Annotated in this window: 51 protein-coding genes and 1 tRNA gene (2 of these 52 cut by a window edge); 17 read left to right on the forward strand and 35 right to left on the reverse strand. The window is 66.8% G+C overall.

What is annotated here, in order from left to right:
* The 5 genes from cueR to E0504_RS02815 all read right to left on the reverse strand — a co-directional run.
* Positions 1–251: the 5' portion of a Cu(I)-responsive transcriptional regulator gene (cueR, locus tag E0504_RS02795; protein ID WP_131621749.1), read on the reverse strand. It extends 142 nt beyond the left edge of the window; 251 of the gene's 393 nt are visible here — the first part of the coding sequence; its start codon is at positions 249–251; its stop codon lies beyond the left edge, outside the window.
* Complete coding sequence (locus E0504_RS02800; RefSeq protein ID WP_131621751.1) at positions 248–2,620, reverse strand: heavy metal translocating P-type ATPase; 2,373 nt, start codon at positions 2,618–2,620, stop codon at positions 248–250. The genes cueR and E0504_RS02800 overlap by 4 nt, the downstream gene beginning before the upstream one ends.
* 192 nt (positions 2,621–2,812) lie before the next feature.
* Positions 2,813–3,661, reverse strand: a complete 849-nt coding sequence (ygiD, locus tag E0504_RS02805) for a 4,5-DOPA dioxygenase extradiol (protein WP_131621753.1) — start codon at positions 3,659–3,661, stop codon at positions 2,813–2,815.
* Between the two features lie 87 nt (positions 3,662–3,748).
* Positions 3,749–4,330, reverse strand: coding sequence for an NADPH-dependent FMN reductase (locus E0504_RS02810; protein ID WP_131621755.1), 582 nt, complete (start codon positions 4,328–4,330; stop codon positions 3,749–3,751).
* A gap of 92 nt (positions 4,331–4,422) precedes the next feature.
* Positions 4,423–5,121, reverse strand: coding sequence for a pirin family protein (locus E0504_RS02815; protein ID WP_131621757.1), 699 nt, complete (start codon positions 5,119–5,121; stop codon positions 4,423–4,425).
* Positions 5,122–5,219: 98 nt separating this feature from the next.
* Between E0504_RS02815 and E0504_RS02820 the strand changes: the two genes are divergently transcribed.
* On the forward strand, positions 5,220–6,116 hold the full coding sequence (locus E0504_RS02820; RefSeq protein ID WP_131621759.1) for a LysR family transcriptional regulator: 897 nt from the start codon (positions 5,220–5,222) through the stop codon (positions 6,114–6,116).
* Positions 6,117–6,180: 64 nt separating this feature from the next.
* Here the strand turns inward: E0504_RS02820 and arsB are convergent, their stop codons facing one another.
* From arsB to cysD, 9 genes are all read right to left on the reverse strand, one after another.
* Complete coding sequence (gene arsB / locus E0504_RS02825) at positions 6,181–7,248, reverse strand: ACR3 family arsenite efflux transporter (protein WP_131621761.1); 1,068 nt, start codon at positions 7,246–7,248, stop codon at positions 6,181–6,183.
* A complete protein-coding gene (gene arsC / locus E0504_RS02830) occupies positions 7,241–7,648 on the reverse strand; it encodes an arsenate reductase (glutaredoxin) (protein ID WP_131621936.1) in 408 nt (135 codons plus the stop codon). Before arsC ends, arsB begins: the two co-directional genes overlap by 8 nt.
* A complete protein-coding gene (locus E0504_RS02835) occupies positions 7,645–8,115 on the reverse strand; it encodes an ArsI/CadI family heavy metal resistance metalloenzyme (protein ID WP_131621763.1) in 471 nt (156 codons plus the stop codon). Before E0504_RS02835 ends, arsC begins: the two co-directional genes overlap by 4 nt.
* On the reverse strand, positions 8,112–8,462 hold the full coding sequence (locus E0504_RS02840; protein ID WP_207912167.1) for a metalloregulator ArsR/SmtB family transcription factor: 351 nt from the start codon (positions 8,460–8,462) through the stop codon (positions 8,112–8,114). The genes E0504_RS02835 and E0504_RS02840 overlap by 4 nt, the downstream gene beginning before the upstream one ends.
* 461 nt (positions 8,463–8,923) lie before the next feature.
* Positions 8,924–10,747 (reverse strand): alpha/beta fold hydrolase, encoded by a 1,824-nt coding sequence (locus E0504_RS02845; protein WP_131621765.1) that lies wholly within the window; start codon positions 10,745–10,747, stop codon positions 8,924–8,926.
* Positions 10,748–10,842: 95 nt separating this feature from the next.
* On the reverse strand, positions 10,843–12,876 hold the full coding sequence (locus E0504_RS02850) for a TonB-dependent siderophore receptor (protein ID WP_131621767.1): 2,034 nt from the start codon (positions 12,874–12,876) through the stop codon (positions 10,843–10,845).
* A gap of 47 nt (positions 12,877–12,923) precedes the next feature.
* The gene (locus E0504_RS02855) at positions 12,924–13,655 is read right to left on the reverse strand and encodes a 3'(2'),5'-bisphosphate nucleotidase CysQ (RefSeq protein WP_131621769.1); all 732 of its coding nucleotides are present in this window, start codon (positions 13,653–13,655) and stop codon (positions 12,924–12,926) included.
* Positions 13,652–15,562 (reverse strand): sulfate adenylyltransferase subunit CysN, encoded by a 1,911-nt coding sequence (gene cysN / locus E0504_RS02860; protein WP_131621771.1) that lies wholly within the window; start codon positions 15,560–15,562, stop codon positions 13,652–13,654. The genes E0504_RS02855 and cysN overlap by 4 nt, the downstream gene beginning before the upstream one ends.
* A 2-nt stretch (positions 15,563–15,564) precedes the next feature.
* Positions 15,565–16,470, reverse strand: coding sequence for a sulfate adenylyltransferase subunit CysD (gene cysD / locus E0504_RS02865; RefSeq protein WP_131621773.1), 906 nt, complete (start codon positions 16,468–16,470; stop codon positions 15,565–15,567).
* 170 nt (positions 16,471–16,640) lie between these two features.
* Between cysD and E0504_RS02870 the strand changes: the two genes are divergently transcribed.
* Complete coding sequence (locus E0504_RS02870; RefSeq protein WP_131621775.1) at positions 16,641–18,413, forward strand: DEAD/DEAH box helicase; 1,773 nt, start codon at positions 16,641–16,643, stop codon at positions 18,411–18,413.
* Between the two features lie 100 nt (positions 18,414–18,513).
* Positions 18,514–20,076, forward strand: a complete 1,563-nt coding sequence (locus E0504_RS02875) for an MDR family MFS transporter (RefSeq protein WP_131621777.1) — start codon at positions 18,514–18,516, stop codon at positions 20,074–20,076.
* A gap of 39 nt (positions 20,077–20,115) precedes the next feature.
* On the opposite strand, the gene E0504_RS02880 is transcribed toward E0504_RS02875, so the two are convergent.
* The 3 genes from E0504_RS02880 to E0504_RS02890 all read right to left on the reverse strand — a co-directional run bounded on the left by E0504_RS02880 (position 20,116) and on the right by E0504_RS02890 (position 22,738).
* Positions 20,116–21,321 (reverse strand): acyl-CoA dehydrogenase family protein, encoded by a 1,206-nt coding sequence (locus E0504_RS02880; protein WP_131621779.1) that lies wholly within the window; start codon positions 21,319–21,321, stop codon positions 20,116–20,118.
* Between the two features lie 9 nt (positions 21,322–21,330).
* Positions 21,331–22,428, reverse strand: a complete 1,098-nt coding sequence (locus E0504_RS02885; protein WP_131621781.1) for an acyl-CoA dehydrogenase family protein — start codon at positions 22,426–22,428, stop codon at positions 21,331–21,333.
* Positions 22,429–22,645: 217 nt separating this feature from the next.
* Positions 22,646–22,738, reverse strand: a tRNA-Ser gene (locus E0504_RS02890).
* A gap of 184 nt (positions 22,739–22,922) precedes the next feature.
* Here E0504_RS02890 and E0504_RS02895 point away from each other — a divergent pair.
* The 3 genes from E0504_RS02895 to E0504_RS02905 all read left to right on the forward strand — a co-directional run bounded on the left by E0504_RS02895 (position 22,923) and on the right by E0504_RS02905 (position 25,544).
* Positions 22,923–23,735: a DUF1134 domain-containing protein gene (locus E0504_RS02895; RefSeq protein ID WP_131621783.1), complete on the forward strand. Its 813-nt coding sequence runs from the start codon at positions 22,923–22,925 to the stop codon at positions 23,733–23,735.
* 89 nt (positions 23,736–23,824) lie between these two features.
* On the forward strand, positions 23,825–25,003 hold the full coding sequence (locus tag E0504_RS02900) for an aromatic amino acid transaminase (protein ID WP_131621940.1): 1,179 nt from the start codon (positions 23,825–23,827) through the stop codon (positions 25,001–25,003).
* Positions 24,990–25,544, forward strand: a complete 555-nt coding sequence (locus E0504_RS02905) for a GNAT family N-acetyltransferase (RefSeq protein WP_131621942.1) — start codon at positions 24,990–24,992, stop codon at positions 25,542–25,544. Before E0504_RS02900 ends, E0504_RS02905 begins: the two co-directional genes overlap by 14 nt.
* Before the next feature lie 74 nt (positions 25,545–25,618).
* On the opposite strand, the gene E0504_RS02910 is transcribed toward E0504_RS02905, so the two are convergent.
* The 4 genes from E0504_RS02910 to secB form a co-directional block, all read right to left on the reverse strand.
* Positions 25,619–26,320 carry a DUF4136 domain-containing protein gene (locus tag E0504_RS02910; RefSeq protein ID WP_131621785.1) on the reverse strand — a complete coding sequence of 234 codons (702 nt, stop codon included), beginning with the start codon at positions 26,318–26,320 and terminating at the stop codon, positions 25,619–25,621.
* A 155-nt stretch (positions 26,321–26,475) separates the two neighbouring features.
* Positions 26,476–27,477, reverse strand: a complete 1,002-nt coding sequence (gene trpS / locus E0504_RS02915; RefSeq protein ID WP_131621787.1) for a tryptophan--tRNA ligase — start codon at positions 27,475–27,477, stop codon at positions 26,476–26,478.
* Between the two features lie 3 nt (positions 27,478–27,480).
* Entirely contained in the window at positions 27,481–29,076 is a 1,596-nt protein-coding gene (gene murJ / locus E0504_RS02920) for a murein biosynthesis integral membrane protein MurJ (RefSeq protein WP_131621789.1), read from the reverse strand.
* Positions 29,077–29,123: 47 nt separating this feature from the next.
* Positions 29,124–29,660 (reverse strand): protein-export chaperone SecB, encoded by a 537-nt coding sequence (gene secB, locus E0504_RS02925; RefSeq protein ID WP_131621791.1) that lies wholly within the window; start codon positions 29,658–29,660, stop codon positions 29,124–29,126.
* A gap of 215 nt (positions 29,661–29,875) precedes the next feature.
* On the opposite strand from secB, the gene E0504_RS02930 reads away from it, so the two are divergent.
* The 3 genes from E0504_RS02930 to E0504_RS02940 are packed head-to-tail and all read left to right on the forward strand — an operon-like array spanning position 29,876 to position 32,279.
* Positions 29,876–30,529, forward strand: coding sequence for a Tim44/TimA family putative adaptor protein (locus tag E0504_RS02930; RefSeq protein ID WP_131621793.1), 654 nt, complete (start codon positions 29,876–29,878; stop codon positions 30,527–30,529).
* 23 nt (positions 30,530–30,552) lie between these two features.
* Complete coding sequence (locus tag E0504_RS02935) at positions 30,553–31,728, forward strand: murein transglycosylase A (RefSeq protein WP_131621795.1); 1,176 nt, start codon at positions 30,553–30,555, stop codon at positions 31,726–31,728.
* The gene (locus E0504_RS02940) at positions 31,725–32,279 is read left to right on the forward strand and encodes a Smr/MutS family protein (protein ID WP_131621797.1); all 555 of its coding nucleotides are present in this window, start codon (positions 31,725–31,727) and stop codon (positions 32,277–32,279) included. The genes E0504_RS02935 and E0504_RS02940 overlap by 4 nt, the downstream gene beginning before the upstream one ends.
* 83 nt (positions 32,280–32,362) lie before the next feature.
* On the opposite strand, the gene katG is transcribed toward E0504_RS02940, so the two are convergent.
* The 3 genes from katG to ahpC all read right to left on the reverse strand — a co-directional run bounded on the left by katG (position 32,363) and on the right by ahpC (position 36,999).
* The gene (gene katG, locus E0504_RS02945) at positions 32,363–34,579 is read right to left on the reverse strand and encodes a catalase/peroxidase HPI (RefSeq protein ID WP_131621799.1); all 2,217 of its coding nucleotides are present in this window, start codon (positions 34,577–34,579) and stop codon (positions 32,363–32,365) included.
* Between the two features lie 120 nt (positions 34,580–34,699).
* Positions 34,700–36,280 carry an alkyl hydroperoxide reductase subunit F gene (gene ahpF / locus E0504_RS02950; protein ID WP_131621801.1) on the reverse strand — a complete coding sequence of 527 codons (1,581 nt, stop codon included), beginning with the start codon at positions 36,278–36,280 and terminating at the stop codon, positions 34,700–34,702.
* Positions 36,281–36,432: 152 nt separating this feature from the next.
* On the reverse strand, positions 36,433–36,999 hold the full coding sequence (gene ahpC / locus E0504_RS02955) for an alkyl hydroperoxide reductase subunit C (RefSeq protein WP_131621803.1): 567 nt from the start codon (positions 36,997–36,999) through the stop codon (positions 36,433–36,435).
* 255 nt (positions 37,000–37,254) lie between these two features.
* On the opposite strand from ahpC, the gene E0504_RS02960 reads away from it, so the two are divergent.
* Positions 37,255–37,593, forward strand: a complete 339-nt coding sequence (locus E0504_RS02960) for a PilZ domain-containing protein (protein WP_131621805.1) — start codon at positions 37,255–37,257, stop codon at positions 37,591–37,593.
* Positions 37,594–37,646: 53 nt separating this feature from the next.
* Positions 37,647–38,066 carry a PilZ domain-containing protein gene (locus tag E0504_RS02965; protein WP_131621807.1) on the forward strand — a complete coding sequence of 140 codons (420 nt, stop codon included), beginning with the start codon at positions 37,647–37,649 and terminating at the stop codon, positions 38,064–38,066.
* Positions 38,067–38,098: 32 nt separating this feature from the next.
* Here the strand turns inward: E0504_RS02965 and aroC are convergent, their stop codons facing one another.
* Positions 38,099–39,166: a chorismate synthase gene (aroC, locus tag E0504_RS02970; RefSeq protein ID WP_131621809.1), complete on the reverse strand. Its 1,068-nt coding sequence runs from the start codon at positions 39,164–39,166 to the stop codon at positions 38,099–38,101.
* A gap of 271 nt (positions 39,167–39,437) precedes the next feature.
* Between aroC and ruvA the strand changes: the two genes are divergently transcribed.
* Genes ruvA through ruvB form a run of 3 tightly spaced genes read left to right on the forward strand, consistent with a single transcriptional unit; the run spans position 39,438 to position 41,490 of the window.
* Positions 39,438–40,034: a Holliday junction branch migration protein RuvA gene (gene ruvA / locus E0504_RS02975; protein ID WP_131621944.1), complete on the forward strand. Its 597-nt coding sequence runs from the start codon at positions 39,438–39,440 to the stop codon at positions 40,032–40,034.
* Positions 40,031–40,447, forward strand: a complete 417-nt coding sequence (locus tag E0504_RS02980) for a DoxX family protein (RefSeq protein ID WP_131621811.1) — start codon at positions 40,031–40,033, stop codon at positions 40,445–40,447. The genes ruvA and E0504_RS02980 overlap by 4 nt, the downstream gene beginning before the upstream one ends.
* Positions 40,444–41,490: a Holliday junction branch migration DNA helicase RuvB gene (gene ruvB, locus E0504_RS02985; protein ID WP_131621813.1), complete on the forward strand. Its 1,047-nt coding sequence runs from the start codon at positions 40,444–40,446 to the stop codon at positions 41,488–41,490. The genes E0504_RS02980 and ruvB overlap by 4 nt, the downstream gene beginning before the upstream one ends.
* A gap of 522 nt (positions 41,491–42,012) precedes the next feature.
* Here the strand turns inward: ruvB and E0504_RS51175 are convergent.
* The 3 genes from E0504_RS51175 to E0504_RS03000 all read right to left on the reverse strand — a co-directional run bounded on the left by E0504_RS51175 (position 42,013) and on the right by E0504_RS03000 (position 46,445).
* Positions 42,013–42,684 carry a hypothetical protein gene (locus E0504_RS51175; RefSeq protein ID WP_207912143.1) on the reverse strand — a complete coding sequence of 224 codons (672 nt, stop codon included), beginning with the start codon at positions 42,682–42,684 and terminating at the stop codon, positions 42,013–42,015.
* Between the two features lie 101 nt (positions 42,685–42,785).
* Entirely contained in the window at positions 42,786–45,461 is a 2,676-nt protein-coding gene (gene acnA, locus E0504_RS02995; protein WP_131621815.1) for an aconitate hydratase AcnA, read from the reverse strand.
* Positions 45,462–45,581: 120 nt separating this feature from the next.
* Positions 45,582–46,445 carry a DMT family transporter gene (locus tag E0504_RS03000; protein WP_243657396.1) on the reverse strand — a complete coding sequence of 288 codons (864 nt, stop codon included), beginning with the start codon at positions 46,443–46,445 and terminating at the stop codon, positions 45,582–45,584.
* Between the two features lie 200 nt (positions 46,446–46,645).
* On the opposite strand from E0504_RS03000, the gene E0504_RS03005 reads away from it, so the two are divergent.
* Entirely contained in the window at positions 46,646–48,043 is a 1,398-nt protein-coding gene (locus tag E0504_RS03005) for a L,D-transpeptidase family protein (protein WP_131621946.1), read from the forward strand.
* A gap of 112 nt (positions 48,044–48,155) precedes the next feature.
* Here E0504_RS03005 and E0504_RS03010 read toward each other — a convergent pair whose 3' ends face one another.
* On the reverse strand, positions 48,156–48,869 hold the full coding sequence (locus tag E0504_RS03010; RefSeq protein ID WP_131621819.1) for a murein L,D-transpeptidase catalytic domain-containing protein: 714 nt from the start codon (positions 48,867–48,869) through the stop codon (positions 48,156–48,158).
* A 42-nt stretch (positions 48,870–48,911) separates the two neighbouring features.
* Positions 48,912–50,045, reverse strand: coding sequence for a flavodoxin-dependent (E)-4-hydroxy-3-methylbut-2-enyl-diphosphate synthase (gene ispG, locus E0504_RS03015; RefSeq protein ID WP_131621948.1), 1,134 nt, complete (start codon positions 50,043–50,045; stop codon positions 48,912–48,914).
* A gap of 244 nt (positions 50,046–50,289) precedes the next feature.
* Between ispG and E0504_RS03020 the strand changes: the two genes are divergently transcribed.
* Complete coding sequence (locus tag E0504_RS03020) at positions 50,290–51,183, forward strand: zinc transporter ZntB (protein WP_207912148.1); 894 nt, start codon at positions 50,290–50,292, stop codon at positions 51,181–51,183.
* Positions 51,184–51,214: 31 nt separating this feature from the next.
* On the opposite strand, the gene E0504_RS03025 is transcribed toward E0504_RS03020, so the two are convergent.
* Positions 51,215–51,724, reverse strand: a complete 510-nt coding sequence (locus E0504_RS03025; protein WP_131621951.1) for a GNAT family N-acetyltransferase — start codon at positions 51,722–51,724, stop codon at positions 51,215–51,217.
* Between the two features lie 237 nt (positions 51,725–51,961).
* Between E0504_RS03025 and E0504_RS03030 the strand changes: the two genes are divergently transcribed.
* The gene (locus E0504_RS03030) at positions 51,962–52,411 is read left to right on the forward strand and encodes a hypothetical protein (protein ID WP_131621821.1); all 450 of its coding nucleotides are present in this window, start codon (positions 51,962–51,964) and stop codon (positions 52,409–52,411) included.
* 29 nt (positions 52,412–52,440) lie between these two features.
* Here E0504_RS03030 and E0504_RS03035 read toward each other — a convergent pair whose 3' ends face one another.
* The 4 genes in view from E0504_RS03035 to E0504_RS03050 are tightly spaced (at most 2 nt apart) and all read right to left on the reverse strand, a layout consistent with a single transcriptional unit that may run on beyond the window.
* The gene (locus E0504_RS03035) at positions 52,441–53,358 is read right to left on the reverse strand and encodes an RDD family protein (RefSeq protein WP_131621823.1); all 918 of its coding nucleotides are present in this window, start codon (positions 53,356–53,358) and stop codon (positions 52,441–52,443) included.
* Positions 53,355–54,383 carry a stage II sporulation protein M gene (locus tag E0504_RS03040; protein ID WP_131621825.1) on the reverse strand — a complete coding sequence of 343 codons (1,029 nt, stop codon included), beginning with the start codon at positions 54,381–54,383 and terminating at the stop codon, positions 53,355–53,357. The genes E0504_RS03035 and E0504_RS03040 overlap by 4 nt, the downstream gene beginning before the upstream one ends.
* Positions 54,380–55,690, reverse strand: a complete 1,311-nt coding sequence (locus E0504_RS03045) for a DUF58 domain-containing protein (RefSeq protein WP_131621827.1) — start codon at positions 55,688–55,690, stop codon at positions 54,380–54,382. The genes E0504_RS03040 and E0504_RS03045 overlap by 4 nt, the downstream gene beginning before the upstream one ends.
* 2 nt (positions 55,691–55,692) lie before the next feature.
* A protein-coding gene (locus E0504_RS03050; protein ID WP_131621953.1) for a MoxR family ATPase crosses the window boundary here: on the reverse strand, positions 55,693–56,438 show its 3' portion. It continues 211 nt past the right edge of the window; the window shows 746 of its 957 coding nt (coding positions 212–957); its start codon lies off the right edge, out of view — the gene reads right to left on this strand; the stop codon is at positions 55,693–55,695.

Here is a 56,438-nt window from a genome sequence, read left to right on the forward strand (position 1 = left end):
GCAAGTGCCTTGACTTCGGCACTGGCGCGGCTGCGATCCTGCCAGAGTCCCAGCAGCTGCCGTATTTCCTCGATACCGAAGCCGAGATCGCGCGCCCGTCCGATGAAAGCGAGTGTGTGAACGTCTGTCCGATCATAGTCCCGGTATCCCGAATCCCTCCTTGGGGCAGCAGTGATCAAGCCCACCTTCTCGTAATGCCGGATCATCCGCTGGCTCACGCCGGACGCGCTGGAAGCTTCGCCGATCTTCACAAGGGGATGCTCCGCAAGCGCAGCGAATTGCCGATGACCGCCACCGAACTGAACGCCATCGCCGCACCTGCGATGATCGGACTCAGTAGGACGCCGAACCACGGGTACAGAACCCCGGCCGCGATGGGCACGCCGGCGGCGTTGAACACGAACGAGAAGAACAGGTTCTGCCGGATATTCGCCATGGTCGCGCGGCTGAGCTTGCGGGCGCGGACGATGCCCCGCAGATCGCCCTGCACCAGGGTGATCGCCGCGCTTTCCATCGCCACGTCGGTGCCCGTGCCCATCGCAACGCCGACATCGGCGGCTGCGAGAGCAGGAGCGTCGTTGATGCCATCCCCCGCCATTGCCACACGCCGCCCTGCGCGACGAAGCTCCTCCACCTTCGCCTGCTTCTGCTGCGGAAGGACATCGGCCATCACCTCGTCGATCCCGACCCGGCGGGCGACCGCTTCGGCCGTCCGGCGATTGTCGCCAGTCATCATCACGACGTGGATGCCGCTCTGGCGGAGCTCCGCGACGGCCTCGGCAGCGCTGTCCTTGATCGGATCTGCCACCACCACGATGCCGGCCAGCCTCCCGTCGATAGCGACGAACATGACGCCCTCGCCTTCTGAACGATGCTGGTCCGCCTGGCTTTCGAGCGGGCTGATGTCCGCTCCGACCGTTTCAAGGAGCGCAGCGTTGCCCAACGCGACCCGGCGGCCATCCACCTGGCCGGTCACGCCCTTGCCCGTTACCGAGGCAAAATCGGCGCTCTCCGGCAATACGATCCCCCGGTTCTGTGCACCTTCGACGATCGCCGCAGCCAGTGGATGCTCGCTGCCGCGCTCCAGCGCCGCGGCGAGGCGGAGGACCTCGTTCTCGTCGAAGCCATCCGCCGGCTGGATTTTGACCAGCTTCGGCTTGCCGACCGTCAGGGTGCCGGTCTTGTCGACGACCAGCGTATCGATCCTTTCGGTAAGTTCGAGCGCTTCGGCGTTCTTGACCAGTACTCCGGATGTCGCCCCCCGGCCGGTTCCCACCATGATCGACATCGGCGTCGCCAGACCCAGCGCACAGGGACACGCGATGATGAGGACCGCCACCGCATTGACCAGGGCGTGCGCGGCGCGCGGCTCGGGTCCGATGAAATTCCAGACGATGAAGGTAGCGATGGCGATCAGGACCACACCCGGGACGAACCAGCCGGAGACCCTGTCCGCAAGCGCCTGGATCGGTGCACGCGAACGCTGCGCGTCGGCCACCATGCGGACGATCTGCGAGAGCATGGTATCGCGTCCCACGCGATCGGCACGCATGACCAGACCGCCGGTACCATTCACCGTGGCGCCGGTGACCCGGTCGCCTTCCCCCTTCTCGACCGGAACGGGCTCGCCGCTGATCATCGACTCATCGATCGAGCTCCTGCCCTCGACCACGATGCCGTCGACCGGCACCTTCTCGCCGGGTCGGATGCGCAAAAGATCGCCGACCTGGACGAGGTCCAGCTCGACGTCCTCGTCGTTACCGTCGGAGTTGACCTTTCGGGCTGTCTTGGGAGCCAGGCCGAGCAAGGCGCGGATCGCCTTTCCGGTGGCGGAGCGCGCGCGCAGCTCGAGAACCTGACCGAGCAGCACGAGCGTGGTGATGACGGCCGCGGCCTCGAAATAGACCGGCACCATGCCGCCCATCGTCCGGAGCGCTGGAGGAAAAATCTGTGGCGCGACGGTCGCGACCACGCTGTAGCCGAACGCGACCCCGACGCCGAGCCCGATCAGCGTGAACATATTGAGGTTGCGGGTTCGCAGCGACTGCCAGAACCGCTCGAAGAACGGCCAGCCGCCCCACAGGACGACCGGCGCCGCGAGCACCAGCTGCACCCATTGGGACATACGTATGGGCATTACTTCCCAGCCGACTAGCTCCATCAGGACGACCAGAACGACAAGCGGGACGCTGAACGCGGCGCTCACCCAGAAGCGCCGCGTCATGTCTATGAGTTCGGGGTTCGGGCCTTCCTCCAGCGTCGGCTCGAGGGGCTCCAACGCCATGCCGCAGATGGGGCAGGTGCCGGGACCGTCCTGGCGGATTTGGAGATGCATGGGGCAGGTCCAGATCGTGCCGGCGGGCACGTCCGACAGATCGGCCTTCGTAGCTCCCGAAGCCGCGCCGGAAAGGTAGCCCTCCGGATTGGCGCTGAACTTTGCCAGACAACTCGCACTGCAGAACCAGTAGGGTTTTCCGTCGAGCTCGAACCGGTGAGGGCTGGTTCGGCTATCCACCTTCATGCCGCAGACGGGGTCAGTCGTCATCCCGTGCTCGTGTCCGCCCTGCGGGGCCGCGCGCGAACTATGCGTGCAGTCGTGGTGATGATGGTTCTCGTGCATGTCCGGCTCCTTCAGAACGAATCGGTATGCGCGACCTTATGGTGTCTGACATCATGTCAGGGTCAAGCGGATCCGCCAGTGGTGGTTGAACAGGGATGGAGATGTTGCTGGAGCCGCGTTTCTTTGGACCTTTCATAACAAGCAAATGGCTGAAAATACCTCGATGGTTGGCGCGCGATGAAAGCTGGGTAATCACATGTTGGTCTGATCGGGTGGCACGTCAACGGGAAGATCGGCCGCACCGTCAGCAAAGGCTGGCAGGTCCAGATCTGGGCCGACGTTGTAGCTCGTCATTGACAGTGACCCCAGCGAATATCCCTCGATGAAGGACTGGGACCTGCCTTCCGCAGCTGCCAGGCCGGCGGTATAAAGCAGCGGAAGGTAGTGGTCGGGTGTCGGCACGGCCTTCGCAAAATCAGGATGCTCGCCTAGCTTCAGAATGTCAGACGGATCGTCGGCCATCTGGGCGCGTACGGCCTCGTCGAACCGCTGTGCCCAATCGGCTCCTGCGGTGGGCTGATTCCATTGCACCAGCCTAAGGTTATGGACGACGTTGCCGCTCGACAGGATGAGCACACCCTTATCGCGCAGAGTATTCAGCCGTGCGCCAAGCTCGAGGTGATAGGAGAACGGCTGCGAGGCGTTGATCGACAGCTGTAGAACCGGGACGTCCGCCTTGGGATAGAGGTGCGCCAGAACACTCCAGGTTCCGTGATCGAGGCCCCACTCTTCCTGGTCCAGCCCCACCCACTCCGGCTTGATCGCCTCGACGACTTCCTGCGCGACATCGGGGTCTCCCCTGGCGGGGTATTGAAAGTCGAACAGCGGCTGGGGAAAGCCGAAGAAGTCGTGGATCGTGCGTGGCCGGGCCATGGCGGTCACCGCGGTCGCCCCGATGTACCAGTGAGCCGATACGACCAGGATGGCGCGCGGGCGCGGCAATCGCTCGCCCAGCGCGCGCCAGGCCTGCGTGTATCCGTTGAGCTCAAGCGTGTTCATGGGGCTGCCATGGCCGATGAACAGGGCGGGCATCCTGTTCATTGGCCGACTCCCAGGGTGACCACCGCCATCAACACCGACAGACTAACCAAGGCGGCCGAAAACCAGGCCAAGTCCCACCTGTCGCTCTTATCCATGTGACGTCTCCTCACGGCTGACATTGCGATCGATCCATGCGGCGAACGCGTTGATGAAGGTCTGGAAGAAGGCCTCGGTGTCATTCGCGGCGAGATCGCCTTGGTCGTCGAACAGCGTGCCGGCGCCGCCGATATACGCCTCCGGCTGCTGTAGGACCGGCATGTCGAGGAACACCAGCGACTGGCGCAAGTGATGGTTGGCGCCAAAGCCGCCCACCGCTCCTTGCGACAGGCTCATCACCGCCGCCGGCTTTCCGGCAAACACGCTGGCGCCGTAGGGTCGCGATCCGACGTCGATGGCGTTCTTGAGCGCGCCGGGGACCGAGCGGTTGTATTCCGGCGTGACGAACAGCACGGCATCGCTTGCCTTGACCTGGGATCGGAAGCGCTCCCACGGGGCCGGGGCGCCGCCTGCCTCGACATCTTCGTCGTAGAGCGGCAGCTCGCCGATCTCGACGATTTCGAGTTCGACGCCGTCCGGCGCAAGCCCGGCCAGCGCGTGCGCTGCCTTGCGGTTGAGCGAATCCTTGCGGAGGCTGCCGACGATCACGGCTACTTTACGGGTCTGGGTCATTTGGATTTCTCCTGATTTGAGATGGGTGCCAGTGAGCGGAAGCGGGAGGGGGGACCTCCACCCACCGGCGGGCCGAGCATCACGCCAAAACGTCAGCGTGCGTCGACCAGAACCAATTCACTGTCTTCGAGCGCGGTCATCTCGATCCGCTCGAGCCCGGTGATAGCGGCGCCATCACGCGCGTTGACCTCCACCTCGCCGATGCGAACCTTTCCGGTCGCCGGCACAAGGTACAGGTGCCGGTGGGGCGCTGCCTCGTACGTCACGGTTTCGCCCGCCTTGATAGTGGAGCCGAGCACGCGGGCCTGCGCCCTGATCGGCAAGCTGTCGCTGTCTTCCTCAATGCCGGATGCGAGGGTTACGAACTGGCCGTCCCGATCATCCTTCGGAAAGGGCCGTGCGCCCCAGCTGGGCTGGCCTCCGCGTTCATCGGGGATGATCCATATCTGGAACATCTGCGTGGCCTCATCCTCGTGGTTGTATTCCGAATGCGTCACGCCGCTGCCGGCCGACATCACCTGCACGTCGCCGGCTTCAGTCCGGCCGGTGTTGCCCAGGCTGTCCTGGTGGGTGATCGCGCCCTTCCGGACATAGGTGATGATTTCCATGTCGCGGTGGGGGTGCGGCGGAAAGCCGGACCGGGGCGCGATGGTGTCGTCGTTCCAGACCCGCAGCTGACCCCAGTTGGTCCGCGCAGGATCGTGGTAGTCGGCGAACGCGAAGTGGTGGCGGGCGTCGAGCCAGCCATGATCGGCGGCGCCGAGACCCGCAAACGGTCGAACTTCTATCATCGTCATTCTCCTGAATGTCCTGTTGAGCCGATATGGGCCTTGCGGCCATTCAGGATAAGCGGGATAAAGTGGTTCGAAATGATCAGGAAAGTCGAACAATGGACGTTGGAAGCCCGACTGTCGACCAGCTCAGGATTTTCCTCGCGGTAGCTGAACACGGCAGCTTCAATCAGGCCGCCAAGAAGCTGGGCCGCGCTCTATCGGTGGTCAGTTACGGCATCGCGGCACTGGAGCTTCAGCTTGGCGTGAAGGTGTTCGATCGTGAAGGCTCACGGCGTCCCCAACTGACCGATGCTGGGCGCGCGCTGCTCGCGGACGCGCGGGCGGTCATCGATGAGGTCGACGGGATGATGGCGCGAGCGCGCAGCGTCCGGCAGGGGCTTGAGACCGAGCTTGCGCTGGCGGTCGACGTGATGGTGCCGAGCGCCACCATCGCGGCCGTGCTCCATGATTTCCAGACGACCTTTCCGACCGTGGACTTGCGCCTTCACGTGGAGGCGCTGGGGGCCGTCGCCGCGCTCGTGCTCGATCAGCGAGCCGATTTGGCAGTGGCTGGGCCGGACATCACCGATCTGCCGGAGCTTCAACGCGCCGTGATCGGCAGCGTTGCACTTGTGCCGGTGGCTTCGCCTGGCCACCCACTGGCACGGCTCGAGCGGGTGCCGCCGGGTGAAGCCCGCCGCCACCTCCAGCTCGTGCTGACCGACCGCTCGAAGCTGACCGAAGGAAAGGAGTTTTCGGTCATCAGTCCGCGAACCTGGCGGCTTGCCGATCTGGGCGCAAAGCACGCCTTGCTTCTGGAAGGTGTGGGCTGGGGCAACATGCCCCTTCACGTTGTGTCCGACGAGATCAGCCAGGGTCGGCTGGTCAAACTCGATCTGCCGGAGAATCCGCCGCTGGAATATGTGCTTCACGCGTTGTGGCGGAAAGATAGCCGACCAGGGCCGGCGGCGTCCTGGATGCTGGATGCGCTCGCAGAGCGACTGCAGTGCTAGCGTATGCTTTTTTACCGAACTACCACGCCGATGTTTAGCGGCCGAAAGAATGTCAGCAGCAGGCCTAGGCGCGCGCTTCCTGCCGTTCGTACCAGCCGCGCGACCGCTTCACGATAGCGACCACGGAGAGCATCACCGGCACCTCCACCAGCACTCCGACGACCGTGGCAAGGGCTGCGCCCGAGTTGATGCCGAATAGCGAAATGGCGGCGGCGACGGCGAGTTCGAAGAAGTTCGAAGCGCCAATCAGCGCCGCCGGGGCGGCGACGCACCAGGCCACACCGAACTTCCGGCTCAGCCAGTAGGCCAGCCCGGCGTTGAAATAGACTTGGATCAGGATCGGCACGGCGAGGAGCACGATGACCAGCGGCTGGGCCAGGATCTGCTCACCCTGGAAGCCGAACAGCAAGACAAGCGTCGTCAGCAGTGAGACGAGCGAGAGCGGCCCAAGCACACCAAGCAATCTGTCGAGCGCAAGCTGGCCGCCCGTTGCCAGCACTCGGCTGCGCATCAGCTGCGCGATCACCACCGGGATCAAGATGTAGAGCACAACCGAGAGCATCAGCGTGTCCCAGGGCACGGTTATCGAGGCCACGCCCAGCAGCAGCCCGACAATGGGCGCGAAGGCGAACACCATGATGAGATCGTTCAGCGCGACCTGGCTGAGCGTGTAATTGGGCTCCCCTTCGCAAAGATTTGACCAGACGAAGACCATCGCCGTGCACGGCGCGGCGGCCAGGATAATGAGGCCGGCGATATAGGAGGATATCTCGCCTGCGGGCAGGAGCGGAGCGAAGAGCCAGCCGATGAAGAAGGTGCCCAGCGCCGCCATCGAGAACGGCTTCACTCCCCAATTGATAAACAGGGTGATTCCGACGCCTTTCCAATGCTGACGAACCGATCCAAGCGCCCCGAAATCGATCTTGAGCAGCATCGGGATGATCATCAGCCAGATCAGCACCGCTACGGGCAGGTTGACCCGGGCGATCTCGGCGGCGGCTATCGCCGCGAAGGCGCCGGGAATCGCTGCCCCGAGCCCGATACCCACCGCAATGCACAGCAGCACCCAAACGGACAGATAGCGCTCGAAAGACGACATTGCGGGCCGTGTCCCCGCCTCCGCATCAGCCATTTGCTGGCACCACTTCGCCGTCTTCCTTCACGAAATCCGCGTCGAGTGTCCGATCGAGGACCGAAAGGACTTCTTCGGACGGCCGGCAGAGCCTTGTCCCCTTCGGACCCACCACGATCGGGCGGTTGATCAGGATTGGATGCTCCATCATCGCGTCGATGAGTTGTTTGTCGGTGAGCGAGAGGTCGCCCAGACCAAGCTCCGCGTAGGGTGTTCCTTTCTGCCGAAGCAGGTCGCGCGGAGTGATGCCCATGCGCTGAATGAGCGAGGCCAGTTCTTCCCGGCTTGGCGGGGTGTCCAAATAGTGAATCACCTCGGGCTCGAGCCCCGTTGCGCGGACCAGCGCCAGGGTGTTGCGGGATGTTCCACAGGCCGGGTTGTGGTAGATCGTGACGCTCATCCGCAGCAGCTCGCGGTCGGCGCCGGCATAGCCGGAGCGCAGCATGCGTCCTCGGCGGCATTGGCGGAAAGAGCCGCCAGCGCGGGGCTATCGCCGTACACTGTGGCCTCACCACTGGTTAGAAACGCTTCCCAGACGATGCCGTCCGGATCGGCAATCCAGCTCTTTTCCGACTTGGCGTAGCAACAGGTGGTCGCGCCTTCCTCCAGGACGGGACGATCGGCTGCCCTGAGCCGATCGTAGACCTCGGTCAGTTCCTCGCCGCTTTCGACCTGAATACCGAGATGCTCGATGCCTTTGGCAGCGTGGTTGCCCGAGGAGATCGCGAAATTGACGCGGGGGTCCTCCAGCATCCACTTGGCATAATCATCCTTCGTCACGGTCGGCTCCGCCGCAAACAGGGTCGAGTAGAACCCGATGGACGTGCTCAGATCGGTGACGCCGACGTGGACATGCAGACGCTTCATGCGGAAATCCTTTCCTGAGGCTGCGCGGCATCCTCGCCGCATTGTGCCGCCGGCGCGCAGGCCGCACCGCCGCAGCAATTCTCCATGAGGTAGCCGACCAGCGCGTTCATCGCTGCATAGTCGGCTGTGTAGATGAGCGAGCGTCCCTGCCGCCGCTGCTGAATCAGCTCTGCGCGCGTAAGGTGCGCCAGATGGAACGACAGGGACGAGTTGGGGACGCCGAGCGTCTCGGCAATGGCGCCCGCGGGCATACCGTCATCGCCGGCCTGAACCAGTAAGCGAAACAGTGCTAGGCGATGCTCCTGCGCAAGGGCGCCAAGCGCCTCGACGGCAGCAGTTGAAGTCATTTCCATGACAATCGAAATATCGCCGGTGATCTTGCTGGTCAAGGTATATTTCGACCAATCTCGAAACGAGTGTGCGTTTGCTCACTTTGATGCCATGGGTCACGTTGTCCACTAAGGGTGGAAAGCGGCTATTATCGATCGCCTGCACAAGGGTCCAAAAGTGGGTGCTGAGTCCCTAAAAAGGCATCGAACCAATACCTTATTGGTCATTTGCGGGCTTTTTCCGGGCCTTTTGCCACAGCCACATCATCCAAGCCTTTGTAGTTACAGGTCGAAAAATGTCGAATTAGATGCCTCTTCTGACCATCGCGTCGAACGTGTGGGGACAGCTGTGGGGACGCTTTAGGGGTGATCGAAGAAAAATAAGTGCAAACAATTACATAGCCCGATGTCGGAGCTGACACCCTCTCCGCCACATCCTGATCCGAATTGCCGCGCCGCACCAGCCGGTGTCCCGCTAGCTAGCGGGCGCACAGCCTTTCCAGCTGGTCAGCGACCAGCGGCGCGTGGCTGGAGGTCATGAAGCGCCCGCCGCCCTCCACCGGCACCATCGGCGTGCGCGGCAGGATCCGCCGCCAGTAGCTTTCGACTTCGGCGGTGCTGTTGTGGGTATCCTGGTCGCCCTGCAGGATCACCCAGTCGGTCACCTCCAGCGGCGCGAAATCCCATGTCCGCCGCGAAATGATGTGTTCCTCCATCACTCCGCCGATGAAGTTGCCGGTGGCGAATGGCCGGAGCGCGCGGAACCGGTCGCGGATGAATTGCGGGTCGTCGCACATATTCTCGTCGGTCACGCACCCGCGGACGATGGCGCGGGTCAGTTGCTCGACCCGCGCCAAGTTGAGCTGCGAGCAGATTATGCGGAAGAAGAATTCGATCAGCGCGGGCCGGCGCGCGAACGCTTCCTTGATCGCGCCGACCACGCCGACTCGCTGGCCGTTCTCGCTGGCTTCCGGAGTGGGCGACACCAGCACCACCGGCCCGACCCGGTCGGGCGCGCGTGACTTCAGCACGTGGACGAACTGCGCCCCGCACCGGGCGATGATCGGCACCTGGTCGACGCGGCAGGCGTCCAATACTTGCAGCGTGTCCGCCACCGCCTGGCTAAAGGGATCGTCGACCGTGGCGCGGCCGAGGTGCGTCGCGCCGTAGCCCGCCCGGTCGATCGCGATCGGCCGCCAGCCGCGGCGCTGCAGTTCGGTCATCAGTGGGCGCGGAACCGCGCGGCACGACCAGTTGCTGTGCACGATCAGGACCGGCTTGCCCGACGCCGGACCATAGTCGCTCCACGCGATCGTCTCGAGCCCGTTGGGGCGCACCGTGAAGCGCGACGGCTCGATCGCCGGGTCGAGGAACCCCGGCGCCGCCTCCACCGATCGGGCGAACAGGCGTAGCGCCTGCACCTCGGCCATCAGGCGGGCCAGTTCCCCGGCGCTCTGCAGGCCGAAATTGAGGTAGAGCGCCTCCAGCTCCTTCTTGATGACCGCCGCGCTGGTGCCGATCGCCTGGGCCGCCGCCTCGCGCGACGCGCCGAGCGAGATCATCAGCGCGACGCGCGCCTGCCGGTGCGTCACCCCCAGCATGTCGCTGATGATGTTCGCGCGGTCGATGTCCCCCGGCTGGATGCCGAATGCCGCCTCGACGATCGCGCGGATCACTGCGGGGGTGTTCTGCATCGACATGCGCCGGGCGGCGCCGGTCATCGCTTCGCGCGCAGTGACATAGGCGATGCCCAGCTCCGCCGCTGCCGCGCGGATGCTGCCGGTGCGGATGACCGACGTGACCACCCGCTGCTGTTGCGGGCTGAGCCCGAACCCCGCCGCCGCGATGGAGATCGGCTCGGCCGCTCCGCCCGCCAGCAGCGCTACCTGGCCCTTGCCGATGCGGCCGATCGCGTGGCGCACCGATGGCGGCAGGTTCCAGCCGGCGGCTTCTTCGGTCGGCGCCCACAGGCCGAACAGGAGGTGCCCGCCGTCATCGTGGAACGAGAACAGCCGGCCGTGGGACGCTTGCCCCTCGATCCGGTCCATCAGGGTGTCGAAAGTCGCGACGGAAGGAACCCATTCCGGCTGATCGAGCGGAACGGCCTTGCCCGCGGCATCGAACAGCAGGAAGCCAAGGAACCCGCGATAGGGGATGGCGGCCTGGGGATAGTGGCGGCCGTCCTCTTCCTCCAGCGCGGCGCGCTCGAACGAAGCCGCGTCCTGCCGCAATGCATCGAGTGATGCGTCGGGCTGATCGATCATGCGCTGAAAGACTGGTGCGAATCGATCCTCGCCCGACACGCCTGCTCCCCTGTTGGCGGTGTGAGGCGATAGTGCGCAGGATTTCGGCTGGCGGCAAGGGTCTCGCAGAGGTCCAGCCGGACCGTCTCCGGGTGCTACAGGTCCAGCGCCACTCCGGCCCATAGCGTGCGCGGGGCGCCGAGGTCGATCGAGCCTGCCTGGTTGCGCGTGATCACCGGTCGATCGGTCAGGTTCTCCCCCCGCACCACTACCGAAAAGCGCGGCGACAGAGGGACTTGCGCAAAAAGATCGAGGGTGGTCGCCGCAGGCAGGACATTGGTTTCCAGATCGTCTTCGAACTGATCGCCCACATGGCGCAGGGACAGCGCCACGCGCGCGTCGGCGGACGGCCGCCACGCGACGGTCGCGCTGGCCGTCCAGCGCGGGGTTTGCGCCGGCCGCAGCCGGTCGAGCGCCGCCGCTTGGCCAGAGCCGCGCGATTCCGCTTTGGTCCAGGCGAGCGAGCCGGTCACATCGAAACGGCCCACCGCGGCGCGCGCTGACGCTTCGATTCCGCGCGCGCGGATCGCATCGATGTTCTGCCGCTGGCGGAGGTTGGGACCGAGCGTGACGTTGGCGACCGCGTGCTTCACCCGGTTGTCGAACGCGGTCAGCGACAGGTCGACGGCGGGTGCCGGCGCGTAATCGATGCCCGCTTCGTAACCGATCAAGCGCTCGTTGCGTAAGTTTGCGTTGGCCTGGGTGACTACGGGGAACACGGTGAACGGGCGGTAGAGTTCGTTCAGCGTCGGCAGCCGCAGGCCGGTGTAGGCCGCGGCGCGCAGCCGCACCCCGCCGCCGAGCCGGGCCAGCGCGCCGCCGCGGAACGAGGTTTCCCAGCCGGACCGGTCGGGAAAGACGGTATCGGTCACCACCGCGCCCCCGGCCGCGCGCGCCGTGAAGAACCCGCGCGTGATCGCATAATGATCCGCCCGTGCGCCGGCGGTCAGCGTCACGGGGCCGATCGTGAGGTCGTTTTCGGCGAACAGGCCCAGGTCCGCAGTAACCCCGCCCGCGTTACGCCACTGCGTGACCGCTCCGGTGGCGGTGCTGATCGCATGCTCGAACAATTCCCCGCTCGACCGGCGGTAATCGACCCCCAGCCGCAGGACATGGTTCTCGCCCGTCGGTGGGCGCAGCTCGAACTTGCCGCCGATGCCGGTCGCGGGCGTGTTTCGCTGGTCCAGGGTGGGCACGAACGCGGTGGAGCTCACCACCACGTTGGTGAAGTTGCGCGCCTGGACATAGCCCAGCAGATCGAACTGCCACGCGCCCCGGCCGACCAGCCGCAGCGATGCGTCCTGCCCTTCCATCGACGTGTCCGCGCCGGCGAACCGCAGCGTGCGGTCGTCCTCGTACAGCAGCACGCGCGCCTGAAGCTCGATCGAATCGCTGAGGGGCGCGACCGTGCGCGCCTGGATCGACCAGGCATCGAACGCTGCCCGCACACTGGCCGGCACGCGCTGGTCGCGCGGGGTCGTCCAGAAGCCTTGCCCGCGATCCCACCGGCCCGACAACGCGACAAAGCCGGCGCCCAGCCGGGGGGCGACCGTCGCGCTGGTCTCGGTTTCGCCCCGGTCGTTGACCGATGCCTGGCCGCTCATAAGCCCCAGCGTCGCTGCGTCGGCGCTGGTCAGCTCGATCGTGCCCGCCAGCGCGCCCGCGCCGAAGGGGCCCGATCCGCCGCCGCGAGTGACGCGGGCGCTCGACAGCCGTTCGGGCGCGATGGCGCTGAAGGGAATGTAGCCGAAGAACGGGTCCGCCATCGGCACCCCGTCCAGCAGCACTTGCGCGCGGCTGGAGGCGTTGCCGCCGAGCGCGCGCAAAGTCACCCCTTGCGCGCTGGGATTGGCCGAGCGGCTATCCGATCGGCGGAATTGCTGAAAACCGGCGACCGACGACAGCGCGTCCTCGATGCGGCCCGACCCCGTGGACACGAGCGTCTCGCGGTCGAGCACCACGGTCCCGTAGGCCGGGGTCGCCGGCGTGTCCGGCAGCCCGGCACCGGTGACGACGATCCCCGGCCCTTCCACCGGGGGGGCAGGTGCCGCCGGGTCGGACTGCGCCGCTGCGGGATTCGCGGCGAACGACGCGGCGAGCGCGGATGCGAGGTAAACCACGGGCTTCATGCACCTCAGGCCCTAGAGGCGCGGGGCGCGGAGGCATAGCGCCTTGATCAGCCGAGACCGGCGACGATCTCCAGCACGGGCGCCGCCAGCTCGGGGCGGCAGATCAGCAGATCGGGCATGGAGACGTCCGCCTGGTTATATACCATCGCGCTGCCGTCGATCCGCGACGCGTGGAACCCGTGGGCAAGCGCCACGGCGACCGGTGCGCAGCTGTCCCATTCGTACTGGCCGCCGGTGTGGAGGTAGATTTCCGCTTCGCCGCGCACCACGGCCATCGCCTTGGCGCCCGCGCTGCCCATCGGCACGAGGTCGGCACCGAGCGCTTGCGCCACCAACTCCGCCTCGCGCGCGGGGCGGGTCCGGCTGACAACCATGCGCAAGGGCGCGGCGGCGGGGGGGAGGGGAGCGGGGCGGTCGGTGCGCAGTACCTGGCCCAGGGCCGGCAGCGCGACCGCGCCGATGGCCGGCCGGCCGCCAATCGCCAGCGCGACGTGCACCGCCCAGTCGTCGCGTTCCTCACTATATTCGCGAGTGCCGTCGAGCGGATCGACGATCCAGGTGCGCTCCTTGCCGAGACGCGCAGCGCTGTCCTTTTCCTCCTCCGACAGCAGCCCGTCATCGGGCCTAAGCTCGCGCAGGGCGGCGACCAGCAGCGCGTTCGCCTCGGCATCGCCCGCCCCGCCCAGGTCCCTGCCATGATGCCGGCGGCTGTCGCGAACGGCCAGAAGGATGCGCCCCGCCTCTCCGGCGAGATGGGCGGCGAGCTCGTGGTCGTTCATTTGAGCGGCATCAACTGGTGGATGATATGCTGCGCGGCTGCTTCGGGCGTCATCTCGACCGTGTTGACCACGATGTCCGGTTGCTCGGGCGGTTCGTACGGACTGTCGATGCCGGTGAAGTTCTTGAGCTCGCCGCTGCGCGCCTTCTTATAGAGACCCTTCACGTCGCGCGCCTCGGCAACCTCCAGCGGGGTGTCGACGAAGATCTCGATGAATTCGCCTTCGGGCAGCATCGCGCGGACCATGTCGCGCTCGGCCCGGAAGGGGCTGATGAACGCGGTGAGGACGATCAGTCCCGCATCCGCCATCAACCGCGCCACCTCGCCGACCCGGCGGATGTTTTCGATCCGGTCGGCCTCGGTAAAGCCCAGGTCCTTGTTGAGCCCATGGCGCACGTTGTCCCCGTCGAGCAGGAAGGTGTGCCGGTTCATCACCGCGAGCCGCTTTTCCACCTCGTTGGCGATGGTCGACTTGCCCGAACCCGACAGGCCGGTGAACCACAGCACCTTGGGCGTCTGGTTCTTGAGCGCCGCGTGGTGCTGCCGGCTGACGTCGGTCGGCTGCCAGTGGACGTTCTGGCTGCGGCGCAGGCTGAAGTGCAGCATCCCGGCCGCCACGGTGGCGTTGGTGATCTTGTCGATCAGGATGAACCCGCCCAGCGTGCGGTTGTCGGCATAGGGTTCGAACACCACCGGCTTGTCGGTGGTCAGCTCGGCCACCCCGATCTGGTTGAGTTCGAGCGTCTTGGCCGCGAGGTGTTCCAGGCTGTTGACGTCGATCTCGTACTTCGGCTCGGCGATGGTGGCCGACACCGTCTGGGTCGCGAGCTTCAGCCAGTAGGAACGCCCGGGCAGCATCGCGTCGTCAGCCATCCACACCACCGTGGCTTCGAACTGGTCGGCCACCTGCGGCGGGTTGTCCGCGACCGCGATAACGTCGCCGCGGCTGCAGTCGATCTCGTCGGCGAACGTCAGCGTGACCGACTGGCCGGCGACTGCCTGCGCCAGATCGCCATCCAGCGACACGATCCGCGCGATGGTTGTCGTCTTGCCCGATGGCAGCACGCGCACCGCATCGCCCGGCCGCACGGCCCCGGTCGCGATCAGCCCGGCGAACCCGCGGAAATCGAGGTTGGGGCGATTGACCCACTGCACCGGCATCCGGAACGGCTTGGCGCTGTCCACACCGCTTAAGACCTCGACGCTTTCGAGGTGTTCGACCAGACTCGGACCGTCGTACCAGGGCGTGTTGTCGCTAGGGGCTGCCGTGATGTTATCGCCCCGAAACCCGGAGATCGGGATCGCGGTGAACGCCTCGATGCCGATGCTGCTGGCGAACTCGCGGTATTCGGCCACGATCGCATCGAAGGTCGCCTGGTCGTAGTCGACGAGATCCATCTTGTTGACCGCCAGCACCACGTTGCGGATGCCGAGCAGGTGGACAAGGTAGCTGTGCCGCCGCGTCTGGACGAGCACGCCCTTGCGCGCGTCGACCAGGATCACCGCCAGGTCCGCCGTGCTCGCCCCGGTGACCATGTTGCGGGTGTACTGTTCGTGCCCCGGGCAATCGGCGACGATGAACTTGCGCTTCTCGGTCGAGAAAAAGCGATAGGCGACGTCGATCGTGATCCCCTGTTCGCGCTCGGCGGCGAGGCCATCGACCAGCAGCGCGAAGTCGATCTCTTGCCCTTGCGTGCCGACCCGCTTGCTGTCGCTTTCCAGCGCGGCGAGCTGGTCTTCGAAGATCATCTTGCTGTCGTACAGCAGCCGCCCGATCAGGGTGGACTTGCCGTCGTCGACGCTGCCGCAGGTGATGAAGCGCAGCATCGTCTTGTGCTGGTGCTGCGCGAGGTACGCGTCGATGTCTTCGGCGATCAGCGCGTCGGTCTGGTAGATCGGCTCGCTCATGGTCAGAAGTATCCCTGCTGCTTCTTGACTTCCATGCCCGCGCCGCCGGCATCCTTGTCAATCGCGCGGCCCTGCCGTTCGGACGTAGTGGTGAGCAGCGTTTCCTGGATCACCTCGCTCAAGGTCGCCGCCTCGCTTTCGACCGCGCCGGTGAGCGGATAGCAGCCCAATGTGCGGAAGCGCACCGAGCGCATCGCCGGCGTCTCACCGTCGCGCAAGGGGAAGCGGTCGTCGTCGACCATCAGCAACATGCCGTCGCGCTCCACCGTGGGGCGCGGCGCGGCGAGATACAGCGGCACGATCTCGATGCCTTCCAGCTGGATGTACTGCCAGATGTCGAGCTCGGTCCAGTTGGAGATCGGGAACACGCGGATGCTCTCGCCCTTGTTCCGCCGCGCGTTGTAGAGGTTCCACAGCTCGGGCCGCTGGTTCTTGGGGTCCCAGCCGTGGCTGGCGGTGCGGAACGAGAACACGCGTTCCTTGGCGCGGCTTTTCTCCTCGTCGCGCCGCGCTCCGCCGAACGCCGCGTCGAAGCCATAATGGTCCAGCGCCTGCTTCAGGCCTTCGGTCTTCCACATGTCGGTGTGCAGGGGGCCGTGATCGAACGGGTTGATGCCGCGCTCGCGCGCCTCGGGGTTCTGCCACACCAGCAGTTCCATACCCGAATCCCGCGCCATGCGGTCGCGCAGGGCGTACATGTCCCTGAATTTCCAGGTGGTATCGACGTGAAGCAGCGGGAACGGCGGCGGCGCGGGGTAGAACGCCTTGCGCGCCAGGTGCAGCATCACCGCACTGTCCTTGCCCACCGAATACATCATCACCGGGCGCGTGGCTTCGGCCACGACCTCCCGCATGATATGGATTGCCTCCGCCTCGAGGCGCTGCAGGTGAGTGAGGGTCACGGTCATGGCGCTCCACTTGGGGAGGGCGGGGCAACGGGCAAGACAACAATGATAACGGGGTTGAAAGCTGGGTTGGGGTCCGCGCCCGCGCCGTTGCCGGCCGATGGCGAACAAATCATCCGCGCCGCGCCGCGCAGGGGTGTCGCGCGGGCGCATGTGCGCCTATGTAAGGCCCCATGCCCTTTCCCCAACTTCCGTCGGCGCTTGCCGAAGCCTTGGTCGCGCGCGGCTATGCCGAGCCCACCGCCGTACAGGCCGCCGTCCTGGAACCGCAAGCCGAAGGCCGCGATCTGGTGGTCTCCGCGCAGACCGGTTCGGGCAAGACCGTCGCTTTCGGACTGGCGCTGGCGGGTGAACTGCTGGAGCCGGATGGCGCTGCGCGGATGTCCGACCAGCCGCTCGCGCTGGTGATCGCGCCGACGCGCGAACTGGCGCTGCAGGTCGGGCGCGAACTCGTCTGGCTCTACGGCAAGTCCGGGGTGCGGATCGCCGCCTGCGTCGGCGGGATGGACCCGTCCAAGGAACGCCGGGCGCTGCGCGATGGACCCCAGATCGTGGTCGGCACGCCGGGCCGGCTGCGCGATCACCTGGAACGCGGGGCGCTCAACCTCGGCGCGCTCAAGGCCGTGGTGCTCGACGAAGCGGATGAGATGCTCGACATGGGCTTTCGCGAGGATCTGGAAGAAATCCTCGATGCCGCGCCGGAACAGCGGCGGACGCTGCTGTTCTCCGCCACCATGCCGACCCCGATCGTCAAGCTGGCGCAGCGGTACCAGAGCGACGCGTTGCGCATCTCGACCGTCGGTGACGATCGCGGCCATGGCGACATCACCTATCAGGCGGTCACCGTCAGCCCGGCAGAGATCGAACACGCGGTGGTCAACCTGCTGCGTTTCCATGAGGCGGAGACGGCGATGCTGTTCTGCGCCACGCGCGAAAACGTGCGCCACCTGCACGCGACCCTGCAGGAGCGCGGCTTCGCGGTCGTCGCGCTGTCGGGCGAACATTCGCAGAGCGAGCGGAACCACGCGCTTCAGGCGCTGCGCGACCGCCGAGCCCGCGTCTGCGTCGCCACCGACGTCGCCGCGCGCGGGATCGACCTGCCGACGCTGAGCCTGGTCGTCCATGTCGAGGTGCCGCGCGATGCGGAAACCCTGCAGCACCGGTCGGGCCGCACGGGCCGCGCGGGCAAGAAGGGCACCGCGGTCATCATCGTGCCGTACCCCCGCCGCCGGCGCGTCGAATCGATGTTGCGCGGGGCCAAGATCCAGGCCGACTGGATCAGCGCGCCGAGCGCGGAAGCCATCCGCCAGAACGATCGCGAACGCCTGCTGACCGCGCTGCTGGAGCCGGTCCAGGTCGACGAGGAGGACCGCGAGCTCGCGGCGCGCCTGCTGGCCGAGCGCAGCCCGGAAGAGATCGCCGCCGCGCTCGTCCGCGCCCATCGCGCCGCGATGCCGCAGCCCGAGGAACTGGCGGAGAACACCCCCGAAGGCCGCGAAGCGGACCGACAGCAGCGCCACCGCGAAGGGTTCGAGGACACCATCTGGTTCCGGATGAACATCGGCCGCCGGCAGAACGCCGATCCGCGCTGGATCCTGCCGCTGCTGTGTCGCCGCGGCCACATCACCCGCAACGAGATCGGCGCCATCCGCATCGGGGCGAACATCACGCACTTCCAGATCCCGCGTGCGATTGCCGGCAAGTTCGCCGCCGCGGTGGCGCGCACCGCCAATCCCGATGACGACGGCGAGGTCATGATCGAGCCATCGCCCGACACCCCGCGGGAGGCGGCACATCAGCAGCGCCAGCCGGGACCACGCGGCGCCGGGCGCGGTCCCGCGCCGCGAGGGGGAAACTACGCTCCGCGAGGAGACAAGCCCGCCCCGCGGGGGGACAAGAAGCCCTGGTCGAAGAAGCCGCACAAGACCGGCAAGCCAAAACCGTAACCGCCGTCTGCGCGAAGCTTTTTGCGTTTCGCGTTGAAACTGGTAGCTCGGCGCACACGCATGTGCGGGCACCCGTAACCGGCGGAGGAGTCGCGAACCCTTGACCACCGCCGCCAGCTCCGGCGCAAACGCAGTTCCGGCGGTGGACGCGGCCGACCAGCCGCGGCTGCATGCCGGCAACCAGCCACTGCTGCTGGTGGGGATCATGGCAGCCTCGCTGCTGCAGATCCTCGACACCACGATCGCCAACGTCGCCATCCCCCACATGCAGAGCAGCCTGGGCGCGACGGCCGACACGGTCACGTGGGTGCTGACGAGCTATATCATCGCCAGCGCGGTGGCGATGCCGATCACCGGCTGGTTGGCGGACAAGGTCGGCGGCCGCCGCCTGTTCATCTTCTCGGTGGTCGGCTTCATCGTCGCGTCCATGCTGTGCGGCATGGCGCAGAGCCTGGAGGAAATGGTCCTGTTCCGGGCCCTGCAGGGGGTGTGCGGCGCGTTCATCCCGCCGCTCAGTCAAAGCTTCATGCTCGATACCGCGCGCCCCAGCCGGTACCCGCAGGTGATGGCGATCTGGGGCATGGGGATCATGATCGGGCCGATCCTGGGTCCTATCCTGGGCGGCTGGCTGACGGAAAGCGCCAGCTGGCGGTGGGTGTTCTATGTCAATCTGCCGTTCGGCATCCTGGCGCTCGCGATCCTGCTCGCCGAACTGCCGCACCGCGAAGGATCGGCCCGCCGGTTCGACCTGTTCGGCTTTGCCATGCTCGGCCTGGCGCTGGCATCGCTGCAGTTGCTGCTGGACCGGGGCAACCAGCTCGACTGGTTCGATGCGGGAGAAATCTGGCTCTATGCGGGGCTGGCGCTCAGCGGGGCGTGGCTGGTCGTGATCCATCTCGCGACCGCGCGGCAGCCGCTGTTCGACCGGGCGCTGTTTGCCGACCGGAACTTCATCCTCGCGCTCAGCTTCATGATCGCGATCGGCGTCGTGCTGTTCGCCAACATGGCGCTGATGCCGCCGATGCTGCAGCACCTGTTCGGTTACAGCGTGATCGACACCGGGCTGGTGTTGATGCCGCGCGGGATCGGCGTGCTGATCTCGATGCAGCTGGCCGGGATGTTGATCCGGCGCGGAGCCGACGCGCGTTTCGTGGTCGCGGCGGGGTTTCTGATCGTATCCTTTTCCCAGTGGCAGATGGCCCACTGGTCACTGGCGACCGACGTCCGGCACTTCGTCACCTCGGGGCTGATCCAAGGCCTAGGGATGGGACTGGTGTTCATCCCGCTCAACGTCATCGCCTTCGCGACCTTGCCGGGCAGGCTGCGGACTGACGGGTCGAGCCTGCTCAACCTCGCGCGCTCGGTCGGCGCGTCGGTCGGCATCTCGGTGACGACGATCCTGCTGGCGGCCAACATCCAGCGCGGGCACGAGGAAATCGGCAGCCACGTCACCAGCGCCAGCCTCGCGGCGATGGACCTCGCGACCCTCGACCGCTTCCAAGGCGGCGCGGACGGGATCATGCGGATGCTCGACAACGAGGTGAACCGCCAGGCCGCGATGGTCGCCTATATCGACGATTTCTACCTGATGACCTGGCTCGCGCTCGCGGCGGTTCCGCTGGCCTTCGTCATGCGCCGCTCACGCCCCGCCGCCGCTCACTGACGAAGACCCGGCAAGCCCGGCTTTAGCGACACGCCGAGGCTAATCAGGCCGCCCGATCTGGTTGAACGGCACGTCCTTGTCGACCCGGATGTCTCCCGGCAGCCCGAGCACGCGCTCGGCGATGATGTTCTTCAGGATCTCGTCGGTGCCGCCCGCGATGCGCAGGCCCGCCGCGCCGAAATAGCTGCCCTGGAAGCGCGCCAGTTCGGGCACCTCATCCCCGCCGCTGACGAAGCCGGCGCTTTCGGCCAGGTCCATCGCGAAGCGGCCCATCTCCTGCATCGTCTGCGCCACCACGACCTTGGAAATCGAACTCTCCGGTCCCGGCGTGCGGCCGCTGGACAGCGCGCTCAGCGTGCGCATGCGCGTAAGCGCGATGCCCTGGTCAGCGATGTAGGCGCGCGCGATCCGTTCGCGGACGTGGCGCTGCTCGAGCGCGCTGCCCTCTCCCATGTCGATCGCCTTTGCCAGCGCGATCATCTCCTGCACCCCTGGCGCGCTGGAGGGCTTGCCGCCGACCGCCAGGCGCTCGTGCATCAATGTTGTCAGGCTGACTTTCCAGCCGTCGCCCACTTCGCCCAGCCGGTGGCTGTCGGGGATGCGCACGTCGGTGAAGAACACCTCGTTGAAGTCGCTCGACCCGCTCATCTGCTTGATCGGCCGGACCTCGACCCCGGGATCCTTCAGGTCGACGATGAACATCGTCAGCCCCTTGTGCTTGGGCACGGTGGGGTCGGTGCGGGTGATGATGATGCCGAAGTCCGACAGATGCGCGTTCGAGGTCCACACCTTCTGCCCGTTGATGACCCAGCCATCCCCGTCACGCTCGGCGCGGGTGCGGATTGCGGCGAGGTCGCTGCCGGCGGACGGTTCCGAGAACAACTGGCACCACACCTCCTCGCCGCGCATCGCCACGGGGACGTAGCGTTCGACGATCGCGGGGCTCAGCGCGTGGCTGAACACCGTCGGGATGCACATGCCAAGGCCGATGGCGTATAGCCCGGTCGGCGCGTCGTGCTTCGCCTCTTCCTGGTTGAAGATGATCTGCTCCATCGCCGGGCGCGCCTGTCCGCCGACCGCCGTGGGCCACGTGATGCCGACGTAGCCTGCATCATACTTGCGCTTCTGCCAGGCCTTGGCGGCGGCGGCGCTCCACGGCTGGCTCAGCGCATCGGAGTTGGCGGACAGCCACTCGCGCACTTTCGCCCGGTAAGCGGCTTCTTCGGGGGTATCCTTGAAGTCCATCTCGTCCTCCTAAGCCGCGATCATCGTGTTGCGCTGTTCCAGGCTGCGCACCAGCGCGTCCTCCCAGTGCGCCTTGCTGCCCAGCATGCCCGAAAGCAGCCGCGCGCGGCGGTAGTGGAACTGGCAGTCGCTTTCCCATGTGTAGCCGATGCCGCCGTGCAGCTGCACGTTCTCTTCAGCAGCGAAGCCGTATGCGTCCAGCGCCGCCACCCGCGCTGCGGCGGCAACGTGGGGCAATTCGGGCGCGCCGGTCGAAAGCGCCCAGGCGCCGTAGTAGGCGTGGCTGCGGGCAAGCTGGTTCTTGATGTACATGTCCGCCAGCCGGTGCTTGACCGCCTGATAGCCGGCGATCGGACGGCCGAACGCCGTGCGTTCGCGCGCATAATCGATCGCCATCTCCATCGCCGCCTCCGCGCCGCCAAGCCCTTCGAAAGCGAGCAGCACGGCTGCGGATTGCAGGAACTTCTCCAGCCCCTCGCGGCCGCCTTGGAGCGGCTCGGCCGGAGTATTGTCCAGCGTCACGGTCGCGGACCTGCGCACGAGGTCGACGGTATCGAGCGGCTCGACCACAAGCCCGGACGCGCCGCGCTCGACCAAGTGCAAGCCATCCTGCGCGGCCACGATCAGGAAGTAGGCCAGCATCGCGTCGGGAACGGGCCGCTTGACCCCGGACAAGGTCTTGTCCCGGACCGTGATCCGCGACTGCGCACCTGCCGGAAGCGTCCCCTCGGCCAGCGCGACCGCGCCGGTTGCGGAACCGTCGACGAGCCGGGGCAGCCAGGTCGCCTGCTGCGCCGGCGTGCCGCACGCCAGCAAAGCCTCGGTGGCGAGCAGAACCGACGATGTGAACGGCACCGGAGCAAGCGCCCGCCCGACCTCCTCGGCGAGGACGCACAGTTCGAGCACCGACAGGCCCAGCCCGCCATGCGTTTCGGGAATGCGCAAGCCGGTCCAGCCAAGATCGGTGATCTTGCGCCAGAGCTCCCGATCGATGCCGCTCTCGCTTTCCATCACGGCACGCGCATGGGCGGGGGCCGATTGCGCCGCGAGGAACTTGCGCGCCTCGCTGCGAAGCGCTTCGGCATCTTCGGAAAACTGGAAGTTCATGCTCTTCTCCCGACCCGCTCGCGCGGCCTCGTGCGCAGCACAAGTTCGCCATTCTACCGGGCGCGTCAATCTTTCAGTCGCCGGGATCGCGGCTCGCGATCTGGCGCCGAGGGATTGCCAGCACCGGACGGGCCGGAGCATCCACTACCGGGCCCACCGCGCACGGCGACCGAGCGCCGCATGTTATGGCGGGGTCAATTTGGATTGAAGGTCGAGGTGGCGGAGACGGAGGGATTCGAACCCTCGGTACCGGATTTACCAGTACGACGGTTTAGCAAACCGTTGGTTTCAGCCACTCACCCACGTCTCCGGATCGCAGCGGCGAGCGGGCCCTATAGCGAGGGGGTTGGGGGGCGGCAAGGGCTGGAAAGCACGGTTGAGCGACTCGTTTCGCCGCAAAACGGATTCGTCTCGCCGCGCATTCATTGCCGCTTCACCGGCCAGCGCCTCTCTTGCCGACTGGAATCCCGCGACGCGGGGGACGGAGGGACATCATGGGGACTTTCTCGCGCACCGCGCGCCGCGCCTGGACGGCAGCGCTGACCGCAGCGGCGCTGGCCGCGTCGCCGGCCGTGGCGCAGATCGAAACGGTCGATCCGAACGGCGGGATCGACGCCGATCTCGCCCAGCCGCAGCAGGCGCCGGGCGAATACCCGGGTGAGCCCGCGCCTTATGATGGCTCCACGACCTATACCGCGACGCCGCCGGAAGGCGTGCCTGTCGAAACGGCGGCGGACTGGGCTGATCCGGTGGTCACCAGCGGCGACCCCTCGGTTGCCGCCAGTCAGGCGGCAGGGCAGCCTGCGGTCGCGGCGGCGCAGGGAGATACGTACAAAAAGGACGATCTGATCGGCGCGGCCGAAGGCGTGTTCGGCAAAGGCGCCGAAGGTGTTGCGCGGATGATCGAGGATCTGCTCGCCAAGCAGGGTGAGCCCAACGCCTACATTGTCGGGCGCGAAGCCGGCGGCGCGTTCGTGGTCGGTGCGCGCTACGGTTCGGGCACGCTTTACCATAAGGTGGAAGGCCAGCGGCCGGTGTACTGGACGGGGCCCTCGATCGGGTTCGACGCGGGCGCCAACGCAGGCAACACCTTCGTGCTGGTCTACAACCTCTACGACACCGAGGAACTGTTCGAGCGCTATCCGGCGGGCGAGGGCGCGGCGTACGTGATCGGCGGCCTCAACGCGTCGTACATGCGCAAGGGCAACACGGTGCTCATCCCCATCCGCGTCGGCGCCGGGCTGCGGCTGGGCATCAACGCCGGGTACATGAAGTTTTCCAAGAAGCAGCGCTGGCTGCCGTTTTGACGCGCTAAACATTTTTTAGCGCCGCCTTGCAGGGGGTCGTGACCGGTTACCGGTTGCGGCCCCTTTCGCTTGCGGTAAACCGGCGCGCCATGCTGGAACGCCTCAACCCCGCCGCCCCCGACGCGCTGCTCGCGCTGATCAAGCTCTATGCGGCCGATCCGCGCGGGGACAAGATCGACCTCGGCGTGGGCGTGTACCGCACCGACGAGGGCGAGACGCCGGTATTCGCCGCCATCAAGGAGGCCGAGCGGCGGCTGGTCACGAGCCAGGCGTCCAAGTCCTACCTCGGACCGGAAGGCGACATGGGGTTTGTCGAGGGCCTGATGCCCTATGTCTTCGGCAAGGACGATCCCTCGATGGGCGGGCGGGTGCAGGGGATCCAGACCCCCGGCGGCACCGGCGCGGTGCGGATCGCGGTCGCGCTGGCCAAGGCTGCTGGCATCACCCGCGTCCATCTGGGCGTGCCGAGCTGGCCCAACCACGCGCAGATTTTGGCCGACCTTCCGCTCGAAATGGCGCCATTCGATCATGCGTGTGCCGATGGCACAGCCAACGCCGATGCCGTTCTGCAAGTGATCCGCGACGCGCGCGCGGGCGATGCGGTGCTGCTTCACGGTTGCTGCCACAATCCGACCGGGATCGATTACACGCCCGACCAGTGGCACGCGATCGCTGCGGCGCTGGCCGCGAGTGCGGCGCTGCCGATCATCGACCTAGCCTATCAGGGGCTCGGCTTCGGGATGGAGGAAGACGCGCACGGGCTGCGCGCCGTTCTGGCTGCCGTGCGCGAAGCGCTCGTCGCTTACAGCTGCGACAAGAACTTCGGCCTCTACCGCGACCGCGTGGGGGCATTCTACGCCGTCGCGCAGGATGGCAGCCAGCTACCGGCAATCATGTCAAACGCCGCCGGGCTCGCCCGGGCGAACTGGTCGATGCCGCCCGACCATGGCGCTGCGGCGGTGCGGCTGGTGCTGGAGGACGAGGCGCTGACCGCCCAGTGGCTGGACGAACTCGGCACCATGCGCTGCCGCATGCGCCAGGTGCGCGCCCGGTTGGCGGCGGCGGGCCGGGTCGGCACGCTCGACCTGACGGCACTCGGCAGCCAGAACGGATTGTTCTCGATGCTGCCGCTGGACAAGGACCGGATCGCGCGGCTGCGGAGCGACCACGCGATCTACATGGCCGGGTCGGGGCGGATCAACATCGCGGGCCTGACGCAAGGCAACCTCGACAAGTTCATCGGTGCGCTCGCCGATGTCGCCGGCTGAGCTCGACCGCCAGCCGACCTTGACCGGCGAGCGGCTGCTGCTGCAGCCGCTGCGCGCCGACGATTGGGATGCGCTCTATGCTGTCGCCGCCGATCCGCTGATCTGGGAGCAACATCCGGCGAGCGACCGGTGGCAGGAACCGGTGTTTCGCGCGTATTTCGAAGACGCGCTGGCGCAGGGCGGCGCGCTGGTGGTGATCGACCGGGCAAGCGGCGCGGTGATCGGCTCCTCACGCTTCCAGAACCTCGACCCGGTGGATGGCGGCTCGGTGGAGATCGGCTGGACCTTCCTCGCCCGGTCGCACTGGGGCGGTGCCTGCAACGCCGAACTGAAGCGGCTGATGCTGGCGCATGCGCTGGCCAGCGTGGAACGCGCGGTGTTCCGCGTGGGCGAGGGCAACCGGCGGTCGCGCGGCGCGATGGAGAAGATCGGCGGCCGCCTGACCGATCGGATCGACATCACCCAGCTGCCGGCTGGACCCGCGCGGCATGTGATCTACGAGATTGACCGCGCGGCCTTCGCTGCGGGTCCGCTGGCCTAGCGCAAACGAAAAGGCGGACCGCATCGCTGCGGCCCGCCCTTTTTGTGCTCGAAGTCTGTCGGAGGTCGTTCGGTTCAGCGCCGGCGCTGTGCCGCCTGATTCTCCGGCGCCACCGAGATGCGCACGGTCTCGCCGCTGCGGCCGGGGAAGTCGGTGAACAGCGCCTGCACCAGGTTCGGCACCAGATACGGCAGGCGGTTGGAGGTCGACACCGCTTCGGCCTTGCCTTCGAACAGACGCTCGCCGGTGGCGCGGCGGTCGATCTTCAGGTCGATGCCGCTGGTGTAGACGGTGTAGACGTCCAGCCCGTTGTCGAAGAACGGATCATGGAAGCCATAGCTCCACGGACGGGCAAAGTAGCCGCGGCCGTAGTAGCCCGGCCGGTAGAAGCCGCGATACCCGAAGCGGCTGTAGCCGTACCAGGGGCTATAGAACGGATCGACGAAGCCGCTCCGGCGCACGCGCTCGCGGCCGCGATCGACACCATAGTCGAACCGGACCAGCAGGTCGGCGCTCTGAACATCGTTCACTGGCGTATAGCCGAGCGCGGCCATCCGGTCGGCAACCTGATGGGCGTACTGCGAGAACTCGAGACCGCCAGCCAGCGCCGGATCGTCGGCCACGACGGTGAAGGTCTGGCCCTGCGGAGCGGGCAATGCACTTTGGAAGCGCTGCACGTTGGCGTTGAACGGGGTCGCACAAGCCGCCAGCGCGCCGAGTGCCAGCGGCACGGCGATCATCTTCAGCTTGCGACCCCAATTGGTCAGAATGGACATGGTGCGAACCCCTTTTTCCTGATGCAAACGAGCAGCTATCCAAGGCCCACCACCTCAGGCGCAAGCTGTCATCTATGCGGCAGGGTGTAAAGTAGGTGCGGTGAACCGAGATTGAACAGGCGGCTTAGCAAAAAGCAGGCCAGTCGTGGTGACGGCTAACGCACCAGGCCGAGTGCAGCGTACGCGGCATCGAGCGTCGGGCGGCCGATCTCACGGGCCTTTGCGCTGCCGCGGGCCAGGATCGCATCCAGTTCCTCCCGGTCGTCGAGCAGTTCGCGGAAGCGGGCAGAGATCGGCGCCAGCGTTTCCACCAACAGTTCTCCCAGCGCCGGCTTGAACGCGCCGAACCCCTGTCCGCCGAAGCGGGCCAGTACCTGCCCGGTGCTTTCGCCCGAGAGCGCGCCATAGATCGTCACCAGGTTCAGCGCTTCGGTCCGCCCTTCCAATCCTGCCGCCTCGGATGGCAGCGGCTCGGCGTCGGTTTTCGCTTTCCTGACCTTCTGCATGACCAGATCGGCATCATCGACCAGGTTGATCCGGCTCATGTCGGATGGATCGGACTTGCTCATCTTGGCGCTGCCGTCGCGCAGGCTCATGATCCGGGCCGCGCCGGGCGGGATGATCGGGTCGGGGGCGGTGAACGTCTCGCCGAAATCGTTGTTGAACTTCTGCGCGATGTCGCGGGCCAGCTCCAGGTGCTGCTTCTGGTCTTCACCCACCGGCACGTGAGTTGCCTGGTAGAGCAGCACGTCGGCGGCCTGAAGCACCGGATAGGCGAACAGCGCGACCGACTGGCCTTCACGGTTCTTGCCCGCCTTATCCTTCCACTGCGTCATCCGGTTGAGCCAACCCATGCGGGCGGTGCCGTTGAGCAGCCATTGGAGCTCCGCATGCGCGGGCACCTGCGCCTGGTTGAACAGGATCGAGCGGGCGGGGTCGATCCCGCAGGCGACCAGCGCCGCCGCCATTTCCAGCGTGGCGCGCTTCAACTCGGCCGGATCGTGGGCCATGCTGATCGCGTGCAGGTCAGCCAGGAAGAACAGCGCCTGGCTGCCTTGTGGAAGTTCGTCCTGCATCCGCACCCAGTTGCGGATCGCGCCCAGGTAGTTGCCGAGATGAAGGTTGCCGGTGGGCTGGATGCCGGAGACGACACGCATGGTTTATTCCGAAAGATCGACCGGTTGTGCGGGCCGCCGGCGCCGTAGCTGGGCGAGCAGGTCCTTGTCGAGCGCGCCGAGCACGAATGCGGCGGCGAAGAACACCGCGCCGCCGCCGGCGACCAGCGCCCCGAGCGACCAGACGCGCTCCAGCACGCTGCCGCCGTAGCGGTCGCCGAGTAATGGCATTAGCCACCATAGGAACGCGGCCATGACCGCAGTCGCCAGCAGCTGGCGCGCGATTTTGCCTGCCAGCTTGCCCGTCAATCGGAACCACCCCCGCATCTGCAGCACGATATAGAGCGTCAGCACGTTGAGCGTGGCGGTCACCGCCGTCGCTGCGGCGAGGCCGACGATGCCGTAACGCGGCACGACATAGAAATTGAGCGCGATGTTCACCGTCAGCGCCCCGGCGGCGACGAGCACCGGAGTGCGGGTATCCTCGCGGCTGAAGAACGCCGGCTGGAACACCTTGACCAGCACATACGCGGGCAAACCGCAGACCAGCGCCACGACGATATTGGCCATCACCGCGCCGTCGGCCAGGGTCATCTTGCCGCCGACAAAGAACGCGGTGACGAACGCCGGGGCGCAGATCGCCAGCGCGACCGCGGCGGGCAGGGTCAGCAGCGTCCCGATCTCCACCGCATTCCCCTGCAGGCGTTGCGCTTCTGCCTTGTTGTCCTGCTGGATGTGCCGCGCCAGCATCGGCAGGATCGCGGTGCCGAGCGCGATGCCGAAGATGCCCAGCGGCATCTGGTTCAGCCGGTCGGCCAGCTTCAGCAGCGTCAGCGAACCCTGCGGCAGCGAAGTGGCGAAGAACGTGTCGACCAGCTGGCTGATCTGGTAGATGCCGGCGCCAAAGGTGGCCGGCAGGATCAGCATCCCCAGCCGCTTGACTTCCGGCGTGAAGCGCGGGCGCCGGATCGCCAGCCGCACCCCCGCGCGCCTGGCCGACCAGCTCATGTAAGCGAGCTGGACCACACCCGACAGCGACAGCGAGATGGCCAGCGCCCAGGCAACCACGGAGTCGCTGCCGTCATCGCCGCGCAGGTACCAGCCGACCAGAATACCGCCGATCATCACGATGTTGAGGAACACCGGCGCAAAGGCACCCGGGCCGAAGCGGCTGCGCGCATTGAGCACGCCCGACAGCATTGCGACCAGGCTGACCAGCGCTAGGTAGGGAAAGGTCATCCGGCTGAGTTCGACCGACAACTCGAACTTGCCCGGCACCTCGCCGTATTCGCGCGCGAGCAGCCAGACGATCCCCGGCATCACGATCATGCAGACGGCGGAGAACGCCAGCAGCACCCAGACGAACACGCTCAGCACATCACCAGCGAACCGGTCCGCGCCTTCTTCCCCGCCGTCCCCGTGCAGCGCGCGCGAATACATCGGCACGAACGCGACGCTGAAGGCGCCTTCCGCGAACAGCCGCCGGAAGGTGTTGGGCAGGGTGAAGGCCAGCTGCCACGCGTCCGCCGCCAGCCCGGCGCCCAGCACGCGAGCGAGCAGCATGTCGCGCACGAAGCCGAACACGCGGCTGATTGCGGTCAGGCCGCCGATCGTGCCGACGCTGCGGACAAGGCTGGTCATGCGGGTCCGGTCAACTGAGGCTCAGCCGCCGGGGCGGGCGATTCGGGTCAGGCCTGGCCGACGGGCGGCTGCATGCCCCCTGCGGCGGCTTCTTCCTCGGCGCGGCGCTGGAGCTGCTGCATGTACAGGCCGTTGAAATCGACCGGATCGACCATCAGCGGCTGGAAGCCCAGGTCGCGGGTCGCGTCGGCGATTACCCGGCGGGCGAACGGGAACAGGATGCGCGGCGCTTCGGCGTACAGGAACGCGTGGGCGTGGTCCTCGGGCAGGTTGCGCAGCCCGATCAGGCCGCAATAGGCGAGTTCGATCAGGTACAGATCGCCTTCGTCGGTCTTGGCGGTAACCTTGATCTTCAGTTCGACCTCGTGAACTTCATCGTTCACCCGTTCGGCACCGATATTGAACTGCAGGTCGATGGCGGGCGCGCCCTGCCACTGGAAACACGCTGGCGCGTTGGGGTTTTCGACCGACAAGTCCTTGACGTACTGCGAGATGACGCCCGCCACCGGCTGGGTGTCCGCGCCGTTGCCGGTGGCATCGTTGTCGAGGTTGAGATCGGTCAGCACGTCGCCTTCGTCGGCCATGATATGCGGGTATCCTGCAGCGGTGAGCGCGGGACCTGCCCCGGCTCGATCGCTGGCGCGCCTAGCACCGGCGGCAGAGCATCGCAACGGCGCACCCGATTGGCGACTTCATGCGTTGTTCGTTTGCCATCGCGTCCTATCTAGGGCACGTTCAGATCCCACGCGGCAGACGGGTGTTGGCGTCCTGCCCGAGCAAGCGAAAGACGAGTTCGTCCGTGATAATCCAGATCGTCATCCTAGCGATGATTGCCGCGTTCCTTGGTTTGCGCCTCTATTCGGTGCTGGGGCGACGCGCTGAGCACGAGGAAGAGCCCGTGCCCACCCGCTTCGATGCCGTCGATACGCAGGCGCGCCCCACCGCGCCGCAGCTGCGTTCGGCCCAGCCGTTCCGTCCGGCCGCGATCGAAGGCGCGCTGCCGGCGGTCGAGGCCGGGGTGCGCGACATCGCTGCGGCCGACCGGACATTCGACCTCGGCACGTTTCTCGACGGGGCGAAGGGCGCATACGGCATGGTGCTGGAAGCGTTCTGGCAGGGTGACCGCGACACGCTGAAGCAGTTGTGCGACGATGACGTCTATGACGGGTTCGACGCGGCGATCACCGCCCGGGAGGCTGCCGGTGAGACGCTGGACAACCGGCTGGTCCGAATCGAAGATGCCAAGATCGACATGGCTGAACTGGTTGGCAAGACGGCGCGGGTAACCGTCCGATTCGTCGCCGACATCGCCGCAGTGACCCGCGACAAGGACGGGCATGTGGTTGCCGGTTCGCTCGACGACGCGATCGAGACGCGCGACCTGTGGACCTTCAAGCGCGACGTCCGAGAAGCCGATCCGCACTGGCTGGTCGACGAGACCGACGAGGGCTGAGAGCTTTTAACGAAGGAGCGGGCATGCGGGGAAAGCTGGCGGCAGTCGCCGCGCTGCTGACGATTGCGGTGGCCGGCTGCCGCATGGTGCCGCCCCCGGTCGATACCCCGCCGCTGCCAGCGCCGAGCAGCGCGATCAGCGCGGGTCTGCGCGCCGGTCCGTCCATCGCATCGCTGGGAATGCGGTCGGCCGACGCAGCGGGCGCGCTCGCCAGCTTCCGCGAAAGCTGTCCCAAGTTGCTAGCGCGCACCGATGCCAGCGGCCTCACCGCCGGATCGCAGTGGGAACCGGCTTGCACCGCCGTAAGCGGTTGGGGGCAGGGGGATGCCGGCGCATTCTTTGAACGGTATTTCGAAACCGCGCAGGTGGGCGCGGGTGAGGCTTTCGCCACCGGCTATTACGAACCTGACATCGCCGGCAGCCGCGTGCGCCTGCCGGGCTATGATGTACCCGTCTATGCCATGCCGCCCGAACTGGTGCGCGGCTGGCCGGAGGACATTGCGCCGAGCGAACGGACGGGCCGCGCGCCGCTGGGGCGGATGGATGCCTCCGGCAAGTTCGTGCCCTATTACGAACGCGCGGAGATCGTCGCGGGCGCGCTCGCCAATCGCGGGCTGGAAATCGCCTGGGCGCATGATCCGGTCGAATTCTTCTTCCTGCAGATCCAGGGATCGGGCCGGCTGGTGGCGCCCGACGGCTCGGTCATGCGCATCGGTTATGCCGGGCAGAACGGCCGCGAGTACGTCGGCCTTGGCGCGGTCATGCGCGAGCGGGGGCTGATCGGCCCCGGCACGCCGTATGCGACCTCGATGCAGGGCATCATGAGTTTTTTGCGCGCGCACCCCGCCGAAGGGGCGGCGCTGATGAACGAGAACAAGAGCTGGATCTTCTTCCAGGAACTGAAGGGCGATGCCCCGCTGGGCGCGCTCGGGGTGCCTGTGCGGCGCGAAAGCTCGGTCGCCGCCGATCCCGCCTATGTGCCGCTCGGCGCGCCGGTCTGGCTACAGATGGATCGGCCCGAGGCGAACGGCCTGTGGATCGCGCAGGACACCGGCGGCGCGATCAAGGGCGCCAATCGGTTCGACACGTTCTGGGGCGCAGGCGCCGATGCGCGTACGATCGCCGGCGGGATGAGCGCGCGCGGCAGGGCGCTGATCCTGCTGCCCAAGGGGACGGTCGCCCGGCTTACGACGCGGTGAAACCCCCGCGCGGCCTCACGGCGGAGGAGGCCGCCGCGTGGGCGCAGGTCGCCTCGACTGTGAAACCGCTGGTTCCGCGCAAGCCGGTTAGCGTGGATGCCGCAACGGCGGTGACCGCCGCAGCGCCGGCGGCCTCGCCTCCCGCTGGCAGACCGGCGTCACGCCGGCCCACGCCCGTCCCGCCGCCCGCGCCGCCGGCGCCATCGGGCCGTCTCGACGCGACTTGGGATCGCAAGCTGGCCCGCGGCACGCTCAGTCCCGACTACACGCTCGATCTTCATGGGCACACGCTCGATTCCGCGCACGGACGCTTGATCGACGGGGTGGCGCAGGCCCGCGCCATGGGCGCCCGGGTGGTGCTGCTGATCACCGGCAAGCCGCGCCCGGTCGAAGCAGCGGACCGGGGCGTTCGTCGCGGCGCCATTCGCGCCAAGGTGCTCGATTGGCTTGCCGCCAGTTCGCACGCGCCCGCCATCGCGTCGATCCGCGGCGCGCATATCCGTCACGGGGGCGAGGGCGCGCTGTACCTGGTACTCAAGAAAGGGCGGTGAGTCCCCGGCGCGGGTCGGTCGCCTGATACGAAAAAAGCCCCCGGCATCGCTGCCGGGGGCTCACTAGTACGTTTAGCCGCCGATCAGCGGTGGTATTTCGCGCACCGGATGTCGAACCGGTCGGCGTCCATCACCTTGGTCCAGGCCTTTACGAAATCGCGCACGAACTTCTCCTCGTGCCCATTTTCCGCGTAGACTTCGCCGACCGCGCGCAGTTCGGAGTTCGATCCGAAGATCAGGTCGGCGCGGGTGGCATGCCACTTCTCGCCGCCTTCCTTGCGATCGGTGGCGACGTATTCCTCGCCGTTCGATCCTTCGTGTTCGCTCCACACATTGGTCATGTCGTAGAGGTTGACGAAGAAATCGTTGGTGAGCTTGCCCGAACGCTTGGTGAAGTGGCCGTGGCCGCGTTCACCGTGGTTCGCGCCAAGCACGCGCAGGCCGCCGATCAGCACCACCATTTCGGGCACCGACAGGCCGAGCAGCGATGCGCGGTCGAGCATCATCTCCTCGGTCTTCACGCTCAGCTTCTTCTTGCCGACGTAGTTGCGGAAGGCGTCGGCCTCAGGCTCCATCACCGCGAAGCTGTCGCCATCGGTTTGCTCTTCCGTGGCGTCGCCGCGGCCGCCGGTGAACGGCACCGGCACGCTGACGCCGGTCCCCTCCATCGCCATTTCGAGCGCGACCACGCCGCCAAGCACGATCGCGTCTGCCAGCGACATCGAGCCGCGCAACCCGTCGAGCGTGCCCAGCACTTTGGTGAGCATCTCGGGTTCGTTGACATCCCAGTCCTTTTGCGGGGCGAAGCGGATGCGCGCCCCGTTGGCACCGCCACGGTGATCGGACTTGCGATAGGTGGAGGCGGAGGCCCAGGCGGTCTTGATCAGCTGGCTGACGGTCAACCCGCTGTCGCGGATCTTCGCCTTCACCGCCTGAACGTCGGCATCGGACGGAACGGTGCCGGCGGGGACGGGGTCCTGCCAGATCAGGTCCTCGGACGGTACTTCGGGCCCGAGGTAACGAATCTTGGGTCCCATGTCGCGGTGAGTCAGTTTGAACCACGCGCGCGCCCAGGCGTCCTTGAAGGCGGCGTGGTCGGCCCTGAACTTCTCGCTGATCGCGCGCAGCTCCGGGTCTTCGCGCAGCGCCATGTCGGCGGTGGTCATCATGGTGGGAACCTTTATGTTCGGGTTCCACGCAGCCGGCGCCATGTCCTCTTCGCGCTGGTTGATCGGCTGCCATTGTTGCGCGCCTGCGGGCGAGCGCACCAGTTCGTATTCGTAATCCAGCAGCAGGCGGAAGTAGTTCTCGCTCCATTCGGTGGGGGTGTTGACCCACGATCCCTCGATGCCGCTGGTCACGGTGTGCTCACCGATGCCGCCGTGCTCCTCGCCCGAAACCCAGCCGAAGCCTTGCGCGACGAGGTCGCCGCCCGCGGGGGCATGGCCCAGCGTCGAGGGATCGCCGTTGCCATGCGCCTTGCCGAAGGTGTGCCCACCGGCGGTCAGCGCCACGGTCTCCTCGTGGTTCATCGCCATCCGGCCGAACGTTTCCTTGATGTCGCGCGCGGACTGCAACGGATCGGGATTGCCGCCCGGTCCTTCGGGATTGACGTAGATCAGGCCCATCTGGATCGCGGCGAGCGGGCCTTCCAGCTCGTGCATCCCGTGTTCGGGGCTGATGCGGGTCTGCACGCCTTCGTTGACCCACTTGTCTTCGCTGCCCCAGTAGATGTCGCGTTCGGGCTCGAACACGTCAGCCCGCCCGCCGCCGAAGCCGAAGGTCGGCCCGCCCATGCTCTCGATGGCGACATTGCCGGCCAGGATGAACAGGTCGGCCCAGCTGATGTGCTTGCCGTACTTCTGCTTGATCGGCCAAAGCAGGCGGCGCGCCTTGTCGAGGTTGCCGTTGTCGGGCCAGGAATCGAGCGGAGCGAAGCGCTGCTGTCCGCTGTTCGCGCCGCCGCGCCCGTCAGCGGTGCGGTACGTGCCCGCCGCATGCCACGCCATGCGGATGAAGAACGGGCCGTAATGCCCGTAATCCGCCGGCCACCACGGCTGACTGTCGGTCATCAGCGCGGTAAGGTCCGCCTTCAGCGCGCCATAGTCGAGCGCGTTGAACGCCTCGGCATAATCGAAGTCCTCGCCCATCGGGTTCGATGGCCCGTTGGGATTGAGGATCTCGGTCGCCAGCATTTCCGGCCACCAATCCTTGTTGGTGCGCCCGAGCAGAGCGCGCACCCCGCCATCGCCCTGTCCCATCGGGCAGCCGCCCTCGATCGATCCGGTCTTGGCGTCCATGTTGGTTTCTCCTCTCGTGGTGCTTCGCGCACGTTAGAAGAAGAGGATGCCGTGGACGGGATCAACCGTCCAATCGATTAATTGGGACTTATTGAGTGATACACCCGATAAACCGACGGCCTAGGCCGCCTGGGCGAGCGGCTCGTTCCGGATCAGGTATTCGAACGCTGACAGCGCGGCCTTGGAGCCTTCGCCCATCGCCACCACGATCTGCTTGTACGGCACGGTGGTCGCGTCGCCAGCGGCGAAAATCCCAGGGAGGGAGGTGCGGCCTTCCTCGTCGGTGACGATCTCGCCGTGCTGCGAAAGCTTCAGGCCGCTGTCCTTCAGCCACTCGGTGTTGGGGACCAGACCGATCTGCACGAACACGCCTTCGAGCGCGATCTGCTGTTCTTCGCCGGTGCAACGGTTCTTCCACTTCAGACCCGACACCCGGGTGCCATCGCCCAGCACCTCGGTGGTCTGCGCGCTGGTCAGGATATCGACGTTGCCCATGCTCTGCAGCTTGGCCTGCAAGACCGCGTCGGCGCGCAGCTGGCTGTCGAATTCGATCAGCGTGACGTGCCCGACGATCTTGGCGAGGTCGATCGCCGCCTCCACGCCCGAATTGCCGCCACCGATCACCGCGATCCGCTTGCCCTTGAACAGCGGGCCATCGCAGTGCGGGCAATAGGCGACACCCTTGTTGCGGTACTCCGCCTCGCCCGGGACGCCGAGATTGCGCCAGCGGGCGCCGGTGGCCAGGATCAGGCTGCGCGCATGCAGCCGGCCGCCGCCTGCGAAGTGCACGGTGTGCAAGCCGCCGCTGTCCGCCGCCGGCTCAAGCCGCTCGGCCTCCGACAGGTTGATCAGCTCCACCGCATTCGCATCGACCTGCGCCTTGAGCTCACCGGCGAGCCTGGGCCCTTCGGTGTAAGCCGTGCCGGGCAGGTTCTCGATCCCGAGCGTGTCATTGAGCTGGCCGCCGAACCGCTCCGCGGCGATGCCGGTGGAGAAGCCCTTGCGCGCCGTATAGATCGCGGATGCGACCCCGGCGGGGCCGCCGCCGATCACCAGCACCTCGAACGGGGGCCTGGCGGACAGCTTTTCCGCCGCCGCAGCGGCCGCGCCGGTATCGAGCCGGGCAACGATCTCGGCCAGTTCCAGCTTGCCGTTCCAGAACGGCTCGCCGTTCAGGAAGGTCGCCGGGACGGCGAGCACGCCGCGCTCCTCGACCTCCGTCTGATACGCGCCGCCTTCGATCAGCGTGGCGGTCACGCGCGGGTTCTCGAACGCCATCAGCGCCAGCGCCTGCACCACGTCGGGGCAGTTGTGGCACGACAGCGAGAAATACATCTCGAAAGCGAAATCGCCCTCCAGATTGCGCACCTGTTCCAGCAGCTCCGGCGCGACCTTGGGCGGATGCCCGCCCGCCCACAGCAGCGCGAGCACCAGCGAGGTGAATTCGTGCCCCATCGGCAGCCCGGCAAAGCGGACCCACTTCGCCGGATCGCTCGCCCGGCGAATAAGGAAGCTGGGCCGGCGCGCGTCGTCGCCGTTGAAACTGGCGCTGACATCTTCGTGCAGCGCGGCGATCTCGGTCAGCAACTCGCGGGTCTGGGCGGACTTGGGCCCGTCATCCAGCGAGGCGACGAGCTCGATCGGCTCGCGCAGGTTGGCGAGGTAAGTCTTGAGCTGGGTCTGCATCGCGGTGTCGAGCATGAATGGTCCTGTATCTGGAAAGGGCAAAAGGCCCGGGGCGTGCTTCGAGGGTTGCCCCGGGCCTTCCAGCGGCCCGAGCTTGGACTCGGGCTCTTGAACCGCAGGCAGCGCTCCGAAAGGGGGAGGAAGCGCGCCCGCGGGAAGGGGTGTCGTTACAGCTTGCCGACAAGGTCCAGGCTGGGGGCGAGGGTCGCTTCACCCTCTTCCCACGCGGCCGGGCACACCTGGCCGGGGTTGTTGCGGACATACTGCGCGGCGCGGATCTTGCGGACCAGTTCGTTGGCGTTGCGGCCGACGCCTTCGCTGGTGATCTCGACCAGCTGGATCACGCCATCGGGGTCGACCACGAACGTCGCGCGGTCGGCCAGACCCTGGCCTTCGCGCAGCACGCCGAAGTTGTTCGACAGGACGTGGTTCTGGTCGCCCAGGAACGGGAAGGTCAGCTTGCCGATCTTGTCGCTGCTGTCGTGCCAGGCCTTGTGGCTGAAGTGCGTGTCGGTGCTGACGGCGAACACTTCGACGCCGAGCTTCTGGAGCATCGCGTAATGCTCGCCCAGGTCTTCCAGCTCGGTCGGGCATACGAACGTGAAGTCCGCGGGATAGAAGAAGAACACCGCCCACTTGCCGGCGACGTCGCCGTCGGTGACCTGGTAAAATTCCTGGCCCGCCTTGAACGCGGTTGCGGTGAACGGCTGAAGTTGGCTGCCGACGATACCCATTACGTGTTGTCTCCTGATTGAATGTGCTTGAAATTCCACGATGGGAGATAGGGTGTGTTGCAGTGCAACCAAGGCGATTGTTGCGATTGCGAAGATCGGGAAAATCGATCACCCGATACGGATTACCATCAATCGCCGCCCCCTGCGGCAGTCCGACTGAAACCAGCAATTAGGTCGCATTTCGCAACGTGATGTTAAGCAAGTCGGACCATTGAAGGAAAAAAAGGGGTCGCATCCCGGCAGCCACAGTGAGCCATGATGCCCAACACGACCTCCCTTGCCGATCGCCGCCGTGCGCTCCGCTATGACACCACCATCAAGGCCGTGATCCGGACGAGCCAGGGCGCCCGCCACGCGGTCGTCCTCTACGATCTGTCCGAAGGGGGATGCGCGCTGACCGCCAGCGGCCACCCGCTGGCGCCGGGCGTTTCGTACGGACTCAAGATCAACGGCCTGGAAACGCTGGGCTCGGTGGCCGCCTGGGCCAACGGGCAGAGCGCGGGGCTGGAGTTTCAACACGCGTTGCACCCGGCGGTCGCCGACCATCTGGTGCGTTTGCATCCCCCGGTCGAAGAGGAACCGGACCATGCCTGATCGGCGCGCGGACGCGTCTTCCGTGCCCGATACCTTGGAGGAGCGCTGAAGACATGGAGCGCCGAGCCAGTCCGCGCCGCACGGTCAACCTGTCGGTGGTCTGCCGCGTGCCCGCATCGCCGCATTCCGCCCGAATCCTCGACGTGTCGCAGTCCGGTTGCCGCCTCGCCCTGTCGCAAGGGCATGTGCTGCTCGGTTCGACGGTGCACGTCACGTTGACCAACGCGCTTCAGATCAGCGGCACGGTGACCTGGTCGCACGGCGCGGAAGTGGGCGTTCGGTTCCACCGCCGGCTGTCGGACCGGCAAGCGATCGACCTGGGTATCATGGACGGTCCGCCGACCCCTGAAGAGAAGACCGACACCGTGTACATCGCCCCCGGCGGAGGGTTGCACCACTGGGTGCGCCGGGTCATGGGCTGGAAATCGACCCATGCGGGACCGCCTGGCGACCAGCCCCCGACTGCCCAATAATCTCTTTAAAGGTGTGCTCGGGAGCGCACCAATCAGCCGCACTGGGTGCGGTGCAGCAGTTTGTGGTCCGCCAGAACGAGCGCCATCATCGCCGCCACCACCGGGGTGCCGCGAATACCGACACAGGGATCGTGCCGGCCGCGGGTCGCGATTTCGGCTGCGTTTCCGTCGCGATCGATCGTCTCCACCGGGGTCAGGATCGAGCTGGTCGGCTTGAATGCGACCCGCACGACCACCGGCTGGCCGGTGGAGATGCCGCCGGCGATGCCGCCCGCGTGATTGGCCGCGAACTGGAGGCCGTTCTCGCTCGGCCGCATCGGGTCCGCATTTTGCTCGCCCGTCAGTCGCGCAGCGGCGAACCCGTCGCCGATCTCGACTGCCTTGACCGCGTTGATGCCCATCATCGCGGCGGCCAGATCGGCGTCCAGCTTGGCATAGATCGGAGCGCCCCAGCCGGCGGGGAGACCGTACGCGACACATTCGACCACCGCGCCCAGCGACGATCCGGCGAGGCGGGCCCGGTCGACCAGGCCGGCCCACCGCTTGGCCGCGGCGGCGTCGGGCGACCAGAACGGGTTGGCGCCGATCTGCGCCGCGTCGAAGGCGCCGCGATCGATCGGGTCGCCGCCGATCTCGACCACATAGGCTTCGATCCGCACTTCGGGGATGACCAGCCGCGCGATCGCGCCCGCCGCGACCCGCGCGGCGGTCTCGCGCGCCGAGGAGCGCCCGCCGCCGCGATAGTCGCGCAAGCCGTACTTGGCGTCGTAGGCGTAATCGGCGTGGCCCGGACGATAGGCCTTGGCGACGTCCGAATAGTCCTTCGACCGCTGGTCGACGTTCTCGATCATCAGGCTGATCGGGGTGCCGGTGGTCCGGCCCTCGAAGGTACCTGACAGGATGCGCACCGCGTCCGGCTCCTGCCGCTGCGTGGTGAACTTGTTCTGCCCCGGCCGGCGCGCATCGAGGAACGGCTGGATGTCTTCCTCGCTCAGCGACAGGCCGGGCGGACAGCCATCGAGGAGCGCGCCCAGCGCCGGCCCGTGGCTCTCCCCCCAAGTGGTCATCCGCAGCACGCGCCCGAAAGTGTTCCAGCTCATGACCGCTGCATAACCCACCTGCCGCCGGTGTCGAGCGCGGGCGGAACGCGCTTTGCTAGGGGCAGCCCACATTTTCCTACATGCGCGCGATCTGCCAAGACGGCGACATGGCCGTCCGCAATGCCTCCCCTGTCCGGCAACTCATGGCTTCGCCCGATCCGGATTTTCTTCGCCTGAACAGTGTGACACGTGTGACAGATCGCCGACGCGCGCGGTGGACGACACGCGCGCGGCGCTGGTCAAACGGCCGCGCGTCGGCCAAGAACAAAGCATGATTGCCAAGCTGAAGGGCCTGCTTGATGAAACCGGCGCCGACTGGGCGGTGATCGACGTCGCGGGCGTCGGCTACCTCGTCCACTGTTCGAGCAAGACCCTTGCCGCGCTGGGCGAGGCGGGGGAGGGCTGCACGCTGTTCACCGATCTGCAGGTGAGCGAGAACGACATGCGGCTGCTCGGCTTCGCCACCGCGGGGGAGCGCGACTGGTTCCGCCTGCTGACCCAGGTGCAGGGGGTGGGCAGCAAGGTGGCGCTCGCGATCCTCTCGGCGCTGAGCACGGAGGACGTGCAACGCGCCTGTTCGGCGGGAGACGCCGCCACCATCGCGCGGGCGCAGGGCGTCGGGCCGAAGCTCGCCAGCCGCATCGTCAATGAACTGGCCGACAAGGCGGGCGCGTTGCCGACCGCACCCGGCGGGGCGACGATGCTGCCCAAGGGCGGGGCGAGCGCGGATGCGGTCAGCGCCTTGCAGAACCTCGGCTTCAAGCCCGCCGTCGCCGCCGCCGCCGTGGCCCGCGCGATCGACGAGCTGGGAGAAAGCGCGGGCGAAGGGGACCTGATCCGCGTGGCATTGCGAAAGGCCGCGGGATGAACCTGAAGCTCAACAACCTGGCCCGGTACAGCGACCTTACGCTGTTCGCCTTGCGCGCGCTGACGGGGGCATTCCTGATTCACGAAACGTGGGACAACGTAAGCAGCGCCGCGCGGATGACCGAGTTCGTCGAGTTCCTCGGCCAGTTCGGGTTTCCGGCGCCGGCGCTGCTGGCGCCGTTGTCGGTCGCGATCCAGTTCGGATGCGGGATCCTGCTGGTCGGGGGGCTGCTGACCCGTGTGGCGGGCCTGCTGATCGCCGTTAACTTCGTGGTCGCGGTGCTGATGGTGCACTGGGATGAGGCATTTCGCGGATGGTGGCCGGCGATCGTGCTGGTGTTCCTGGGGCTGCATTTCGCTGCGGCAGGCTCCGGCAGGTTCGGGCTCGATGGTTTGTTCGGGAAGCGCCGTTGACCGACGAAGAGCGCCTGACCGCACCTGCCCGGTTGCCCGATGACCCCGACGCGGCGCTGCGCCCGAAGTCGCTTGGCGAATTCGTCGGGCAGGAAGCGGCGCGGGAGAACTTGCGCGTGTTCGTCGATGCCGCGCGCGGCCGGGGCGAGGCGCTCGACCATGTGCTGTTCTTCGGCCCCCCGGGCCTCGGCAAGACGACGCTGGCGCAGATCGTCGCCAAGGAACTCGGTGTGGGCTTCCGCGCCACCAGCGGCCCGGTCATCGGCAAGGCCGGCGATCTGGCAGCGCTGCTGACCAACCTCGAAGCGAACGACGTCCTGTTCATCGACGAAATCCACCGCCTCAATCCGGTGGTGGAGGAAGTGCTCTACCCGGCGATGGAGGACCGCGCGCTCGACCTGATCATTGGCGAAGGTCCGTCGGCGCGGTCGGTCAGGATCGATCTGCCGCCGTTCACGCTGATCGGCGCCACCACGCGGCAGGGACTGCTGACGACGCCGCTGCGCGATCGGTTCGGTATCCCGGTGCGATTGAACTTCTACACGGTGGAGGAACTGGAACGGGTCGTGACTCGCGGCGCCCGGCTCCTGGGGCTGGCGCTCGATCCCGGCGGCGCGCGCGAGATCGCCCGCCGCAGCCGGGGCACTCCTCGGGTGGCCGGACGGCTGCTGCGACGGGTGCGGGATTTCGCGCACGTGGCGGGCGACGTCACGGTGACGGCGGCGATCGCGGACCAGGCGCTGACACGGCTGGAGATCGATCGGCTCGGCCTCGATGCGATGGACCGGCGCTATCTTCGCATGATCGCGGACATCTACAAAGGTGGGCCGGTGGGAGTCGAAACGCTCGCCGCCGGGCTCGCCGAGCCGCGCGACACCGTGGAAGAGGTGGTAGAGCCCTATCTAATCCAGCTGGGGCTGGTCGCGCGCACCGCGCGGGGCCGCTGCCTCAACGATGCCGGCTGGACCCATCTCGACCTGCGGCCGCCCGCCGGTTCGCAGACCGGGCTATTCGACGAAGGCGCCAACCCGCCAAAAAGTTAAGCGCGCCACCCCAAGCGGTGTCACTTTGGGACGGAAGCCGCCGTGCGCACCCTGCGGCACCCGAAAAGCGCGTCAGTCAGGCCATTATGATGGTTAACGCGATTGTCCGTTCCGGGCGCGTGACGTTTGCTCATGACACAGGGACGCATCCCCGTCGGACACGCCGACCCGGACCGGCCCGCTGAGGTAAACGAGAGACAAGCTCATGTCGGTAAAGATGGCCCTGGCGAAACTGTCCGCGACCGCGGCGGGCACCGTGCTACTGGCAGGCGGAGCGGTCCACATGGCGGAGAAGCCGAAGGCTCACCCGACCAGCGTCAAGCAGACCAAGCAGATCAAGCACAAGGCCGTGCGTTACGCCAAGCCGCGCCACGTCGCCAAGCGGAACACGCCGCGCCCGGTCACTCGCCAGCGCCACATCGTCCGGCGCGAGGTTGTCGAGTGCGTACCCGCCGGGCCGATCGCGGGAGGCTATACCCCGATGCCGGCCGCGCCCATCGCTGGCGCCGACTGCGCGCCCGCTTACCAGATTGCCCTGGCGGCGGTGCCTCTGCCTGCACCGATGCCGCCGGTCAGCGGCGGCAGCGGCGGAGTGACCGTGGTCGGCGGCAGCGGTGGCTTCGGCGGCGGGGGCGGCTTCTTCGGCGGGTTCTTTGGCGGCGGCGGATCGAGCGGCGGCAGCGTGGTCGTCAGCTCCACCACGACCGGTTCGACCTCGGGCAGCTCGAGCTCGTCGGGCGGTATCGTCATCGACATCGACAATTCGAACAACGGCGGTTCGACCTCGACCTCCACCGGCGGCAGCTCCACCTCGACATCCAGCGGCGGCAGCTCCACTTCGACTTCGACCGGGGGGATCACGAGCACCACGTCGACCAGTTCGGGGAACGTGACCTCGACCTCCAGCTCAGGCAATGTGACCTCGACCTCGAGTTCAGGAAACGTGACCTCGACCTCCAGCTCCTCGGGGAACGTGTCGACCAGCACGTCGAGCTCGGGCAACATCACCAGCAGCACTTCGAGCTCGTCGTCGACATCCAGCTCGACCAGCAGTTCGACCAGTTCCTCCACCTCATCTTCAACGTCCAGCTCGACGTCATCGTCCAGCTCGGGGACGAGCGGTACGCCGGTGCCCGCGCCGCCGATGATGGTGCTGTTCGGCGCCGCCGCGGCCGCCGTCCTGGCCCGCCGCAAAAAAGCTCCCAAGGCGGACTGAGCCTCGAAGCGCTCCGCCCTAACGAGAAGGGGCGGCCCCCGCGAGGGAGCCGCCCCTTTTGCTTAGCGCGCGCTGGTGGTCAGGCGGCGAGCTTGCGCAGCACGTAATGCAGGATGCCGCCGTTGTTGAAATACTCGAGCTCGTTGGCGGTATCGATCCGGCACTTGGCGGTGAAGGTCATCTTCGTACCGTCCGCCCTGGTCACCTCGACCTCGACATCCTGCTGGGGCTTGATCTCGGCCAGCCCGCGAATGGTGAAGCGGTCGTCACCGGTCAGCCCCAGGCTCTGGCGGGTTGCGCCATCTTTGAACTGCAGCGGAAGCACGCCCATTCCGACCAGGTTGGAGCGGTGGATGCGTTCGAAGCTTTCGACGATCACTGCCCGCACGCCGAGCAGGTTGGTGCCCTTGGCGGCCCAGTCGCGGCTCGATCCGGTGCCATATTCCTTGCCCGCTATCACCACCAGGGGGGTGCCGTCCGCCTTGTGCTTCATCGCGGCGTCGTAGATCGCCATCGTCTCGCCGCCATAGCGGGTCATGCCGCCCTCGACGCCCGGGACCATCTCGTTCTTGATGCGGATGTTGGCAAAGGTGCCGCGCATCATCACTTCGTGGTTTCCGCGGCGGCTACCGTAGGAGTTGAAGTCCGCCTTTGCGACCTGATGCTCCTGCAGATACGATCCCGCCGGGCTGTCGGCCTTGATCGATCCGGCGGGCGAGATGTGATCGGTGGTGACCGAATCGCCCAGGATCGCCAGCGGTTTCGCCTCGATGACATCCATCACCGGCGCCGGGGTCATCTCCATGCCTTCGAAGTACGGCGGGTTGGCCACATAAGTCGAGCCAGCGCGCCACGCGTAGGTATCCGTTCCGGTGACGTCGATCGCCTGCCAGTGCGCATCGCCCTTGTAGACGTCGGCATAGCGCGCTTCGAACATGCCGCGATCGATCGCGCCAGCGCGGAGTTCGGCGATTTCGGCGTTGCTTGGCCAGATATCCTTGAGGAACACATCGACGCCGTCGCTGCCCTGGCCGATCGGGGACTCGATCATGTCCTCGGTCACCGTTCCCTTGAGCGCATAGGCGACCACCAGCGGCGGCGAGGCGAGGAAGTTGGCGCGCACATCGGGCGACACGCGGCCTTCGAAGTTGCGGTTGCCCGACAGGACGCTGGCCGCGACGAGATCGTTCTTGTTGATCGCGTTGCTGATCGGCTCGGCCAGCGGACCGGAGTTGCCGATGCAGGTGGTGCAACCGTAACCCACGAGGTCGAAGCCGAGCGCATTAAGATGCTCCTGCAGGCCCGCCTTGATGAGGTAGTCAGTGACCACCTGGCTGCCCGGCGCGAGGCTGGTCTTGACCCACGGCTTGGGCTTCAGACCGCGCTCGTTGGCCTTCTTCGCGACCAGGCCGGCGGCGATCAGCACGTCGGGATTGGAGGTGTTGGTGCAGCTGGTGATCGCGGCGATGACTACGTCGCCATCGCCCACGTCGTGCCCGGCGCCATCGACCGCGCACCGATTGGGCTTGGACTTTCCGTAGATGTCCTTGAGCTGTTCATTGAACAGATCGTCGACATCGGGCAGCGCGACCTTGTCTTGCGGACGCTTGGGCCCGGCGAGGCTGGGCACCACCGTGCCGAGGTCAAGCTCCAGCGTGTCGGTGAAGATCGGCTCCTCGGCCGTCGGATCGATCCACAACCCCTGCTCGCGGGCATACGCTTCGACCAGCGCGATCTGCTCTTCGGCGCGGCCGGTCAGGCGCAGGTAGTCGAGCGTCTTGTCGTCGATCCCGAAGAAGCCGCAGGTGGCACCGTATTCGGGCGCCATGTTAGCCAGCGTCGCGCGGTCGGCGAGGCTGAGCGACGATAGGCCTGACCCGAAGTATTCGACGAACCGGCCGACCACGCCCTTGGCACGCAGCATCTGCGTGCAGGTGAGCACCAGGTCCGTCGCGGTCACGCCCTCGGCCAGCTGGCCGGTCATGCGGAAGCCGACCACTTCGGGGATCAGCATCGACACCGGCTGGCCCAGCATCGCCGCCTCGGCCTCGATCCCGCCGACGCCCCAGCCCAGCACGCCCAGGCCGTTGACCATCGTCGTGTGGCTGTCGGTGCCGACGCAGGTGTCGGGGTAGGCGACCATCCGCCCATCTTGGTCTTCCGAAGTCCACACGCACTGGGCGATGTTCTCCAGGTTCACCTGATGGCAGATGCCCGTGCCGGGAGGGACGGCCTTGAAATTGTCGAGGCTCTTGGCGCCCCACTTGAGGAAGTCGTAGCGTTCTGCGTTGCGCGCGTATTCAAGCTCCATGTTCTTTTCGAACGCCTTAGGCGTGCCGAATTCGTCGACCATCACCGAGTGGTCGATCACCAGATGCACCGGGACCAGCGGGTTGATCTTCTTGGTGTCACCGCCAAGCTTGGCGATCGCATCGCGCATTGCGGCGAGATCGACCACGCACGGCACGCCGGTAAAATCCTGCAGCAGCACGCGCGCAGGGCGATACTGGATTTCGCCCCCGGTCTGCGGCAGCTTGAGCCAGTCGGCCAAGGCCTGGATATGGCCGATCGACACAGTGAAACCGGCATCCTCGAAGCGGAGCAGGTTTTCCAGCAGCACCTTCATGCTGAACGGCAGCCGGCTGACATCGCCGATCGTCTCGCTCGCCTTCTTGAGCGAGTAAAACGCATAGTCCTTGCCGCCGACGGTCAGCGTGCTGCGGGTGGAGAGCGAGTCCTTGCCGACCTGAGTCATCGTGCGAAACAGTCCTTGATCTGGGCTTGGTGGATGCGCGCGCACCTGCGCGCATGATGGCTGGAGGTCAAGGTGGGGGCGGGCAGGAAATGCTTGGGTCGGCGCAAGCAGGCCCGGCGGCTAAACCACCACCTGCTCAGGCTTGGACGATGCGCCGCGCGTGGCGACCCAGCATCCAGCGACGATCAGCAGCGCACCGGCAAAGGTCGCCCCCGACACCGGTTCACGGAAGAACAGCCAGCCGAACAGCGCCGCCCACAGGAAGCCGCTGTATTCCAGCGGCGCGAGGCGCTGGGTTTCGGCGCGGGCATAGCCCCAGGTGAACAGCAGCGCGCCTGACACCGACAACACCGCGCTCACGCCGATGTCGATCCACGCCGCTTGCTCCGGCAACTGGAGAAAGAACGGGGCAAAGCCGACCAGCACCAGGAACGTCACCCCGTTCTGGAACGCGGCGACCTCCAGCGGTTTCGCCACCAGCGCCTGCTGCCGCTGGAGGACCAGGTTCCATGCGTAGAGCACAGCCGATGTGAGGACCGCGGCGATCCCCAGCGGTGCCCCGTCTCCCATGGCCTCGCGCCACAACTTGCCCGCGAGGATGACCATCACCCCGACCAATCCCAGCAGCGCCCCGATGATGGCCCGGCGCCCGACCGTCTCGCCCAGCAGCCAGCTTGCCAGGAACAGGGCGATCAGCGGGGCGATGAAGCTGATGGCGATCGTCTGCGCCAGGGGCAGGATGGTGAGGGCGAAGAAAAACAGAAACGCCATCGCTGCAACCACGGCCCCGCGGATCAGGTGGATCTTGAGGATCATCCGCGCGGGCCAGCGGCCCCCACTCGCCAGCCATGCCGGCGCGGCGATCGCGAAACCGATCGGCGCCCGCAGCAGCAGCGCGCTATAGGCTCCGACCGCCAGGCTGGCGCTTTTCATCCATGCGTCCATCCAGCTCAAAAGCCCGATTGCGGCAAACACCACCAGCACGGGCAGCAAGGGGTGATCGGCGCGTGGCATGGCGCGAGTGCGCCTCGTGGCAATCGTGCCACCGGTCAAGCGGGATTCAGCCGAGCTTCAGCCGCGCGCGTTGAAGGAGGCGGGGCGGCTGCGCTAAAGCGGCAGCGCGACATGGCGGCTCGGTGGAGCTGCGCACCAGATCAAGGGGCATACGAGTGAGCAAGGGTTCGATGGGCAAGTGGATGATCGGCGCGGCGCTGGCGGCAATCCCGGCGGCCGCCATTGCGGCTCCCGGCCAACCCGGGCCCAAGGCACCGGAGAACATCCTTCCGCCCGAACCGCCGACCGTGACCGCCGCACAGGTTCCGGCCGGTTCGGACGAAGTCACCTCCTCGCGGATGAAGGCGTTCGAGACCGTGCAATCGGTTGCGCCGGACGTGCAGCCCTGGAACGTGGCCGATGCGCAGGCGCTCGCCGCGGTGATCGCGGGCATCGGCGCCGAAGGGCTCGATCCCAAGGACTATCAGCTTGCCGAATTGCAGGCGGCGATCGCCCGCGGACAGGGCGGGGCGCTGGATCAGGCGGCCAGCCGCAGTTTTGCCTGGCTGGTCGAGGATCTGCGTGACGGGCGCACGCCGATGGAGGCGCGCAAGCAGTGGTTCGTGGTCGATCCCGATCCCGATCGCTACCGCACCGCTGATGTGATGGCGCAGGCGCTGCGGAGCCATTCCGTCGCGGCGACGCTGGCTTCGCTCAATCCCGAGCACCCCGATTATGCCGCGCTGAAGGCTGAACTCGCGACCGCCGCGCCTGCGCAACGCAAGCTGATCCGGGCCAACATGGACCGCTGGCGGTGGTTGGCGAAGGATCTGGGTAGTCAGTACCTGATCACCAACGTGCCCGAATATCAGTTGCGCCTGACGGTGAACGACAAGATCATCAGCACCTACCGTACGATCGTCGGCAAGCCGGGCCGCACCGCCACGCCGCAGCTCGCCGAGACGGTCGAAGGGGTGATCTTCAACCCGACCTGGACCGTCCCGCAGTCGATCGTGAAGGGCGAGGGGCTGGGCGCGAAGGTGCTCGGCAATCCGGGCTGGGCGAAAGCCGCCGGCTACAAGGGTACACGCGACCCCAAGACCGGGTTCGTCACTGTCGTCCAGCAGCCGGGCGCGAACAATTCGCTCGGCCTGATGAAGGTCGACATGCCGAACCCGCACGCGATCTTCCTGCACGACACGCCCAACCGCAACCTGTTCAACCAGGAGAACCGCGCATTGAGCCACGGCTGCATCCGCACCGAGCGGGCGCAGGAACTGGCGATCACGCTGGCTATCCTGGGCAATCTCGCCACCACGCCCGAAACCCGCAAGGCGGCGGCGGACGAGGCGGTGGCGATCAGCACCAGCGGCAAGTACACCCGGGTGCCGGTGCAGAAGACGATGCCGGTCTACATCACCTATTTCACGATGGGCCGCGACATTACCGGCAAGCTGCGTCAATTCAACGACATCTACGGCCGTGACGCCCCGGTCCTCGCGAGCCTCGACGCGCCCCGCCAGGCGAACCGCGCCCGCGCGACGAGCGAGGAAGCGGTCGAGATCGTGGACGATCTGCAGACGACCTGAACACTGGCAGTGCCGTCGTTCGGTGATGAGCCGGGCGACGGCATCCGGTCGGGTGGGAGATGAGCGCGCGGACCGGGATCAGGTCCAGGGCGGCGGGGCCGGAGCTGGAACCTTAGAACCCGCCCGGCACCAACGGCGGCTGAGGGGTGCCTTCGGGCACCAGCAGTTGCAGGTCCCGGGGCGGTTGGGTGACGGTCTCGCCGCCCGGGCCAAGCCCCAGCTTGTCGGCGTAGAGCAGCCGCCCGCCGCCCAACCGCAGCAGGGCCAGTTTGAAATTGGCATCGCTCATGGCGAAGCAGCCGTTCGACCGGCCAAGCTTGCCATACTGCGCCAGGTGCGACGGCTCCGCATAGCTTGCCCGGTGCATCACAATCGCGCGGTCAAGCGCGTTGGAATTGGTCGGATCGCGTCCTTCCAGCCGGATCGAGGTGCCGTACTTCCCGGTGTACCACCCGAAGGTCATGTACGCGCCGCGGCTGGTGCACCACGATTCGTGGACGTTGGAGAAATAGTCGAGCCAGCCGTCATGCTCCGGATCGGAACCCATGCCATGTGCCACGTGGTAACTGTCGACCACGCCGCGTTCCAGATCGACGAAGTGAAAGCGCGGGTCGGACGAGCGTAGCCCGAAATCGGCCACTCCGACCACATCGCGAGCCCACAGGCCGGCGCCGTGCTTAGCGAGTTGCTCTTGTGCAATGGCAAACAGGCGGCGGTCACGCGGGCCCAACGAGGTGGGCACGGCGGGCACCTGCGCGCGCACGGGCAATGCCGTGAGCGCCGCACCAGCGGCTAGAGTGCCCTTGAGGAGGTCGCGCCGATTCATGGGTAAAGGACTAGCGCAGCAATTCTAACGGAGCGCTGAACCTCACTCGGCAGCCTCCGCCATTCCCGCGTCGCTCATGCCCGCCTCGATCTCGGCCGCCTTCGCTTCCACCAGACTGACGATGTGTTCGATCATCGTCTCGGACTGCACGTGGTGATCGGTGACGCCCGACAGGTACACCATGTGCTTGCCCGCGCCGCCACCAGTGATGCCGATGTCGGTTTCGCGCGCTTCCCCGGGTCCGTTGACCACGCAGCCGAGCACTGACAGGCTCATCGGCGTTTTGATGTGCTCAAGCCGCTTCTCGAGCGCCTCGACCGTGCGGATGACGTCGAAGCCCTGGCGCGAACACGATGGGCACGACACGATCCGCACGCCCCGGGTGCGCAGGCCCAGGCTCTTGAGAATTTCGAAGCCGACCCGCACTTCCTGTTCCGGTTCAGCGGACAGGCTGACGCGGATCGTGTCGCCGATGCCCGCCCACAGCAGGTTGCCTATGCCGATGCTGGACTTGACGGTGCCGCCGATCAGCCCGCCTGCTTCGGTGATCCCGAGGTGCAGCGGGCAATCGACTGCTTCGGCCAGACCCATGTAGGCCGACACTGCAAGGAACACGTCGCTTGCCTTAACCGCCACCTTGAATTCGTGAAAGTCGTGGTCCTGCAACAGTTTGATATGGTCGAGCGCACTTTCCACCAGCGCTTCGGGGCAAGGCTCTCCGTATTTTTCCAGCAGATCCCGCTCGAGCGATCCGGCGTTGACCCCGATCCGGATCGCACAGCCGTTCGCCTTGGCGGCGCGTACCACCTCGGCAACCCGTTCGCTGGAGCCAATGTTGCCGGGATTGATCCTGAGGCACGCCGCGCCTTTGTCGGCCGCTTCCAGCGCGCGCTTGTAGTGGAAGTGAATGTCGGCGACGATCGGCACCTTGGCCGCACGGGCGATCTGATCGAAGTTCGCGGTGCTTTCGGGCGTCGGGCACGAAACGCGGATGATGTCCGCGCCTGCATCCTCGCACCGGCGAATCTGATCAATCGTCGCGCCGACATCCTCGGTGGGCGTATTGGTCATCGTCTGCACGCTGATCGGCGCATCGCCGCCCACCGGAACGCTGCCGACCATGATCTGGCGGGACTGACGGCGGACGATGTCGCGCCATGGACGGATCGAGGACAAAATCGGGTGCTCCTTGCCGCCGTGCATATAGAGCCCGCTCGATGAAGGAGCAATGACAGGGCCCCATGACACCTGCGATGACAATCGAATGCGGTTGCGGCATGGCATCCGCATGGTGAACACGCCCCGCGATCCGACCGACCACAGCGATGAGAGCGGACCCCTGCTGTTCGGCCGGGTGCTCGACGGGCAAGGCAGCGGTCGGCCGATCCGGTGGGACGAGGCACAGCGGTGGCAGCCCTCCGTGCCGGGCGAAGTCCTGTGGCTGCACCTCGACCGCGTGAGCGAGGGGATGGGCGAGTGGCTGCAAAGTGAGTTGCTCATTGCCGAGCCGATCGCCGAACTGCTGACCAGCGACGACACCCGGCCGCGGGCATTCCGCGAGGGGGACGCGCTCGTCGCGACGTTGCGGGGCATCAATTTCAATCCCGGCGCGGACCCCGAAGACATGGTCTCGCTCCAGATGTGGAGCGACGGGCGGCGGGTCATCACCTTGCGGCGCAATCCATCGCAGACCCCGCGCGACGTTCTGGCAGACGTCGATGCCGGCAAGGGGCCGCTTGACGCGGGTGGGCTGGTGACCGCGCTCACCGAAAACCTCGTCCATCGGATGAATCGCGCGATCGTCGACATGAACGACGAGATCGACCGGCTGGAAGAGCACGGCGACGACGACAGCGACAGCGAGGTACGCCTGCGGAAGATCGCTGTCATCCGCCGAAACTGCCTCGCTCTGCAACGGCACATGGGGCCACAGCACGTGGCGCTGGAGGCGATCCGCCACGACGCGCCCGCCTGGTTCGAAGAGCACGACCGGCGTGAGATTGGCGAGACGATCGCGCTGCTGCGCCGCTTCCTCGACGATATCGACGTCAGCAAGGAAAGCGCGGTGGTGCTGATGGACGAACTCAGGAGCCGCGCACTCGCCCGCTCCGAAAAGACCAACCGGCGGCTCACGCTGGTCGCCACGGTGTTCCTGCCGCTCAGCTTTCTGGTCGGCCTGTTCGGGATCAACGTCGGCGGAATGCCGTGGGCTGAGATACCGGGCCATCCGCGCGGTTTCTGGTTCGTTACCGGACTGTGCCTGGTGTTCGCCGCCGTAACCATATGGCTGTTCCGGCGCTGGAGGTGGCTGTAACGGCGGTTCGCCGGAGCAGGATGCCGGGCTTCTAAAGAGGCAACTCGTAGAGAAACTCGTCGTCGCGGTGCTGGCCTACCCAGAAGTCGATGTCGGCCACGTGCCGGAACCCGAACCGTTGGTAGAACCGCTGCGCGCCGAAGTTCTCGCTGTAGACCGACAACTGCATCGCATCGCACCGTCGTTGCCGGGCCTGGTCGATCGCGCGGTGCAGCAGCGCGCTGCCAATGCCGTGGCCGGGTTCGCAATAGAGCTGGCCAAGGATGCACGGGCTGCGCGGGTGGGGATCGGGCCGAGCATCAAACCGCGCGCCGAACTCCACGGTCGAATACCCCGCGATGCGCTGGTCCTGCTCAGCGACAGTGAGCACCTTGCCGGGGTCGGCGATGATCGCCGCGAAGCGGGCTGGCGAGCGATATTCATCCAGGAATGCCGCCAGATCCTCGGCCGCGTACAGGTGGCCGAAGGCCCGGGTGAAGGACTGGCGCGAGAATGCCACGAGCTCATCGACGTCGGCGGCGGTTGCGGATCGTAGATGCATGGCTGGTCGCCTAGGGCGTCCGAACAATTCCCGCCAGCCGCCGCGAGTGCGTGGGGGCTTTTCCGCACAGGTCGCCCGGGCCGGGATCACCGGTGCCACGGGACTCGACAAGCAGCGTCAGAAGCGTAACTTCCACCTGCCGAGGGGCCGGCCCACAGGGGGAATGAGGTCGCCCGACTTCAGAGCAATGGCGGAGGCGCAATTGTGCGCTGGCCGCGCATTGGGAGTCTCGAGCATATGACCAAGTTTTCTATAACCGCGCTGGGCGCGCTGGCGCTTGCGCTGGCGGTACCGCACGCCGCCGTTGCCCAGTCGGCTTACCCGGTCGATCCCGCCGATTACGTCGAAATGGGCATGATCAAGATCGATGACGGTCACGATCTCGAATACGCCAATTACCTGGCGCAAGGTTGGCGCAAGTCGCAGGACTACGCCAAGCAACAAGGGTGGATCAGCGACTACCAGATCTGGGCGAACAGCAATGCCCGGGATGGCGAAGCCGACATCTACCTCGTCACGTGGTTTCCCGCATTTGCCGATGCCGCCGAAGGCATGCGCCGCAACAAGCTGTTCCTTGAACACATGAAGAGCACCGAGGCGCAGATGCAGGCCGAATCGGGCAAACGCGCAACGTATCGCAAACAGATGGGATCGATGCTGTTCCGCCAGATGAAGTGGACCCGCTGACCCCTTGACCGCGCGCGGGGCGGACAGGGTCAGTTGCTGAACTTGTCCGCCTTGCGCCGGCCAAAGCGCATCCCGCCTTCCAGCCGGGCGCGAAGCTGGGCATAGTAGGCTTCCAGAAAGGCGCGCTCGTCCCCGGCGCCGGGGTGCCAGCCGATCTTGCGGCAGATCGCCGCGTGAACCGAAGCCAGCGCGGCCGGGTTGCCGTCGCGCAAGACCCGTTCCAGCGTCTGCAGTTCGTGCTCTCCATAGACCGCCAGATCGTCGTCACCGAAACGATAGCGCGCGCCGGTGACGTCGCTGGTCCCCCTTGCTCCCACCGCGGTCGAGAGCGCCTGAGGCAGCTTTGGGCGCGGTGCTTCGACCACCCAGGTCCCTGCCACGACGTCACCGGCGCGCAGCGCATCCCGGTTGAAGAACGGGAACAGCATGAAGCCGAGGAACCACAGCGCTCCAGCGACGCCGGCTGCGCCCGTCTGGCCGGTCGGCGCAGACATCAACAGGATCACCGGCATGAAGAACTCGATGTCGCGCAGCAGATTGCGCGCGATCACCGCCTCGGCGGTCAGCCGCGCCGCACCTTCACCGGGCGCAGCGCGGGCGGCCACGCGGATGCCGGCGGCGCGCTTGCCCGGCGTAGCGCCGCGGGGGCCAAGCTCGAAGGCGATGAAGTAGCCGTTCCACGCAAGGAACCACGCGAGTGTCCACGAAACGCCCAGGAATTCGGCCGCTCCGCTGGTCGCCGCGCCATCCAGCGCGCGGAGCCCGCCCGCGACCCACGCGATCAGGAACGTGAGCGCGACCGCGCCGAACGTGAGGATCAGGTAGTCGAGAATGAATGCGCCAAATCGGGCGGCACGGCTGGCGACCACGAACGTCAGGGCGATGCCTTCCGGGGTGATCACCTCGCGCCGGCGCTTCGTGTCATACGGAATGACGGCGCCGGTCATGCGTCAGCTGCGCTGGCCGATCGGCCAAAGGCGAAGAAGTAGGCGAGCCAGAACAGCAGCATCGCGCCGCCGATCAGCAGCCGGTCCCACGTCTGCCCGACCAACTCGCGGGCGAACGCTTCCAGCACCGCCGCTACCACCAGCATCAGCACCACGCCCGCCATCACTGTCGCTGCCCGCCGGCCGGCGGCGGCGGTCGCAGGCAGCAGCGCGCGCTTCCCGGGGAAGGCCATCGACCGGCCGACGTGGATGCCGGCCGCGCCAGCCAGGAGGATGGCGAACAGTTCGGTCGAGCCGTGGACCGACAGCCACGCGGCGAATTCGAGCGTCAAGCCTTGCCCGGCAAACAGCCACAGCATCGCGCCAAGGGTGGCCATCTCCTTCAGCAGGATCAGCAAGGTGGGAATGCCGAACGCAAAGCCCAGCGCGAAGGCCAGGATCGAAACGCTGGCGTTGTTCTGGAACAGGTAAGCGGCAAAACCGGACAGGCCCGCTGCGCTGCTCTCGGTGCCCAAAGCCTGCAGCAGCACCTCTCGGCTGGCGCCCGGCACGCGGGTGTCGGTGAACTGGCTGGGGACGAGGCTCCAGTACCATTCCTGATCCTGGGCGACGAGCAGCCAGCCGGCGACGGCCCCGGCGATCATCACCGCCAGCGCGATCAGGATATCGGGCCAGATCGCACGCACCGCCCGGCTGAGTCCGCCGCCAAGGAAGCCGGCGAGCCAGCGCGCGAATCCCTGACGCGGACCATAGACCTGGAACCACGCCCGGCGGACGAGGCTCTCGAGCCACGCGATGGTCGCGGCATCGAGCGACGTCTCGCGCGCCACCGCCAGGCTGGATGCCGCCGTACGGTAGAGCGCGGGCAAGGCGAGCACGTCTTCGTCGCTGAGCTTGCGCAGGCGGCCCGTTTCCATCCGCCGGACAATCTGCTCCAGCCGCCGCCAGTCGTCCTCGCGGCCCAGGCGGAACCGGTCGGAACGCAGGATCGCGGCTTCGATCGCGTCGGCGGCAAGGTCGCTCATCCGATGGCTCCCTTGCGTTTCACGTCCAGGTAACGGTCGATCAACCGGTAGCCGATCGCGTTCCACGGCGCTTCGATGACGTCGATCCCGCGCTGGCGCAGCCGCTGCAGAACCAGCGCGCGCTGGCGGGCCAGGGTGTCGGCCGTAACGGCGGTGGCCAGCGCATCGAGGCTGTCGGGCTCTGCCGCCTGCAGCCCGGCCAGTTCGCTGTCCTCGATGGTGACGAACAGGACCAGGTGCCGCTCCACCAGCCGCCCGAGACTTTCGATCATCAGCTCGGCACTGGTGGGATCGGTGAAATCGGAGAACAGCACCACCAGGCTACGCCGCTGGAGCCGCTGGGACAGAGTGGCCAGCGCGAGGGTAAAATTCGGTTCCTCCGCGTGATAGTCCAGCCCGGCGGCCGCGCTTTGCAGGTAGTGAAACGCGCGGGTTTCGCCGTGGAACGGCGTCATGACCAACGGCCGGCGGGCAAAGCCGAACAGCGCCACCCGGTCGCCGCCCTTGAGCGCCACATAAGCCGCGGTCAGCGCGGCGGAGACCGCCCGGTCGATCCGCGGCAGGCCATCGACCGGCTCGCACATCGACTGGCCGCAATCGAATGCGAACACGATCTGGTTGTTGCGCTCGGCCTCGTTCTCGCGGGCGAACAGGCGGGTGTGGCGGCTGCTGGTCTTCCAGTCGATCCGCCGCCTGTCCATGCCGGGTTGATATTCCGAGAGCGCTTCGAACTGGGTGCCCTCTCCGCGGATGCGCCGCGCGATGAGGCCGACCTCCGTGTTGCGGAGGAAGTGCTGCAGGGTGGGGCTGCGGATTGGCGACAGGTCGGGCCAAATCCGCAACTGGCGCTCGAGCGGCACGGAAAACTGCCGGGCGCCGAGACCCAGCGGTCCGCTCCAGCGCAGCCAGAGATGAGAGAGGGCGGCGGTGCCCCGGCGGTTGGGGACGAACACCGCTTCCCCCTGCCACGCGCCGTCGCGCGGCGTCAGCGCGACATTGGTCTGACCCGATCGCGCGAGTCGGGGATCGACTGCAAGCGCCGCGTCCACTCGGCGCGCGCGGCCATCGCCGATGTCGGCCATCACCGTCAGCGTCACCGGCTCTCCGATCTCGGCATCTTCGGGCACCGTTACCCGCCACTCCGCCAACCCGCCCGCGAGCATCGCGTCGATCAGTACCAGCGCGACCAGAACTACCCCCGCCAAAGGTGCGATGACCCACGCGCCGGGCGCGGAAGCGGCGATCACCAGCGCGACCGGCGCGGCCAGCATGGCGAACAGCGCGGCACGGGGGGCGGGGACGATCATCGCTAGCGCGGCGCCTCGGTCTGCTCGACCAGTTCCGCGACAAGCTGCTCAACCTGTCGGCCTTCGATCTCGGCGGCGGGGCTAAGGGTCAGGCGGTGCCGCAGGACCGAAGCGGCGAGTGCCTTGACGTCGTCGGGAAGCACATAGTCGCGCCCTTCCAGCGCCGCGCGGGCGCGAGCTGCCTTGGCGAGCTGTACCGCAGCGCGCGGTGAAGCGCCGGTGGCGAGATCGCTCGTTTCACGCGTCGCGCGCACCAGCCGCACCACATAATCGACGATATCCCCGGCGACTGTCACCTGATCGAGGGCGGCGGAGGCACCGGTGAGCCGGGCGGCGTCGGTCGCCGGACCGACCCCGAACTCGGCCGGACGCGGCGGGCCGAGCCGCTGGGCGAAGCGGCTAACGATCGCAGCTTCCTCTTGCGGAGCGGGATAAGCCACCAGCAGCTTGAACAGGAAGCGATCGAGCTGCGCCTCGGGCAAGGGATAGACGCCCTGGCTCTCGATCGGGTTCTGCGTTGCGACGACCATGAACCGCTCTGGCAGGGCGTGAGTCTCACCGTCGAGCGTCACCCGACGCTCCTGCATCGCTTCGAGCAGCGCGGCCTGGGTCTTGGGCGGGGTGCGGTTGATTTCGTCCGCCAGCAGCAGGTCGCAGAAGATCGGCCCGCGGGTCAGGGTGAACTGGCTGGTCTGGAAGTTGAACAGGTTGGAGCCGAGGATATCGCCCGGCAGCAGGTCGGGGGTAA

Source organism: Parafrankia sp. BMG5.11 (assembly GCF_004337455.1).

Coding starts and splice junctions, on each gene's coding strand:
- E0504_RS02800 (WP_131621751.1), bottom strand. CDS start 2,620: ATGCACGAGAACCATCATCACCACGACTGCACGCATAGTTCGCGCGCG.
- ygiD (WP_131621753.1), bottom strand. CDS start 3,661: ATGAACAGGATGCCCGCCCTGTTCATCGGCCATGGCAGCCCCATGAAC.
- E0504_RS02810 (WP_131621755.1), bottom strand. CDS start 4,330: ATGACCCAGACCCGTAAAGTAGCCGTGATCGTCGGCAGCCTCCGCAAG.
- E0504_RS02815 (WP_131621757.1), bottom strand. CDS start 5,121: ATGATAGAAGTTCGACCGTTTGCGGGTCTCGGCGCCGCCGATCATGGC.
- E0504_RS02820 (WP_131621759.1), top strand. CDS start 5,220: ATGGACGTTGGAAGCCCGACTGTCGACCAGCTCAGGATTTTCCTCGCG.
- arsB (WP_131621761.1), bottom strand. CDS start 7,248: ATGGCTGATGCGGAGGCGGGGACACGGCCCGCAATGTCGTCTTTCGAG.
- arsC (WP_131621936.1), bottom strand. CDS start 7,648: ATGAGCGTCACGATCTACCACAACCCGGCCTGTGGAACATCCCGCAAC.
- E0504_RS02835 (WP_131621763.1), bottom strand. CDS start 8,115: ATGAAGCGTCTGCATGTCCACGTCGGCGTCACCGATCTGAGCACGTCC.
- E0504_RS02840 (WP_207912167.1), bottom strand. CDS start 8,462: ATGACTTCAACTGCTGCCGTCGAGGCGCTTGGCGCCCTTGCGCAGGAG.
- E0504_RS02850 (WP_131621767.1), bottom strand. CDS start 12,876: ATGAAGCCCGTGGTTTACCTCGCATCCGCGCTCGCCGCGTCGTTCGCC.
- E0504_RS02855 (WP_131621769.1), bottom strand. CDS start 13,655: ATGAACGACCACGAGCTCGCCGCCCATCTCGCCGGAGAGGCGGGGCGC.
- cysN (WP_131621771.1), bottom strand. CDS start 15,562: ATGAGCGAGCCGATCTACCAGACCGACGCGCTGATCGCCGAAGACATC.
- cysD (WP_131621773.1), bottom strand. CDS start 16,470: ATGACCGTGACCCTCACTCACCTGCAGCGCCTCGAGGCGGAGGCAATC.
- E0504_RS02870 (WP_131621775.1), top strand. CDS start 16,641: ATGCCCTTTCCCCAACTTCCGTCGGCGCTTGCCGAAGCCTTGGTCGCG.
- E0504_RS02880 (WP_131621779.1), bottom strand. CDS start 21,321: ATGGACTTCAAGGATACCCCCGAAGAAGCCGCTTACCGGGCGAAAGTG.
- E0504_RS02885 (WP_131621781.1), bottom strand. CDS start 22,428: ATGAACTTCCAGTTTTCCGAAGATGCCGAAGCGCTTCGCAGCGAGGCG.
- E0504_RS02895 (WP_131621783.1), top strand. CDS start 22,923: ATGGGGACTTTCTCGCGCACCGCGCGCCGCGCCTGGACGGCAGCGCTG.
- E0504_RS02900 (WP_131621940.1), top strand. CDS start 23,825: ATGCTGGAACGCCTCAACCCCGCCGCCCCCGACGCGCTGCTCGCGCTG.
- E0504_RS02905 (WP_131621942.1), top strand. CDS start 24,990: ATGTCGCCGGCTGAGCTCGACCGCCAGCCGACCTTGACCGGCGAGCGG.
- E0504_RS02910 (WP_131621785.1), bottom strand. CDS start 26,320: ATGTCCATTCTGACCAATTGGGGTCGCAAGCTGAAGATGATCGCCGTG.
- trpS (WP_131621787.1), bottom strand. CDS start 27,477: ATGCGTGTCGTCTCCGGCATCCAGCCCACCGGCAACCTTCATCTCGGC.
- murJ (WP_131621789.1), bottom strand. CDS start 29,076: ATGACCAGCCTTGTCCGCAGCGTCGGCACGATCGGCGGCCTGACCGCA.
- secB (WP_131621791.1), bottom strand. CDS start 29,660: ATGGCCGACGAAGGCGACGTGCTGACCGATCTCAACCTCGACAACGAT.
- E0504_RS02935 (WP_131621795.1), top strand. CDS start 30,553: ATGCGGGGAAAGCTGGCGGCAGTCGCCGCGCTGCTGACGATTGCGGTG.
- katG (WP_131621799.1), bottom strand. CDS start 34,579: ATGGACGCCAAGACCGGATCGATCGAGGGCGGCTGCCCGATGGGACAG.
- ahpF (WP_131621801.1), bottom strand. CDS start 36,280: ATGCTCGACACCGCGATGCAGACCCAGCTCAAGACTTACCTCGCCAAC.
- ahpC (WP_131621803.1), bottom strand. CDS start 36,999: ATGGGTATCGTCGGCAGCCAACTTCAGCCGTTCACCGCAACCGCGTTC.
- E0504_RS02960 (WP_131621805.1), top strand. CDS start 37,255: ATGATGCCCAACACGACCTCCCTTGCCGATCGCCGCCGTGCGCTCCGC.
- E0504_RS02965 (WP_131621807.1), top strand. CDS start 37,647: ATGGAGCGCCGAGCCAGTCCGCGCCGCACGGTCAACCTGTCGGTGGTC.
- aroC (WP_131621809.1), bottom strand. CDS start 39,166: ATGAGCTGGAACACTTTCGGGCGCGTGCTGCGGATGACCACTTGGGGG.
- ruvA (WP_131621944.1), top strand. CDS start 39,438: ATGATTGCCAAGCTGAAGGGCCTGCTTGATGAAACCGGCGCCGACTGG.
- E0504_RS02980 (WP_131621811.1), top strand. CDS start 40,031: ATGAACCTGAAGCTCAACAACCTGGCCCGGTACAGCGACCTTACGCTG.
- acnA (WP_131621815.1), bottom strand. CDS start 45,461: ATGACTCAGGTCGGCAAGGACTCGCTCTCCACCCGCAGCACGCTGACC.
- E0504_RS03005 (WP_131621946.1), top strand. CDS start 46,646: ATGGGCAAGTGGATGATCGGCGCGGCGCTGGCGGCAATCCCGGCGGCC.
- E0504_RS03010 (WP_131621819.1), bottom strand. CDS start 48,869: ATGAATCGGCGCGACCTCCTCAAGGGCACTCTAGCCGCTGGTGCGGCG.
- E0504_RS03025 (WP_131621951.1), bottom strand. CDS start 51,724: ATGCATCTACGATCCGCAACCGCCGCCGACGTCGATGAGCTCGTGGCA.
- E0504_RS03030 (WP_131621821.1), top strand. CDS start 51,962: ATGACCAAGTTTTCTATAACCGCGCTGGGCGCGCTGGCGCTTGCGCTG.
- E0504_RS03035 (WP_131621823.1), bottom strand. CDS start 53,358: ATGACCGGCGCCGTCATTCCGTATGACACGAAGCGCCGGCGCGAGGTG.
- E0504_RS03040 (WP_131621825.1), bottom strand. CDS start 54,383: ATGAGCGACCTTGCCGCCGACGCGATCGAAGCCGCGATCCTGCGTTCC.
- E0504_RS03045 (WP_131621827.1), bottom strand. CDS start 55,690: ATGATCGTCCCCGCCCCCCGTGCCGCGCTGTTCGCCATGCTGGCCGCG.